The sequence below is a fragment of the Amycolatopsis sp. NPDC049252 genome, assembly GCF_043197175.1.
Lineage (GTDB): Bacteria > Actinomycetota > Actinomycetes > Mycobacteriales > Pseudonocardiaceae > Amycolatopsis.
This window is the reverse complement of sequence record NZ_JBICSQ010000074.1, coordinates 1-40,901: the sequence shown is the minus strand read 5'-3', so window position 1 is coordinate 40,901 and position 40,901 is coordinate 1. Positions and strand designations below refer to the sequence as shown.

Annotated in this window: 36 protein-coding genes; 15 read left to right on the top strand and 21 right to left on the bottom strand. The window is 71.9% G+C overall.

Translation table 11 applies throughout. The features are described 5' to 3' along the window. Nucleotides 1-423: 423 nt before the first annotated feature. Nucleotides 424-1,113 carry a YoaK family protein gene (locus ACGFMK_RS40050; protein ID WP_392774551.1) on the bottom strand — a complete coding sequence of 230 codons (690 nt, stop codon included), beginning with the start codon at nt 1,111-1,113 and terminating at the stop codon, nt 424-426. Further along, nucleotides 1,106-2,047: a DUF4037 domain-containing protein gene (locus tag ACGFMK_RS40045; protein ID WP_392774550.1), complete on the bottom strand. Its 942-nt coding sequence runs from the start codon at nt 2,045-2,047 to the stop codon at nt 1,106-1,108. Before ACGFMK_RS40045 ends, ACGFMK_RS40050 begins: the two co-directional genes overlap by 8 nt. Before the next feature lie 172 nt (nt 2,048-2,219). Here ACGFMK_RS40045 and ACGFMK_RS40040 point away from each other — a divergent pair, with 172 nt between their 5' ends. Next, the gene (locus ACGFMK_RS40040) at nt 2,220-3,071 is read left to right on the top strand and encodes a helix-turn-helix domain-containing protein (RefSeq protein ID WP_392774548.1); all 852 of its coding nucleotides are present in this window, start codon (nt 2,220-2,222) and stop codon (nt 3,069-3,071) included. A 30-nt stretch (nt 3,072-3,101) separates the two neighbouring features. Here ACGFMK_RS40040 and ACGFMK_RS40035 read toward each other — a convergent pair whose 3' ends face one another. From ACGFMK_RS40035 to ACGFMK_RS40010, 6 genes are all read right to left on the bottom strand, one after another. Further along, nucleotides 3,102-4,220, bottom strand: coding sequence for an amidohydrolase family protein (locus ACGFMK_RS40035; protein WP_392774546.1), 1,119 nt, complete (start codon nt 4,218-4,220; stop codon nt 3,102-3,104). Next, nucleotides 4,217-4,747: a GNAT family N-acetyltransferase gene (locus tag ACGFMK_RS40030; RefSeq protein WP_392774544.1), complete on the bottom strand. Its 531-nt coding sequence runs from the start codon at nt 4,745-4,747 to the stop codon at nt 4,217-4,219. Before ACGFMK_RS40030 ends, ACGFMK_RS40035 begins: the two co-directional genes overlap by 4 nt. A gap of 99 nt (nt 4,748-4,846) precedes the next feature. Continuing rightward, entirely contained in the window at nt 4,847-5,599 is a 753-nt protein-coding gene (locus ACGFMK_RS40025) for a succinate dehydrogenase/fumarate reductase iron-sulfur subunit (protein ID WP_392774542.1), read from the bottom strand. Continuing rightward, nucleotides 5,596-7,515: a fumarate reductase/succinate dehydrogenase flavoprotein subunit gene (locus tag ACGFMK_RS40020; protein ID WP_392774540.1), complete on the bottom strand. Its 1,920-nt coding sequence runs from the start codon at nt 7,513-7,515 to the stop codon at nt 5,596-5,598. Before ACGFMK_RS40020 ends, ACGFMK_RS40025 begins: the two co-directional genes overlap by 4 nt. A 54-nt stretch (nt 7,516-7,569) precedes the next feature. Beyond that, entirely contained in the window at nt 7,570-8,394 is an 825-nt protein-coding gene (locus tag ACGFMK_RS40015) for a hypothetical protein (protein ID WP_392774538.1), read from the bottom strand. Beyond that, a complete protein-coding gene (locus tag ACGFMK_RS40010) occupies nt 8,391-8,678 on the bottom strand; it encodes a hypothetical protein (RefSeq protein ID WP_392774557.1) in 288 nt (95 codons plus the stop codon). The genes ACGFMK_RS40015 and ACGFMK_RS40010 overlap by 4 nt, the downstream gene beginning before the upstream one ends. A 249-nt stretch (nt 8,679-8,927) precedes the next feature. Here ACGFMK_RS40010 and edd point away from each other — a divergent pair, with 249 nt between their 5' ends. The 4 genes from edd to ACGFMK_RS39990 all read left to right on the top strand — a co-directional run bounded on the left by edd (nt 8,928) and on the right by ACGFMK_RS39990 (nt 14,958). Continuing rightward, nucleotides 8,928-10,838, top strand: a complete 1,911-nt coding sequence (gene edd / locus ACGFMK_RS40005; protein ID WP_392774537.1) for a phosphogluconate dehydratase — start codon at nt 8,928-8,930, stop codon at nt 10,836-10,838. Beyond that, the gene (gene eda, locus ACGFMK_RS40000; RefSeq protein ID WP_392774536.1) at nt 10,835-11,449 is read left to right on the top strand and encodes a bifunctional 4-hydroxy-2-oxoglutarate aldolase/2-dehydro-3-deoxy-phosphogluconate aldolase; all 615 of its coding nucleotides are present in this window, start codon (nt 10,835-10,837) and stop codon (nt 11,447-11,449) included. Before edd ends, eda begins: the two co-directional genes overlap by 4 nt. Nucleotides 11,450-11,663: 214 nt before the next feature. Further along, the gene (locus ACGFMK_RS39995; protein WP_392774535.1) at nt 11,664-13,673 is read left to right on the top strand and encodes a PEP/pyruvate-binding domain-containing protein; all 2,010 of its coding nucleotides are present in this window, start codon (nt 11,664-11,666) and stop codon (nt 13,671-13,673) included. 22 nt (nt 13,674-13,695) lie between these two features. Further along, a complete protein-coding gene (locus ACGFMK_RS39990; protein ID WP_392774533.1) occupies nt 13,696-14,958 on the top strand; it encodes an MFS transporter in 1,263 nt (420 codons plus the stop codon). 212 nt (nt 14,959-15,170) lie between these two features. Here ACGFMK_RS39990 and ACGFMK_RS39985 read toward each other — a convergent pair whose 3' ends face one another. The 4 genes from ACGFMK_RS39985 to ACGFMK_RS39970 form a co-directional block, all read right to left on the bottom strand. Beyond that, nucleotides 15,171-15,698 (bottom strand): regulatory protein RecX, encoded by a 528-nt coding sequence (locus ACGFMK_RS39985; RefSeq protein ID WP_392774555.1) that lies wholly within the window; start codon nt 15,696-15,698, stop codon nt 15,171-15,173. A 35-nt stretch (nt 15,699-15,733) separates the two neighbouring features. Further along, entirely contained in the window at nt 15,734-16,780 is a 1,047-nt protein-coding gene (gene recA / locus ACGFMK_RS39980; protein ID WP_323332803.1) for a recombinase RecA, read from the bottom strand. A gap of 231 nt (nt 16,781-17,011) precedes the next feature. Then, nucleotides 17,012-17,206: a DUF3046 domain-containing protein gene (locus ACGFMK_RS39975; RefSeq protein WP_392774531.1), complete on the bottom strand. Its 195-nt coding sequence runs from the start codon at nt 17,204-17,206 to the stop codon at nt 17,012-17,014. Between the two features lie 62 nt (nt 17,207-17,268). Next, nucleotides 17,269-19,131, bottom strand: a complete 1,863-nt coding sequence (locus ACGFMK_RS39970; protein WP_392774530.1) for an Hsp70 family protein — start codon at nt 19,129-19,131, stop codon at nt 17,269-17,271. Between the two features lie 239 nt (nt 19,132-19,370). Between ACGFMK_RS39970 and pdxA the strand changes: the two genes are divergently transcribed. From pdxA to def, 4 genes are all read left to right on the top strand, one after another. Continuing rightward, a complete protein-coding gene (gene pdxA, locus ACGFMK_RS39965; RefSeq protein WP_392774528.1) occupies nt 19,371-20,396 on the top strand; it encodes a 4-hydroxythreonine-4-phosphate dehydrogenase PdxA in 1,026 nt (341 codons plus the stop codon). After that, nucleotides 20,393-21,190 (top strand): DeoR/GlpR family DNA-binding transcription regulator, encoded by a 798-nt coding sequence (locus tag ACGFMK_RS39960; protein ID WP_392774527.1) that lies wholly within the window; start codon nt 20,393-20,395, stop codon nt 21,188-21,190. The genes pdxA and ACGFMK_RS39960 overlap by 4 nt, the downstream gene beginning before the upstream one ends. Next, the gene (locus tag ACGFMK_RS39955; protein WP_392774525.1) at nt 21,183-25,841 is read left to right on the top strand and encodes a DEAD/DEAH box helicase; all 4,659 of its coding nucleotides are present in this window, start codon (nt 21,183-21,185) and stop codon (nt 25,839-25,841) included. Before ACGFMK_RS39960 ends, ACGFMK_RS39955 begins: the two co-directional genes overlap by 8 nt. A 116-nt stretch (nt 25,842-25,957) precedes the next feature. Continuing rightward, nucleotides 25,958-26,458, top strand: coding sequence for a peptide deformylase (gene def / locus ACGFMK_RS39950; protein ID WP_392774523.1), 501 nt, complete (start codon nt 25,958-25,960; stop codon nt 26,456-26,458). 6 nt (nt 26,459-26,464) lie between these two features. On the opposite strand, the gene ACGFMK_RS39945 is transcribed toward def, so the two are convergent. From ACGFMK_RS39945 to ACGFMK_RS39925, 5 genes are all read right to left on the bottom strand, one after another. Then, nucleotides 26,465-27,526 (bottom strand): GNAT family N-acetyltransferase, encoded by a 1,062-nt coding sequence (locus ACGFMK_RS39945; RefSeq protein ID WP_323333085.1) that lies wholly within the window; start codon nt 27,524-27,526, stop codon nt 26,465-26,467. A 961-nt stretch (nt 27,527-28,487) separates the two neighbouring features. Next, complete coding sequence (locus tag ACGFMK_RS39940) at nt 28,488-29,300, bottom strand: alpha/beta fold hydrolase (RefSeq protein ID WP_392774521.1); 813 nt, start codon at nt 29,298-29,300, stop codon at nt 28,488-28,490. Nucleotides 29,301-29,314: 14 nt separating this feature from the next. Then, complete coding sequence (locus ACGFMK_RS39935; RefSeq protein ID WP_392774519.1) at nt 29,315-30,046, bottom strand: VOC family protein; 732 nt, start codon at nt 30,044-30,046, stop codon at nt 29,315-29,317. Between the two features lie 57 nt (nt 30,047-30,103). Continuing rightward, nucleotides 30,104-30,871, bottom strand: a complete 768-nt coding sequence (locus ACGFMK_RS39930) for a maleylpyruvate isomerase family mycothiol-dependent enzyme (protein WP_392774517.1) — start codon at nt 30,869-30,871, stop codon at nt 30,104-30,106. Next, a complete protein-coding gene (locus tag ACGFMK_RS39925; RefSeq protein ID WP_323332785.1) occupies nt 30,861-31,325 on the bottom strand; it encodes an SAV_6107 family HEPN domain-containing protein in 465 nt (154 codons plus the stop codon). Before ACGFMK_RS39925 ends, ACGFMK_RS39930 begins: the two co-directional genes overlap by 11 nt. Nucleotides 31,326-31,545: 220 nt before the next feature. Here ACGFMK_RS39925 and ACGFMK_RS39920 point away from each other — a divergent pair, with 220 nt between their 5' ends. After that, nucleotides 31,546-32,067 carry a YbaK/EbsC family protein gene (locus tag ACGFMK_RS39920; RefSeq protein WP_392774515.1) on the top strand — a complete coding sequence of 174 codons (522 nt, stop codon included), beginning with the start codon at nt 31,546-31,548 and terminating at the stop codon, nt 32,065-32,067. A gap of 5 nt (nt 32,068-32,072) precedes the next feature. After that, on the top strand, nt 32,073-32,636 hold the full coding sequence (locus tag ACGFMK_RS39915) for a GNAT family N-acetyltransferase (RefSeq protein ID WP_392774553.1): 564 nt from the start codon (nt 32,073-32,075) through the stop codon (nt 32,634-32,636). 16 nt (nt 32,637-32,652) lie between these two features. On the opposite strand, the gene ACGFMK_RS39910 is transcribed toward ACGFMK_RS39915, so the two are convergent. Together ACGFMK_RS39910 and ACGFMK_RS39905 are read right to left on the bottom strand one after the other, a co-directional pair. Beyond that, nucleotides 32,653-33,513 carry a DMT family transporter gene (locus ACGFMK_RS39910; RefSeq protein ID WP_392774513.1) on the bottom strand — a complete coding sequence of 287 codons (861 nt, stop codon included), beginning with the start codon at nt 33,511-33,513 and terminating at the stop codon, nt 32,653-32,655. Between the two features lie 81 nt (nt 33,514-33,594). After that, nucleotides 33,595-33,978, bottom strand: a complete 384-nt coding sequence (locus tag ACGFMK_RS39905) for a hypothetical protein (RefSeq protein ID WP_392774511.1) — start codon at nt 33,976-33,978, stop codon at nt 33,595-33,597. A gap of 595 nt (nt 33,979-34,573) precedes the next feature. Between ACGFMK_RS39905 and ACGFMK_RS39900 the strand changes: the two genes are divergently transcribed. Further along, a complete protein-coding gene (locus ACGFMK_RS39900) occupies nt 34,574-34,846 on the top strand; it encodes a hypothetical protein (protein ID WP_392774509.1) in 273 nt (90 codons plus the stop codon). Between the two features lie 45 nt (nt 34,847-34,891). On the opposite strand, the gene ACGFMK_RS39895 is transcribed toward ACGFMK_RS39900, so the two are convergent. Further along, the gene (locus tag ACGFMK_RS39895; RefSeq protein ID WP_392774508.1) at nt 34,892-36,577 is read right to left on the bottom strand and encodes a DUF885 domain-containing protein; all 1,686 of its coding nucleotides are present in this window, start codon (nt 36,575-36,577) and stop codon (nt 34,892-34,894) included. Between the two features lie 41 nt (nt 36,578-36,618). Next, a complete protein-coding gene (locus ACGFMK_RS39890) occupies nt 36,619-37,503 on the bottom strand; it encodes a methylenetetrahydrofolate reductase (RefSeq protein ID WP_392774506.1) in 885 nt (294 codons plus the stop codon). 95 nt (nt 37,504-37,598) lie between these two features. On the opposite strand from ACGFMK_RS39890, the gene merB reads away from it, so the two are divergent. From merB to crtI, 3 genes are all read left to right on the top strand, one after another. Then, on the top strand, nt 37,599-38,288 hold the full coding sequence (gene merB, locus ACGFMK_RS39885; RefSeq protein WP_392774504.1) for an organomercurial lyase: 690 nt from the start codon (nt 37,599-37,601) through the stop codon (nt 38,286-38,288). A 60-nt stretch (nt 38,289-38,348) separates the two neighbouring features. Then, on the top strand, nt 38,349-39,440 hold the full coding sequence (locus ACGFMK_RS39880; RefSeq protein WP_392774502.1) for a polyprenyl synthetase family protein: 1,092 nt from the start codon (nt 38,349-38,351) through the stop codon (nt 39,438-39,440). 1 nt (nt 39,441) lies between these two features. Next, a partial coding sequence (gene crtI, locus ACGFMK_RS39875; RefSeq protein WP_392774500.1) for a phytoene desaturase family protein occupies nt 39,442-40,901 on the top strand: 1,460 nt, incomplete at its 3' end.

Sequence of the window (40,901 nt, the reverse complement as noted above, 5' to 3'; positions counted from 1 at the left end):
CCCCACCGACCCTGCAAACGCAGCCCGGGCCACATCCACTTCCACCACCCGGCCAAGCACCTCATCACCGGCCAGCGGCCGCCCGTCCACCACGGCCACGCTCAGCCGACCCGCGCAACCCCACCGACCCTGCAAACGCAGCCCGGGCCACACCCACTTCCACCACCCGGCCAAGCGCCTCATCACCGGCCAGCGACTGCCCGTCCACCACGGCCGCGCTCGGCTGACCTGCCGCAGCCTCGCGGCCCCTGGGAACGCAGCGTGGGCCCACACCCGCTTCTCCTACCCGGCCAAGCGGCTCATCACCGACCAGCGGTCGCCGATCCACCACGGCCGCGCACTCGGCTGACGCGCCACAACCCCACCGCCCCTACAAAACGCAGCCCGGGCCACACCCGCTTCCGCCCCCGGCCAAGCACCTCATCACCGACCAGCGGCCACCGATCCACCGCCGTCGCGCGGCCGGTTGACCTGCAGCACCGCCAGCACACCGAGGACCAAGCCCAGGGCCAGCGTCAGCGCCGACCACATCGACACGTGCAGCTGCAGCATCCCGCCCGCGAAGGCGCCCACCAGCATCGCCGCCACCGCGACCACCTTGCGCAGCGGGTGCGCACCTTCACCGCCCGCGGCCTTGGAGTCCGCCGCGAAGCCCGTCAGCGTCATCGTCAGCACCGTGGTCGTCAGGTCCGGGGCGCCGATGCGCCGGACCGCCGCGTTCTGCAGGCCCATCGCCGCGCCCAGCACCACGATCAGCAGCTCGCTACCCAGCCGCGTGCCGCTGCCCAGCGTCGCCGACAGCACCACCGCCACCGCGACCAGCAGCGCCTGGACGGCCGTCGCCTTCCGCAGCACGCCGTGGTCCTCCTCGACCCGGGCCAGCCGCCCGCCGGCGAGCGCGCCCAGCAGGAACGCCGCGACCGCCGTCACCGACGCCACCACCGACAGCGTCGTCTCGCCCGCCGCCGCGAACCCGAGGAACACGACGTTGCCGGTCATGTTCGCCACGAACACGCGGCCCAGCCCGAGGAAGCTGACCGCGTCGACCACCCCGGTCACGACGGTCAGCGTCAGCAGCAGCACCGCCAGGTCCCGCGGTTTCGGCTCAGCCATGCGGGCAGTCAACCACCCGGCGCGTGAACGCGCGGTCGCCGAGCGCGTCGGTGCTGTCGACGAACTGGTCGATCGCTCCGACAGGTGACGCCGAGCCGTCGGACAGCGCCGCCACGAACCGCTCCGCGTGGATGACCCGGAACGGCCGGTCGTGGAACCCGCTCACGCACGGCTCGATCGGCGCGGTGAGCCCGAGCGCGTTGTGCGCCTCCGCGACGGTCTCGTACGCCGTCACGAGGTGCCCCTCACGCTCCCGCCACGTCGTCGAGGCGAGCGCCGCGGTCAGCGACGGCGTGAGCGTCCCGGCGACCGGCAGCCGCGCGAAGGCGCTGCCGAGCCACTTGCTGTACGGCGGGTACCGGCGCGCCATCAGCAGGCACAGCCGCATCAGGTCCCGCACCAGCCGGGCCGCGACGACGGCCGAGCCCAGCTCGTCGCCGGCCTCCCCGCACCGGCCGACGAACGGCTCCTCCTGCTCGATCCGCCGCCACTGGCACGCGAGGACGTACCGCCAGACGTCGTCCGGGTACCAGGCGACGTTCCGCCGCAGCGCCTCCAGCCCGAGGTCGTCGTGGAACACCGCGCCGCCCGTGAACTCGGCAAAAACCTGCGTCGGGGTGGCGAGCCAGTCACGACGCTCCGGGCGGCGCGGGTCGAAGCCGAGCGCGCCGCGCGTCCAGTCGTCGAGCGTCGCGACGACCAGCTTCGTCGGGTGGCCGAGGAACGTCGGCGGCACACGGAACTCGCGGACGTGGGGCAGGAACAGCTGGACGCGTGCGGTCCAGTCGTGATCGGCCGAGCGTTCCGTGTCGAAGCCGAGGACCTCGGAACCGGGGCCGAGCAGGGCGGCCGTGTGGGGCTCTCCGTCGACCAGCGGACGCACCACGGCACGGTAGAACCGGCGCGCGAGTTCGATTCCGGAAATGAACGTCATACGGCCCATTCTTGCTTACTAACGTGCGAAGCGCGCTTCATTGTGCGAAGCTGCTTCGCAGCGCTTCGCAAGCGGAACCTGTTGTCACACAGGCAGAACACCTCACATCCCTTCCGGTGAATCCCCGCGCGGCACGCGACATTTTGTCGGTGGTTGCCTTTAACGTGCGAGCATGACCGAAAAGAGCACGGTGCGCACACGGGAGATGGGCATCGAGTTGAAGACCCAGCGCGAAGCGAAACAGATGTCGCTTCGCGAGCTGGCCCGGCGCGCGGACTGGTCTGCGTCGAAGGTGTCCGGCTGGGAGAACGGCCGCCGCATCTCCCCGATCGACGCGGCGATCTACCTGGCCAACTGCGGAACCAAGGCCCCGGAACGGAACAGGTTGCTGGAACTGACGAAACCCCCGAGCGACCGGTACTGGGTGCGGCCGTACTTCAGCGAGCTCGTCGATCCCGCGAAGTCCCTCATCGTCCAGGAGAACCTCGCGACCCGGGTGATCTCGAACAGCCCGACGGCGCTGCCCGGCATGCTCCAGACCGAGGACTACGTCCGCACCCTCTACGAGATGTCCGGCCGGTACACCACCGACCGGCTCCAGCTGCTGATCCAGGCGAGAAGGGACCGGCAGGAGCTGCTGCAGCGGACGAACCCGCCCGACTGCCTGTACTTCGTCTACGAACACACCCTGCGCTCGATCCTGCGCGACCCGGCCCTGATGCACGAACAGCTGCAGTCCCTCGTGCTCGCCACCAACCTGCCCCACTGCACCATCCGGGTCGTGCCCGCCTCGGCGCCGCCGTACCACCTGATCGGCAGCCGGTTCACGATCATGGAGTTCGCCGAACACCCCGCGGTGGCCTACGAGGAAAGCTTCGCCGCGGGCCTGTTCGTCGACGATCGGGTCGCGGTCGAAGCGTTCTACGTCCTGCGCACCCGCCTGGAGCAGGTGGCACTGTCCGAACGGGAGTCCCGGGAGTTCCTCATCCGGCTGACCGAGGAGTTCGATCTCATGACCGGCTGACCACACCCCACGGCCACGCCCCCTTCCCCATCATTCTCGTGCGCCGACAGCCTTTCCGTCGTGCCAGACCGTCCGGACCCGACCCGGCAGGTCGGTCACGTCGAGGTCCGTGCCGTCGAGCAGCACCAGATCGGCCCGCAAACCGGGCTCGACGCGGCCGCGGTCGTCGTCGAGGCGCAGCAGCCTCGCCGCCTCGCTGGTGGCCGCCTTCAAGGCCGCCGCGTCACCGAGGACCGCGGCCAGCAACCGCAGCTCGGTCGCCAAGTCGACATGGGGGCGCGGGGCGAGGTCCGAACCCGCGGCGATGCGGACGCCCGCCTCGGCGGCGAGGCGCACCGACCGGCGGTGGTCCGGGGCGAACTCGCTGTCGCTGATCGGCGACAGCGTCGGCACGTACCAGGCATTCCCCAGCGCGGCAACGGATTCGTCGTCCAGGAAGGTGCCGTGCTCGATGCTCCGCGCCCCCGCGCGGGCCGCCGACACCACGGCGGCGGACGTGTGCGCGTGGGCCATGACGTCCCGCCCGCACCGGCGAGCCTCGTCGACCAGCGCGACGAGCTCCTCGTCGGTCGGGCGGACGTCCACGCCCTCGCGGATCGACCCCATCGCCCCGCTCGCGCCGACCTTAATCCAGTCCGCCCCGGCGCGCACCATCCGGCGGACGGCCGCGCGCGCCGCGTCCGGCCCGTCGAACACCGGGTCCGGCAACGACGGGTCACCGTAGCGGTCGACGGCCCCGGCGGGCGGCTCCCAGCTGTCCCCGAGACCGCCGGTCGGGCCGAGCTGGCGCAGGCTGACCAGCACGTCCGGGCCGGTGATCCAGCCTTCGCGCAGGGCGTGCTTGAGGCCGGCGTCGGCACCCCAGGCGTCGCGGACGGTGGTGATCCCGCGGGCGAGCAGCCCGCGCAGCACCGGCACCGCTTCGAGGATCCGGGCGCTGCGCGGCAGCGGCTCGGGCCGCGGGAACGCGACGTGCACGTGGCAGTCGATGAGCCCGGGGATCAGCAGCCCGCCCGCGCAGTCGACCCGCCCGTCACCGTCGAGTCCCGGGCCGACCTCGGCGATCCGGTCGCCGTCGAGCCGGACGTCCGCGCGGGTCGACTCCCCGGTCTCGGGGTCGAGCACCCGCGCGCCGACGAGCAGCGTCACGAGAGTTCCTTGTGGTAGACGAGGAAATCGCACGGCGTGGCCAGTGACGGCGCGAGGTGCGGGTAGTCCTGCGCGAGGTCGGCACGGTGGGTCACGCGGTAGCCGAGGCGGTCGTACCACTCGGCGAGGAACTGCTTCGACGGATGCGTCCACTCCCGCGGCACGAGCAGTTCGAGCTGCATCCGGCGGCAGCCCGCGTCCCGGCTCGCCCGCTCGGCGAACCGCACCAGGTCCCGGCCGATGCCGGTACCCCGCCGGGCCGGGTCGGCCGCGAGCATCCCGAACTCGCCGGTGGCCTCGTCGAGCCGCCGGACCCGCACCGAACCGGCGAGGTCACCGTCGACCCGCGCGACCGCGATCTCCCCCGCCCGCACGAACCCGGCCACCTCACCGGCGGACGTCCGGTCGGTGCTCCCCCGCCACAGCCCCTTCTCGGACTCGGCGTAGACCTGGTTGACCAGCGCGGCGATCCGGTCGATCAGGGACAGGTCCGCCGCCGCGGACGGGGGCAGCAGCTCGATCTCCATGCCCCCACCTTGTCACGCCCACGCGAAGACGCTCGCGAACCGGCTCCGGCGGCTTCGAGAGCAGCCGCACCCGGTTCGCGAGCGTCGATCGAGAGAGCGTCAGTTGTCCCGTCGGAAGAGCTTGTTGCCCAGCCAGACGATCGGGTCGTACTTGCGGTCCGCCACGCGCTCCTTCATCGGGATGAGCGCGTTGTCGGTGATGTGGATGCCCTCCGGGCAGACCTCGCTGCAGCACTTGGTGATGTTGCAGTAGCCGAGGCCGTGCTCCTCCTGGGCCGCGTCACGCCGGTCGGCGACGTCGAGCGGGTGCATCTCCAGCTCGGCGATCCGCATCAGGTACCGCGGCCCCGCGAAGGACTCCTTGTTCTCCTCGTGGTCGCGCACCACGTGACAGGTGTTCTGGCACAGGAAGCACTCGATGCACTTGCGGAACTCCTGCGAGCGCTCGACGTCCACCTGCTGCATCCGGTAGTCACCGGGCTTGAGGTCGGCGGGCGGGGTGAACGACGGGATCTCCCGCGCCTTCGTGTAGTTGAAGGACACGTCGGTGACCAGGTCGCGGATCACCGGGAACGTCCGCATCGGCGTCACCGTGACGACCTCGTCCTCGGTGAACGTCGACATCCGCGTCATGCACAGCAGGCGCGGCTTGCCGTTGATCTCCGCCGAGCACGAACCGCACTTGCCCGCCTTGCAGTTCCACCGCACCGCGAGGTCCGACGCCTGCGTGGCCTGCAGCCGGTGGATGATGTCGAGGACGACCTCGCCCTCGTTCACCTCCACCGTGAAGTCCTGCAACGCGCCGCCCGTGTCGTCGCCGCGCCAGACCCGGAAACTCGCCTTGTAGCTCATGCCTTGCTCCCACCGGGGTGCGTTTCGAGTTCCTGGTCGGTGTAGTACTTCCCGAGCTCGCCGAACTCGAACAGTTCCAGAAGGTCCTGCCGCAGCGGCAGCTGCTCCTCGACCGTGACGCTGACGTCCGGCACCACCGGGTTCTCCCCCGGCGACGACGCGCAGACGAGAAGCTTGTGGCGCCACTCGGGATCCATGCCCGGGTGGTCGTCGCGGGTGTGGCCGCCGCGGCTCTCCGTCCGGGTCAGGGCCGCCTTCGCGACGCACTCGCTGACCATCAGCATGTTGCGCAGGTCGATGGCGAGGTGCCAGCCGGGGTTGAACTGCCGGTGCCCCTCCACGGTGACGCGCAGGATCCGGTGCCGCAGCTCCGACAGCTTCACCAGCGCCTGCTCGATCTCGCCGGCCTTGCGGATGATGCCGACCAGGTCGTTCATCGACTGCTGCAGCTCGGTGTGCAGGGTGTAGGGGTTCTCGGCCGACGCGCCCTCCGGCGGGTCGAACGGCGCCAGCGCCATCTTCGCCGCGGCGTCCACATCGGACTGCGCGACCGCGGGCCGGTCGGCCAGGCCGTGCACGTACTCGGCGGCGCCGAGCCCGGCGCGGCGGCCGAACACCAGCAGGTCCGACAGCGAGTTGCCGCCGAGCCGGTTGGAGCCGTGCATGCCGCCCGAGCACTCGCCCGCGGCGAACAGGCCGGGCACGCTCGACGCGGCCGTGTCCGGGTCGACCTCGATGCCGCCCATCACGTAGTGGCAGGTCGGGCCGACCTCCATCGCCTCCGCCGTGATGTCGACGTCCGCCAGCTCCTTGAACTGGTGGTACATCGACGGCAGCCGCTTCTTGATCTCCTCGGTCGGCAGCCGGCTGGCGATGTCGAGGAACACGCCGCCGTGCGGGGAGCCGCGCCCCTCCTTGACCTCGGAGTTGATCGCGCGGGCCACCTCGTCGCGCGGTAGCAGGTCCGGCGTGCGCCGGTTGTTGTCCGCGTCGGCGTACCAGCGGTCGGCTTCCTCTTCGCTCTCCGCGTACTGCCCCTTGAACACCTCGGGCACGTACTCGAACATGAACCGCTTGCCGTCGGAGTTCTTGAGCACACCGCCGTCACCGCGCACGCCCTCGGTGACGAGGATGCCCTTGACGCTCGGCGGCCAGACCATCCCGGTCGGGTGGAACTGGACGAACTCCATGTTGATCAGCTTCGCGCCCGCCCGCAGCGCCAGCGCGTGGCCGTCGCCGGTGTACTCCCACGAGTTCGACGTCACCTTGAACGACTTGCCGATGCCGCCGGTCGCGAGCACGACCGCCGGCGCGTCGAACAGGATGAAGCGGCCGCTCTCCCGCCAGTAGCCGAACGCGCCGGCGATCTTCCCGTCGGTGGTGAGCAGCTCGGTGACCGTGCACTCGGCGAAGACCTTGATCTTCGCCTCGTAGTCCCCGGTCTCGGCGAAGTCCTCCTGCTGCAGCGAAACGATCTTCTGCTGCATCGTGCGGATCAGCTCGAGCCCGGTCCGGTCACCGACGTGCGCCAGCCGCGGGTAGGTGTGCCCGCCGAAGTTGCGCTGGCTGATCCGCCCGTCCGCGGTGCGGTCGAACAGGGCGCCGTAGGTCTCGAGCTCCCAGACCCGGTCCGGCGCCTCCTTGGCGTGCAGCTCGGCCATCCGCCAGTTGTTGAGGAACTTGCCGCCGCGCATGGTGTCGCGGAAGTGGACCTGCCAGTTGTCGTTCGAGTTCGCGTTGCCCATCGACGCCGCGCAGCCACCTTCGGCCATCACCGTGTGCGCCTTGCCGAACAGGGACTTGCACACGACCGCGACGCGGTAACCGCGTTCGCGCGCTTCGATCACCGCGCGCAGACCGGCACCACCGGCACCGATCACCACCACGTCGTAGCTGTGCCGTTCGACCTCGGTCATGTAGGAATTCCACCTCGGAAAATGGGGACGTCGTTGTCGGGAGGGCGGGGAGGATCAGTTCACGAATCTCAGGTCCGCGATCGCCCCGCTGGCCACGAGCATGACGTAGAAGTCGGTCAGCACGAGTGTGCCGAGCGTCGTCCAGGCCAGCGCCATGTGGCGGGTGTTGAGCTTGGTCACCTGGGTCCAGATCCAGTACCGCACCGGGTGCTTGGAGAAGTGCTTCAGCCGGCCGCCGGTCACGTGCCGGCACGAGTGGCAGGACAGCGTGTACGCCCAGAGCAGGACGACGTTCGCGACCAGGATGACGTTGCCCAGGCCGAAGCCGAAGCCGCCGGTCTTGCCGTGGAACGCCGTGATCGCGTCGTAGGTGTTGACCAGCGACACGATCAGCGCCACGTAGAAGAAGTAGCGGTGGACGTTCTGGATGATCAGCGGGAGCCGCGTCTCACCGGTGTACTTGGCCTTCGGTTCCGCGACGGCGCACGCGGGCGGGGAGAACCACACCGCGCGGTAGTAGGCCTTGCGGTAGTAGTAGCAGGTCAGGCGGAACCCGAGCAGGAACGGCAGCACGACGAAGCCGAGCGGGATGAACCCGGGCAGGTCGCCGAACCAGTGGCCGAAGTGGCTCGAGCCCTCGACGCAGGACGTGGACAGGCAGGGGGAGTAGAACGGCGTCAGGTAGTGGTAGTCCGGCACCCAGTAGGCGGTGCGCACGAACGACCGGACCGTCGCGTAGATGATGAAGGCGCCCAGCCCGAGCACGGTGAGCAGGGGCTGGAGCCACCATCGGTCGGTCCGCAGGGTGCGTTCGGCGATCCGGGCCCGCTGGGGGGACCGGACGCCGGTGCCGACGCCGTTGTCAGCGGGAGCGCTCACCGCTGGTCGCGCTTGTAGCCGCCGACGCCTTCGTCGTCCGCGCCGTGCCACAGCGCCGGGTCGTACGGCGTGTCGGGAACTTGGACGCGCTCCGCGGCCTTCGCCTGCGCCGGTACCGCGAGCGGGGTGCCGTCGAGGTCGGCGGTGTCGATGTCGAGGCGCTCCACGTCGTTGGCGAGGCGGCGGATGGCCGAAGCGTCGCCGTAGCGCGAGCGCAGTGCGCCGACGCACTGCCTGAGCTGACCGATGGTTCGCCGCAGCTCGGCGATCTCGGAGGTGGACATCATGCCTCCCGTGTGGTGGGGCCGGCCGCGCCGGTCGGCGATCTCGCCAGAACCGACTCTGCCGCTCGTAGTGCAGTGTGACAAGTAGCACATTAGCTAAGTAGGGGCGTGATCGGGGTCACTGGGGTTGATCTTCTGAATCGATTTTGATTCGGTGTTCGCGGCGGGTAGTGTGGCCAGCGTCACGACCCAGAGGCGCCAGCGCTGCCGTCCCGCGGACCACCACTCACCAGTGATCCGGAGCCGGACATGAGCCACACCTCCACCACCACACCCCAGAAGACGCCGCTGCATCGAGTCGTCGCCGACGTCACCGCGCGCATCACCGAGCGCAGTGCCGCCACCCGCGCCGCGTACCTCGGCCGCACGGCCGCCGCGCACGAAGAGGGCCCGGTCCGCCGCGGCCTCGCGTGCAGTAACCTCGCCCACGGCTTCGCCGCCATGGAGGGCGCCGACAAGGAGGCGCTGCGGGCCGCGCGCGCCCCCGGCGTCGCCATCGTCTCGTCCTACAACGACATGCTCTCCGCGCACCAGCCGATGCAGGAGTACCCCGCCTGGCTGAAGAAGGCGGTAAGGGGCGCGGGCGGGGTCGCCCAGTTCGCCGGCGGGGTGCCCGCGATGTGCGACGGCATCACCCAGGGCCGCGCCGGCATGGAGCTGTCCCTGTTCAGCCGCGAGGTCATCGCGATGTCGACGGCGATCGCGCTGTCGCACGACATGTTCGACGCGGCCCTGCTGCTGGGCGTCTGCGACAAGATCGTGCCCGGCCTGCTGATCGGTGCCCTGTCCTTCGGCCACCTGCCGGCCGTCCTCGTGCCCGCCGGGCCGATGAACTCGGGGCTGCCGAACAAGGAGAAGGCGCGCGTCCGCCAGCTCTACGCCGAGGGCCTCGCCACCCGCGAAGACCTGCTCGACGCCGAAGCGGCGTCGTACCACTCGGCCGGGACCTGCACCTTCTACGGCACCGCCAACTCCAACCAGATGGTCGTCGAGGTGATGGGCCTGCACCTGCCCGGTGCCAGCTTCGTCCAGCCCGGGTCCACGCTGCGCCGCGCCTTGACCGAAGAAGCCGGGCGCCGCGTCGTCACGCTCTCGCGCGGTGAGGAGTACACCCCTGTCTCGCGGATCCTCGACGAGAAGGCGTTCGTCAACGGCGTCATCGCGCTGCTGGCCACCGGCGGGTCGACCAACCACACGATGCACCTGGTCGCGATCGCCGCGGCCGCCGGCATCCAGCTGACCTGGGACGACTTCTCCGACCTCTCGGCCGTCGTGCCGCTGCTGGCGCGGGTCTACCCGAACGGCAGCGCCGACATCAACCACTTCCACGCCGCCGGCGGCATCCAGTTCCTGGTCGGCACGCTGCTCGACGCCGGGCTGCTGCACGAGGACGTGCACACCGTGGCCGGGTTCGGGCTGCACCGCTACCGGGCCGAGCCGATCCTGTCCGACGGCGAGCTGGTCTGGCGCGACGTGCCGACCCGCAGCCTCGACGAGGAGGTGCTGCGCCCGGCGTGGCGCCCGTTCGCCGCGGACGGCGGGCTGCGGATGGTCGAGGGCAACCTCGGCCGCGCCGTGGTCAAGGTGTCCGCAGTGGCGCCCGAGCACCGGATCGTCCAGGCGCCGGCGCGGGTGTTCACTACGCAGGAGGCGTTCAAGGCCGCGTTCGAGGCGGGCGAGCTGGACCGCGACGTCGTCGTGGTGATCCGGCAGCAGGGTCCGCAGGCCAACGGCATGCCCGAGCTGCACGGGCTCACCCCGGCGCTGGGGGTGCTGATGGACCGCGGGCACCAGGTGGCGCTGCTCACCGACGGCCGCATGTCGGGCGCGTCGGGCAAGATCCCGGCCGCGATCCAGGTGACGCCGGAAGCCGCCGTCGGCGGCCCGATCGCGCGTATCGCCGATGGTGACGTCGTCCGGCTCGACGCCGGCGCGGGCAGCCTCGACGTGTTCGTCGGTGACGAAGAACTCGCCCGCCGTGAACTTGTGGACTCCCCGCCGTCCGAAGCATCCTGGAGCGGCACCGGCCGAGAGCTGTTCGCCGCGTTGCGCCGCGGGGTCGGCCCCGCCGACCAGGGCGCATCCGTGTTCGGAGGGCTGACGCCGGAGCACTTCGGCATTCCCACGCACACTCTGGAAACCCAGGAGGTCGGTCAGTGACCACCGGTCAGGACCTGCTCGAGCTGTCCCCCGTGATGCCCGTCGTGGTGATCGACGACGCCGACGACGCGGTGCCCACGGCGCGGGCTCTGCTCGCCGGCGGGATCGGGGTCATCGAGCTGACCCTGCGCACCCCGGCGGCGTTGTCGGCGATCGAGCGCGTCGCGGCCGAGGTCCCGGACATCGTGCTCGGCGCCGGCACGGTGACGTCGCCGGGCCAGGCGAAGCAGGCGGCCGACGCGGGCGCGAAGTTCCTCGTGACACCGGGCTGCACGGACGCCGTCCTCGACGCGTGCTTCGAGACCGGCCTGCCGTTCCTGCCCGGCGCGGCGACGGTGTCGGAGGCGATGCGGCTGGCCGAGCGCGGCCTCACGGCGGTGAAGTTCTTCCCGGCCGAGGCGTCCGGCGGTGTCGCGTACCTGAAGTCGATCGCGGGGCCGCTGCCCGGCCTGAAGTTCTGCCCGACGGGCGGGATCACGGTGGCTTCGGCGCCTTCGTACCTCGAGCTGCCCAACGTCGGCTGCATCGGCGGTTCCTGGCTGACGTCCTCGCTCGCCACCCGCGATTTCGCCACGATCGAGAAGCTGGCCGCGGAAGCCGCGAAACTGTAGCCGAGATCACCTGCAGCAATTCCCTCCCCGAACGGCCGAACCTGCGTCCCGGATCCCGGGAGCGCCGTTCCAGCGCGCTGGAACGGTGCTCCGAGGGAGTGAGGCGGGCGTCATGGGTTCGGCCGTTCGTCCCAGTCAGCGGGCATTCGCGCACACGGTCGGTGAATTACCACCTGTTATCGTTCCCCCTCGCAATTTCCAGCGAGGAGAACCGGTGTCCCTGACCAGCGTGGTCGCCCCCAGCACGTCCCCCTGCGCCGTCCCCGAAAGCGTCGCCGCACTGGTCGGTGCACGCCTTTCCCTGTCCGCACTCCACCAGTTGTGCGGCACCCTCGGCGGCTATTCCTTCGTCAAGGTCGTGGTCGACCGCGAACAGCGGGAGATTCACTTCCTGAACGACGCGCGCCATTCCTTTCACGCGATCTATATCGGCGAAGAGATCCTCGGCGTCCCCGAAGAACGGGTGCGCGCCGAGATCGACGACTACAACGAACGCTTCTACCACGCACCGGACCGCCGGTTCCTGCTCGGCATCCTCGCCCTCCACACGCGCCAGGAGAAGATCCTCTCGCTGGAGACGGTCGAGGTCGACACGATGCCGGCCGCGCTGATCCGCGAGTTCCACGCGTTCGTGGCGGAGCACGTCGACCCGGCCCTGCCGCTGCTGTTCAAGCCGGCGAACCAGCTGCAGGAGCGGCTCGTCCGCGAGATCCCGCCGAGCGAGCTCCCCCGCGTCTTCGCCCACGAACTGTTCTCGACGGCGCCCTTCGTCGCCCTGAACCCCGGCACGACCACCGGCCGGCTGCGCGCGTTCCGCACCGAAGCCGAGTACCGGGCCGCCACTGCCACAGCCGGGCTGGCCTGGTCGGACATCATCGTGATGGACCGCGTGCCCGACGACATCCCGCGCCTGTCCGGCATCGTCAACGCCCGGCACACGACCCCGTTGTCCCACACCAACGTCCTGGCCACCGGCTGGCAGATCCCGAACGCCGTCCAGCTCGGTGCCCTGGCCGAGATCGACCGCCGCGGCCTCGACGGCAAGTGGGTCGAGTACACGGTGGACACCCAATCGCTCACGCTGCGGGAGGTCGACGAGCCCGCCGAGGCGACCCCGCCGTCCTGGTACGCCCAGCGCGTCACGCTGGAGGAGCCCGAGTCCGACCACAGCCCGATCGTCAACCTGTCGCGGCTGCGCGCGTCCGACCGCTACCGGTATGGAACGAAGGCAGCGAATCTCGGCGAGCTGCACCACGTCCTGGCCTGCGGCTCCCCACGGCTGCTCGGCTTCTACCAGGTCCCGCGGCCGCCGCGGGAGAACCTGCTGCCGCACCTGGCCCAGCTGCTGGACGTCCCGGCCGACGCTTCGGTGGCCGACCTCTCCGAGGCGGCCCGCCGGCTGCTCGACGAGCGCGTCCGTGTGCCGCGCGGGATCGCCCTGCCGTTCTCGCTGCAGCGGCGGTTCCTCGAGTCGTCCCCGCGGATCCAGCAGGCGATCGGCAAGCTGAAGATGGCCCTGGAGCTGGACGCGCGCGAGATCGAGCCGCTGTGTGTCGAGCTGCAGAGCCTGATCCGGTCGGCGCGGCTGCCGGGCGCGCTGGCCGGCGAGATCGACTCCGCGCTGGTGTCCCAGCTGGCCGGGGTGCGCACGTTCGTCGTGCGCAGCTCGTCGAACGCCGAGGACCTCGCCGGGTTCTCGGCCGCCGGGATCTACGAGTCGATCAACCACGTCACCACCGCCGAGCGGATCTTCGCCAGTGTCAAGGAGGTCTGGGCGTCACTGGTGTCGGTGCGCAGCGTCCGGCTGCGCCACCAGGCCGGCATCTCCCTCGACGAGTGCTTCATGGGCGTGGTCATCCAGGAACAGGTCGCGGCCGACTTCGGCGGCGTGCTGGTGACGACGAACCCGATGAACCGCGCGGACTTCCGCACGGTCTACGTCAACGTCTCGCCGAAGGTCACCGACGTCGTCGACGGCTCCGCGCTGCCCATGCAGTACCTGTACTCGACGGTCGAAGGCGGCGGCCGCACCTTGTCCCTGGGCGACGCGGCGTCGGATCTCGACGAGCGCGCCCACGAGCAGCTGCAGCGCCTCGCCGTCGCCGGCCGGCTGCTGCAGTCGCACTTCTCCCCCGACTACACCTTCGACTCGCCGGTGGACGTCGAGTGGCTCGCGGACCGCGACCACGTCCACATCGTCCAGCTGCGCCCCTACTCGGCCTGATTTCCTCCCGGGAGACCTCATCATGCTGGGCTTTCGCCTGCCCGCGAAACCCGACGTTCAGCGCGCCGTGCGGCTGACCTACGGGTTCCAGTTCTTCTTCGGCCTGTTGCTGTGGGTGCCGATCTTCTACCAGTACCAGAAGCTCGTCGGCCTCGACGACGGCCAGATCTTCGGCATCCAGAGCATCTACTACATCGTGTTCTGCCTGCTGGAGATCCCGACGGGCATGCTCGCCGACCGGTTCGACTACCGCACTTCGCTGAAGGCCGGCGCCGCCGTGCTGGTGGCGGCGAACCTGGTGCCGGTGTTCCTCGGTTCGTACACCGGGTTCCTGCTCCACTTCATCCTGATCGCCCTGGCCAGGTCGCTCGTGTCCGGCGCGCAGAGCGCGTACCTCTACGAGTACCTGCACGCTCACGGCGAAGGCGAGCACTACCTCCGGGTGGAAGGCGTCGGCCGCGCGTACAGCCTGATCGGCAAGATCGTTTACTGGCCGGTGATCGGCCTGCTGATGGCGTGGAACCTCCCTTCCCCGTATTGGCTGACGGCGATCAACGCGGCCGTCGCCCTCGCGTTCGCCGTGAAGCTCCCGGCGGTTCCGGGTGGCCGTCAGGCGAGGGACAAGACGGCGTCGCTCCTCGCGGGCGTCGGCGGCGCGCTGTCGGCGCTGCGTTCGTCACGCTGGTTGTTCTTGCTGATGGTGCAGGGCGTCGCGATGTTCACGCTGGTCCGGATCTGCCAGGTGAACCTGTTCCAGCCGATCCTGGAGTCGAAGACGCTCTCGGTGAACTGGTACGGCGCGGTGCTGGCCGCCATGACGGTCTTCGAAGCCCTCGGCGCGGCCCGCCCGCACCGGCTGCGCCGCGCCATCGGCCCGGTTGCTTCGGTGTTCACCCTGACCATCGTGATGGCCCTGTGCCTGGGTTTCATCGTCCCCGCCGGCGCGATCCCGACGGTGCTCCTGCTGTGCGTCTTCGCGGTGGCGACGGGTGTTTCGTTCCCGATCCAGAAGCAGCTGCTGAACGACTCCATCCCGGACTCCCGTTACCGCGCGACGCTCCTGTCGATGGAGTCCATTGTGGACCGCGCGGTGTGCGCCCTGGTGGCGGTCGCGCTGGGCGCGTACCTCTCGGCCGGCCGGCTCGACGAGTTCCTGGTGCTGTCGGCCGTGGTCACGTGCGTGGTGATGGGCCTGCTCGCGGCGCTGCTGCTGACGGTCCGCAAGCACCGCTCGGACCGCCGGCCGCGGACAGCACGAGAGGCGGTGTCGGTCACCTCAGCGTGACGTGCGGTCCGGGCGCGCCGGGCGTTCGAGATGCCGCCGTCCGGCACCGGCCGAGCCGCAGTGCTCGCGGAAGTGCCCGGCCTCAGGTACAGCCGGACCGCAACCCTCCCGCCGCCCAGCCGAGCCGCGCTCCTCGCGAACCGGCCGGCCGCGCGACCCGGGCTCGGCCGCGCCACCAGCCCGGTGCCGGGGCCAGCCCCGGCCGGCCGCCGTCAGTCGATGGAGGCGTCGTCCAGGAGGGTGGACTCCGCGCCGTACTCGCGGAGTTCCTCCTTGATCACCGTGTAGGCCAGCCCCTCCGGATAGCCCTTGCGGGCCAGGAAGCCGAGCAGCCGCCGCAAGGCCGTCTGCTCGTCGACGTTGCCCAGGGACCCGAGCCGCTTGCGGACCAGTTCCCGGGCCATCTGCTCCTCGGACTCGCGGTCGACCTCGCCCGCCGCCTGCGCGGCGATCTCGCCGTCGACGCCCTTGCGCCGCAGTTCGGCCAGCAGCGCGGTGCGGGACAGCCCCTGGGTCTCGTGCCGGGACTTCACCCACAGCTCCGCGAACTCCGCGTCGTTGACCAGCCCCGCCCGGTCGAGCTTGCCGAGCAGGGTCTCGCTGGTCTCCTCGTCGAATCCCTTGCGCCGCAAGGCCTGCCGGAGCTCCTCCTGCGTGCGCGCACGCACGGCCAGGAGGTCGTAACAGATCTCCTTGGCCTTCTTGTAGCGCTCCTCCGGAGGCAACTCCGACGGTGGAATCTTCGGCGCCCTCGCCACCTGTGGAACCCCTTCGATCAGAAGTCGACCGGCGCCGGCACGGCTTCGACGGCTTCGACGTCGAGCTGCGGGCCGATGCCGAGCTTCTCCTTGATGCGCTTCTCGATCTCGTTGGCGATGTCCGGGTTCTCGCGCAGGAACTTCCGCGCGTTCTCCTTGCCCTGGCCGAGCTGGTCGCCCTCGTAGGTGTACCAGGCACCGGACTTGCGCACGATCGCCTGGTCGACACCCATGTCGATGAGCGAACCCTCGCGGGAGACGCCCACCCCGTACAGGATGTCGAACTCGGCCTGCTTGAAGGGCGGGGCCATCTTGTTCTTCACGACCTTGACGCGGGTGCGGTTGCCGACCGCCTCGCCGCCGTCCTTGAGCGTCTCGATGCGGCGCACGTCGAGCCGGATCGAGGCGTAGAACTTCAGCGCCTTACCACCGGTCGTGGTCTCCGGGGAGCCGAACATGACGCCGATCTTCTCGCGCAGCTGGTTGATGAAGATCGCGGTGGTGCCGGAGTTGTTCATGGCACCCGTCATCTTGCGCAGCGCCTGGCTCATCAGGCGGGCCTGGAGACCCACGTGCGAGTCACCCATCTCGCCCTCGATCTCGGCGCGCGGCACGAGCGCGGCCACGGAGTCGATGACCAGGATGTCGAGCGCGCCGGAGCGGATCAGCATGTCCGCGATCTCCAGCGCCTGCTCACCGGTGTCCGGCTGGGACACGAGCAGCGCGTCGGTGTCCACACCGAGCTTCTTGGCGTACTCCGGGTCCAGCGCGTGCTCCGCGTCGATGAACGCCGCGATGCCGCCGTTCTTCTGCGCGTTCGCCACCGCGTGCAGGGCGACCGTGGTCTTACCGGAGGACTCCGGGCCGTAGACCTCGATGACGCGGCCGCGGGGCAGCCCGCCGATGCCGAGGGCGACGTCGAGGGCGATCGAGCCGGTCGGGATCACGGCGATGGGCGCGCGGCCCTCTTCGCCGAGGCGCATCACCGAGCCCTTGCCGTACTGCTTGTCGATCTGCGCAAGGGCGAGTTCGAGCGCCTTGTCCTTGTCGGGTGCTGCAGGCATGGAAGTCCACCTCGCTGGTCTGAGCCCGCCGGGGCTCTGTTCGGTTCTTCAGCTGTCCGGTCCGACGCTAGCGGCGGGGTCCGACAATTCCAGGCGCGGCGCCCCATCTGTGGATCGCTGGACCCGATGTGGACAACACCATAGACGAACACCTGTTCGAGGTCGGCAGCGACACACCCCTACGCTAGGATTTTCGCCCGCCCGGGTCGTGCCCGCGCGGATCCCCGCAGGTCAGCGCCGTTCCGCCGGAACGTCGAAGGCGTCGCAGACCTCTCGCCAGACCTCTTTCGCCGGGATTCCCGCGGTCAGTGCCTGGTCGACGGTGCGCCCGCCCAGCGCGCTGAGCACGTGGTCCCTGGCCAGGACCTGCGCCCGCCCGGGACCGAACTCGTCGGCCATCAGCCGCCGGAAAACCGTGATCCGCATCGGACCCATAATATCCGGGCGGCCGCGGTGGGCACGAACGGCCCGTTCGCGCCCTTTCCCGGTCAGCTCCCCGGCTGGACGCTCGACTCGAAGTAGTCGGCCAGCGTGCCCGGCGTGGTCGCCGCGGCCTGGTCGCTCGAGTTCAGCTGGTAGATGAACCCGGCCAGCGGCCGGTCCGACACGGTGAACACGAGCACCGCCGACGTCCGGCCCGCGGCGGACGCGTAGTGGCCCGTGAGCCCGTTGCCACCCCAGTCGGCCTCGGTGCGGTCGCCGCCGGCGGAGGTGAGCAGGCCGTCGGTGTACTGCTTCAGCGCGGCGGCGCTGTCGCCCTGGACGTAGGTCACCTGGGTGCCCGCCCGGCCCGGCGCGGAGCAGGTCGAGGAGACGCCGAGGCTCTCCGCCGGGGCCGCCGGGCCGTTGCCCATGCCCGGTTTGCAGTCGCCGGTGTCGGCGATCTTCCCGGCGAGCTGGCGCAGGCAGCCGGTGAGGCCCTTGTCGTCGGCCTGGCCCGGCGTCCTGCACTGGTCCGCGGTGTAGGTCGCCACCGAGGACGACGACGTGAGGAAGAACGTCAGGCCCGCCGCGAGCAGCACGACCACCGCGACGGCGATCCCGATGAGCAGCTTCTTCTTCCCGCCGGGCTGGGGCTCGGCCTTGTCGGCCGCGGGCGCGTACGCCGGGAAGTTCGACGGCGCGGGGGCCTGCACCCGCTGCGGCCCGCTGGGCGGGAAGTTCGACGGCGCGTAACCACCGCCCGGGTACTGCGGTGGCGGGGGTGGCGCGTACTGCGGGTGGTGCGGCGCGGTGCCGGCGGCCACGGCCCCCTCGACGTTCTGCGTCCGCGCGCCGAGCCCGTCGCGGGCGACGTGCTGGGCGCCGAGCGCGACGGCGGTCTCCGGCTGGTCGAGGCTGCCCGGCACGACACCGAGCTTCTCCGCGATCATCGCGCCGACCAGTGGCAACCGGCTCGACCCGCCGACGAGGTAGATGCCCGCGAGCCGGTCCGGAGTCAGGCCGGACGAGCGCAGCGTCCGTGACAGCAGCTCCACGCTGCGCAGCATCGCCGGGCGGACCAGGCCTTCCAGCTCCCCGCGCGTGACCAGGACGTCCTTGAACGGCTCCGGCATCGGCACCTCGGTCTGCGGGTGCCGCGAGAGCGCCTCCTTGGCCGCCTTCACGTCCTCCTGCAGCGCGCGCCGGGTGCGGCGGTCGGCGGTCGACTCGGGACGCAGCAGCCGCTGCCAGCGCTGCGGGTCGGAGTGCGAGACCTCGCGCCCGACGTGCACCATCAGCGCCTGGTCGACGTCGAGACCGCCGAGGTCGGGCAGGCCGTCCTCGGCGAGCACGGTGAAGCCGGTCTGCGTGGCGCCGACGACGGCGACGTCAAAGGTGCCCGCGCCGAGGTCGTAGACGGCCAGCGCCTGCCCGGGCGCGAGCGCCTTGCCGGGGAACGACGCGAAGTGCGCCGCCGCGGCGACCGGTTCCGGCACCAGCAGGACGTTCGCGGTGATCCCGGCGAGCCGGGCGGCGGTCATCAGCACGGTGCGGCGGGTCGGCCCCCACTGCGCGGGGTGGGTCAGCCGGACCTCGTCGGGCTGCTCGCCGCCGAGCTGGCGGGAGGTCTCCTCGAGCACGCGGCGCAGGATCGCGGCGAGCGCCTCGTTCACGGGGACGACGTCGGTGCCCAGCAACAGGGTCTGCTCGTCGATGCGGCGCTTGGGGTTCGGCTCGAAGCGGGTCGGGTCGAGGCGGGCCCGGCGTTCGGCGTCGCGGCCGACCATGATCGTGCCCTCTTCGGTGGCGAACACGGCGGAGGGCATGTTGGCCGAGCCGTCCACTTCGACGACCCTCGGCGGCATGCCGTGGGCCGACAGCACGGCGACGGTGTTGGACGTCCCGAGGTCCACCGACAGGATCCGCACAGCACTCCGCCTTTCGCGCGAAACACGCCTTGGCGGCGTTCGCCGTGATGCTGCCACGTGCGCGGTCACCGTGCGTGCGGACCCGGGAAAGTCGTCGCACGCTGTTGTAGTTGCGCGATTCGATCAGCTGAGTTGCGCGATCCGCGCAGCTTGACGTAGCCTCTTCTCATGACACGCGGCGCGAGTCGCACCCGTTCGACGGACGACCCGTATCGCAGTGCCGACCAGAAGGAATCCCCGTGAGCGAACTCCCGATCATCGCCGTCACCCTCGGCGACCCCGTGGGCGTCGGCCCGGAGATCACCCTGAAGACCCTCGCCGAACCCGAGTCCCTGCAGATGGCGCGCGGGGTCGCGGTCGGTGACGCGATCGTGCTGGAACGCCTGGTCCGACACCTCGGCCTGCACCTGGAGGTCAACCCGATCGCCACGGTCGCCGACGCGCGCTTCACCACCGGCGTGATCGACGTCCTCAACCTCGGCGTGGTCCGCGAGGACCTGCAGTGGGGCGAGGTGAACGCGACCGTGGGCGCCGCGGCGCTCGGGGCGATCGAGGTGGCCACCCGGCTCGCGCTGGCCGGCGAGGTCGACGCGGTCGTGACCGCGCCGATCAGCAAGGAGGCGATCCGGGCGGCGGGCTCACAGCACCTCGGGCAGACCGAGATGTTCGGCGAGCTGACCGGCTCGACCCGGTACAACACGATGTTCTGGGTGTCCGGGCTGAAGATCTTCTTCGCCACCCGGCACCTTTCGCTGCGCGAGGCGATCGACCGGATCACCCGGGAGAACATCGAGTACGCGATCCGCGAGGCGTACACCGCGCTGGAGGTGTTCGGCACCGAGAAACCGAGACTCGCCGTGGCGGCGCTGAACCCGCACGGCGGCGAGGGCGGCAGGTTCGGCGACGAGGAGGTCGTCGTGATCGCGCCCGCGGTGGCCGCGGCGCGGGCCGCGGGCCTCGACGTGGTCGGCCCGCTCCCCGCGGATTCCGTGTTCCACCAAGGGATCCAGGGCCAGTTCGACGGTGTGCTCGCGCTGTACCACGACCAGGGGCACATCGCGTCGAAGACCTACGACTTGGAGGGCACGGTGTCGGTCACCGTCGGGCTGCCGATCCTGCGCACGTCGGTCGACCACGGCACGGAGTTCGACATCGCGGGCACCGGCCGGGCGTCGCACTCCGCGATGGTCGCGGCGTTCAAGGCCGCGGCGACCCTCGCGCCGTACGCGCGGAAGCTGCCTTCGATCTACCCGCCGGGCCGATGACGTCCCAGCCCCGGCCGGGGACCCGTGACCGGCGCGCGATGCTGCTGGAGGCCGTCCGTGACGGCTCGGGAGGCATCACGCAGCTGGCCGAGGAGTTCGGCGTCTCCGAGTCGACCATCCGCCGTGACCTCGCCTCGCTCGCCGGGGCCGGGCACGTGGTGCGCACCTACGGCGGCGCGCTCGACACCGGTCCCGAACGCGGTCCCCGGGAACAGGACCAGGAGCACGCGGCGGCGAAGGACGCCATCGCCCGCGAAGCCGCCGCCTTGGTGCAAGACGGCGAGGTCGTGCTGCTCGACGCCGGGACGACCGCCGGGCGGCTGGCCCGCCACCTCGCCCACCGCGAGGGCCTGACCGTGGTCACCAACGGCGTCACCGCGATCCGCGAGCTGGCCGGCTTCCCCGGGATCGACCTGATCGTGCTCGGCGGGCGGCTGTGGCACACCGGCGAGGCGATCCTCGGCGAGAGCGTCCTCGCGCAGCTGCGGCACGTCTCACCCGACCGGGTGTTCCTCGGTGCGGACGGCCTGGTGTCCGGGCGGGGCCTGTGCTGCCCGTCACTCGAGCAGTCGGTGGTCAAGCACGCGATGCTGCACGCGGGCGCGGAGGCGTACGTGCTGGCCGACCGTTCCAAGCTGGGCCAGGCGCCCTTCCCCTACTGGGCGCCGCTGGACCGGGAGTTCCGCCTGGTCACCGACGAACCGGTGGTCGACGTCACGTACCCGCAGTTCGCCCAGAGCGTGATCCTGGCGGGATCGCCGGAAACTGTCAGAGGTGCCGCGCATCATGGGTGACGTGGCAGCTGACGTGCTCGACCTCTTCTCCCCCGCGACCCGGGCCTGGTTCGCCGGGGCCTTCGCCGCGCCCACCGCGGCACAGGAAGGGGCCTGGCGGGCCGCGCACGCGGGTGAGCACGCCCTCGTCGTCGCGCCGACCGGCTCCGGCAAGACCCTGTCCGCGTTCCTCTGGGCGCTGGACCGGCTCTCGGTGGAGCCGCCGCCCGCCGAGGCCACGAAACGCTGCCGGATCCTCTACGTCTCGCCGCTGAAGGCCCTGGCGGTCGACGTCCAGCGGAACCTGCGGGCCCCGCTGGCCGGGATCTCGCAGGCGACCCGGCGGCTCGGGCTGCCGGTACCGGAGATCACGGTCGGCATGCGCACCGGCGACACGACCGCGGCCGAGCGCCGCTCGTTCGGCAAGACCCCGCCGGACGTGCTGGTGACCACGCCCGAGTCGCTGTTCCTGATCCTCACTTCCTCGGCGCGGGAATCGCTGAAGGGCGTCGAGACGGTGATCGTCGACGAGGTGCACGCGGTCGCCGGCGGCAAGCGCGGCGCACACCTCGCGTTGTCGCTGGAACGGCTGGACGCGCTGCTGCCGAAGCCGGCCCAGCGGATCGGCCTGTCGGCGACGGTCCGCCCGATCGACGAGGTGGGCGCGTTCCTGGCCGGCGGCCGTCCGGTGCGGGTCGTGCAGCCGAAGCTGGCGAAGACCATCGAGGTACGGGTCGAGGTCCCGGTGGAGGACATGGGCAACCTCGACGCGCCCCGCGGCCCGGCGCCGAGCCCGCTCGACGCCCTGGAGTCGATGACCACCGCGTTCCCGCCGGGCGACATCGCGCCGGGCGGGCTGGGCACGCTGGAGGAGATGGCCGGCAACCCGGTGCAGCGGCCGTCGATCTGGCCCGCGGTCGAGGAGCGGGTGCTGAGCCTGATCCAGTCGCACCGCTCGACGATCGTCTTCGGCAACTCGCGCCGGCTCACCGAGCGGCTCACCGCCCGGCTCAACGAGCTGGCCGCCGAGCAGACCGAGCTGGCGCCGGGTGACACGTTCCCCGCCGAGGCGGTCGGGCAGTCGGGCGTGAGCACCGGTGCGCCGCCGGTGATCGCGCGGGCGCACCACGGATCGATGTCGCGGGAGCAGCGCACGCACGTCGAAGAAGAGCTCAAGTCCGGGCGGCTGCCGTGCGTGGTGGCGACGTCGTCGCTGGAGCTGGGCATCGACATGGGCGCGGTCGACCTGGTGGTGCAGATCGAGGCGCCGCCGACGGTGGCGTCCGGGTTGCAGCGCGTCGGCCGCGCCGGGCACCAGGTCGGCGCGGTGTCCTCCGGGGTGATGTTCCCGAAGTTCCGCGGCGACCTCGTTTCCTGCGCCGTCGTCGCGGAACGGATGGCGACCGGGGCGATCGAGGCGGTCCGCTACCCGCGCAACCCGCTGGACGTCCTGGCGCAGCACGTCGTGGCCATGGTCGCGCTCGAGCCGTGGACCGTCACGGACCTGGCGTCGCTGGTGCGGCGCGCGGCGCCGTTCGCCGCGCTGCCGGACGACGCCTTGCACGCGGTGCTCGACATGCTGGCCGGCCGTTATCCGAGTGAGGAGTTCGGCGAGCTGCGGGCGCGGATCACCTGGGACCGCGTCAGCGGCGAGCTGCGCGGGCGGCCGGGCTCGCAGCGGCTGGCCGTCACGTCGGGCGGCACCATCCCCGACCGCGGCCTGTTCACCGTGATGACCCCGGGCGGGGACGACAAGCCCGGCTCGCGCGTCGGCGAGTTCGACGAGGAGATGGTGTACGAGTCGCGCGTCGGTGACACCATCCTGCTGGGCACGTCGTCGTGGCGGATCACCGACATCACGCACGACCGGGTCATCGTGGTGCCCGCGCCGGGTGAGCCGGCGCGGATGCCGTTCTGGAAGGGTGACGCGCCGGGCCGTCCGCTGGAACTCGGCCGGGCGCTCGGGAAGTTCGTTCGCGAACTGTCCACATCAGACGATGCGAAGGCGCGGGAGCGGGCCGTCGCGGCGGGGCTCGACGAGCGGGCGTGCGACAACCTGCTCGCCTACCTGGCCGAGCAGAAGGCCGCGACCCGGCACGTCCCGAACGACCGGACGATCCTGCTGGAGCGCTACCGCGACGAACTGGGCGACTGGCGGATCGTCGTCCACTCGCCGTTCGGCGCCCAGGTGAACGCGCCGTGGGCACTGGCGATCGCCGCCCGGCTGCGGGAAAACCGCGGGGTCGACGCGCAGGTGGCCCACTCCGACGACGGCATCGTGCTGCGCCTCCCGGACGCGCTGGACGCCGAGGGCGCCGACGTGACCATCGGCGCCGACGACATCCTGCTGGACCCCGAAGAGGTCGAGCAGCTCATCGTCGCCGAGGTCGGCGGCTCGGCGGTGTTCGCGGCGCGGTTCCGGGAGTGTGCGGCGCGGTCGCTGCTGCTGCCGCGCCGGGACCCGCGGCGCCGGACACCGTTGTGGCAGCAGCGGCAGCGCGCGTCGCAGCTGCTGTCGGTCGCGGCGAAGTACGAGCGTTTCCCGGTCGTGCTCGAAGCGATGCGCGAGGTGCTGCAGGACGTCTACGACGTGGGCGGGCTGCGCGAGCTGATGGCCGACGTCCGGGGCCGGAAGGTCCGGCTGGTGGAGGTCGAGACGCCGGCCGCGTCGCCGTTCGCGCGCAGCCTGCTCTTCGGCTACATCGGCATGTTCCTCTACGAAACCGACGCCCCGCTGGCCGAGCGGCGCGCGGCGGCGTTGTCGCTGGATTCGGGGCTGCTGGCCGAGCTCCTGGGCACCGAGGCGATCCGGGAGCTGCTGGACCCCGAAGCCGTGGCCGAGGTCGAACGCTCGTTGCAGCGTCTCGAACCCGACCGGCACGCGCGTTCGGCCGAAGACGCCGCGGACCTGCTGCGGTTCCTCGGCGACATGACGGTCGAGGAAGCCGGGACCCGGGGCATCCAGCCGGAGTGGCTCACCGAGCTGGAGGCGGCGCGGCGCGCGATCCGGGTGCGGATCGGCGGTGAGGAACGGTTCCTGGCCATCGAGGACGCCGGCCGCGTGCGGGACGCACTGGGCACCGCACTGCCGGTCGGGGTGCCCGAGGCGTTCACCGAACCGGTCGCGGACCCGCTCGGCGACCTGCTGGCCCGCTATTCCCGGAGCCGGGGCCCGTTCGCCGCGGCGAACGCGGCCACGCGGTTCGGGCTCGGCACGGCCGTCGTCACCGGCGTCCTCGACCGGATGACCGGGGAGGGCCGTCTGGTCCGGGGTGAGCTGAGCCCCGTCGGGCATCCCGACACCCACGGTGTCGGCATCGAATACTGCGACTCGGCGGTGCTGCGACGGCTGCGGCGGGCGTCGCTGGCGAAGCTGCGCGCCGAGGTGGAGCCGGTCGAACCGGCGGCGCTGGGCCGGTTCCTGCCCTCGTGGCACGGGTTCGGCGGCCGCGTCCGGGCGGCGCCGACGGCGGACGACGTGCTGTCGGTGGTCGAGCAGCTCGCCGGGGCGCCGTTGCCGGCGAGCGCCGTGGAGTCGCTGATCCTGCCCGGGCGGCTGCCGGGCTACTCCCCCGCGCTGCTGGACGAGCTGACGACCGCGGGCGAAGTCACCTGGGCGGGCTGCGGCGCGCTGTCGGGCGGCGACGGCTGGATCGCCCTCGCGCCGACGGACGTCGCCGATCTGCTGCTGCCGGAGGTGGTCGAGGACATCCCGACCGGGCCGCTGCACGACGCCATAGTGTCCACTTTGGAGGGTGGCGCGCTGTTCTTCCGGCAGCTGGTCGACCGGGCGACCGTGCTGGTGGAGAAGGCGCCCGCCGACGCCGAAGTCGTGGCCGCGCTGTGGGATCTGGTCTGGGCCGGGCTGGTCACGGGCGACACGCTGGGGCCCCTGCGGGCCCAGGTAGCCGGGCACGGCGCGCACAAACCCCGCCGCCAGGCCCCGCGCGGCCGGTACGCGCGGCTGCGGGCGGGGCGGCCGCAGATGCCGTCACGCTCCGGCCCGCCGACGGTCGCGGGCCGGTGGGCGCTGACCCCCACCCGGGAAACCGACGCCACCCGGCGCGCCCACGCGCGTACCGAAGCGTTCCTGGAGCGCCACGGCGTCCTGACCCGCGGTGCGCTCGACACCGAACGCGTCACGGGCGGCTTTTCCGGGATCTACAAGGTGCTGCGCGGCATGGAGGACACCGGCCAGGTGATCCGCGGGTACGTCGTGGAGGGTCTCGGCGCGGCCCAGTTCGCCGCGAAGGGCGCGGTGGACCAGCTGCGTGCGTTGTCGGGCCCGGGCCGTCCCGCCCCCGGCCGCGCGGTGGTCCTGGCGGCGGCGGACCCGGCCCAGCCCTACGGCGCCGCCCTCCCCTGGCCGGCGGCGACCGGCGACACGAAGCACCGCCCGGCGCGCAAAGCGGGTGCGCTGGCGGTACTGGTGGACGGGGTCCCGGCCCTGTACGTCGAGCGAGGCGGCCGTTCGCTGCTGAGCTTCACGGAAGAACGGAAACCGCTGTCGGACGCGGCCCAGGCGTTGTCGGCGGCGGTCCGGGAAGGCTGGCTGGGCCAGCTGTCGGTCCAGCGCGCGGACGGCGAGCAGGCCCTGACCTCCGAACTCGCGCAAGTACTGACGGAGGCGGGTTTCCGCGCGACCCCATCAGGCCTTCGCCTCCGCGCCTGACCAAGCGACCACGACCGAAACTCTCGCGGGTGCGGGGTTCGGGGTGATTCCCCGGCGGGGTGATTCCCCGCTGGCCTAAGCTGCCAGTCCGACACCGCACGAAGGATGTTCTGCTCATGGCCATGCGCGAACTGCGCTATTTCGGGGACCCGATCCTCAAGACCGTCTGCGATCCGGTCACGGTTTTCGACGCGAAGCTCGAGGCGCTCGTGCGGGACCTGGTCGACTCCGTGAAACCGAACGGGCGGGCCGGGCTGGCCGCGCCGCAGATCGGCGTCGGGCTGCGGATCTTCAGCTACGACGTCGCCGGGCTGACCGGGTACGTCGTCAACCCCGAGATCGTCGAGCTGTCCGAAGAGACGCACGAGATCAACGAGGGCTGCCTGTCCGTGCCGGAACTGTGGTTCCCCACCAAGCGGGCGATGCACGCCAAGGTCCGCGGCGTCGACGTGCACAACGAACCGATCGAGGTCGAAGGCGAAGACGTGCTGGCGCAGTGCCTGCAGCACGAAACCGACCACCTTGACGGCGTTCTCTACCTCGACCGGCTCACCCCCGAGCGCAAGAAGACCGCTCTGCGCGAGGCGCGGGACAAGGACTGGTTCTGGAAGCGCTGAACCCGCTCAAGCAGGCAGGAACAGCCTGAGCTTGGCCCCGTCCTCCGAGCCGCGCTCGGTGCGCAGGCCCGCCCGGGCGGCCGTGCGGGGCATGACGTCGTCGCCCGCGAGGCAGTCCGCGGTCAGCTCCGTGATGCCCTGGGCTTCGGCGAGGACCGCGAGCCGGGCCAGCAGGGCCGTGCCGATGCCCTGGCGCTGCCAGTCGTCCTCGACCAGCAGGGAGATCTCCGCGCCGCCCGCCGCGGTCGGGATGAGCTGGGCCAGGCCGATCACCTCCCGGCCGAAGACGGCCAGCACGCTCGTGCCGCGCGGTGGCATCAGCAGTCGGTGCAGCCAGCGGCGCGGCACCGTCCGCACCCCGGTGTGGTAGCGGCGGAACAGCGTCGCCATCGAGCAGCGGCGGTGGAGTTCGGACACCGCGTCGGCGTCGCCGGGGACGCCCTTGCGCAGGACGATCGCCGCGCCGTCCGGGCGGTCGAGGACCACCGGGCCCGCGACGTTCCGGGCCGCCGCGGTGAGCAGCATGACGAGCGACTCGGCGCGGGTCAGCTCCAGCTGCACGAACGGCGCCCACTGCCGGCGCGCCACCAGCGCGGTGTCGGCCCCCAGCTCGAACACCGCGCGGTGCCCGCTCTCGGTGCGGGCCGGGTTGGCTTCCGTGACGGGGACGAGGGTGACCACGTCGGCCGCCAGGACCTCCTTCAGCACCTCGGCCAGGCGAGCGGGATCGTCGACCGCGCGGCGGGCCGCGGCCAGCGTCGAGGACGCCGAGTCGACCAGCTCGTGGACGTCGGCGTCGATGATCGCGGTGCATTCGCAGCCCTCCTCGCGGATGGCGTCGACCAGGAGCCGCCGGGGCAGGCCGGTCGCGGGGCGCAGCACGATCTCGTCGAGCACGCCGCCCGGGACCGGCAGCACGGTCAGGCCGAGGATGTTGCACTCGAGGTCGGCGAGCCGGATGGCGATGCGGGCCAGGGTGCCCGGGTGGTCGTGCATCCGGACCCGCACCCGCCACGCGGACGGCGTGGCCGGCTCCTCGACGGCGGCCGGCTGACCGTGCTGGGGCAACGCTCGAGAGGTCTCCATGACCACCACGGTCCTCCGCGGTTGTTGCCTCACCGGGACGCGAGTGTTTCGCGCAGGTCAGCGTTCGCCGCGACGAGGCAACTCGGGCGAAACACGCACCCCGGCCGGACCACCACGCAGCCGGGCCAAGACTCGGCCGGACCACGCTTGGAATACCCACCAACCGGCGACGCGGGTCGCCCGGACCGCGGCTCGATCAGACCGCCGCTCGAGACGTCCGCCCACCGACCAGGCAGGTCGGCGGAAGCGTGACTCGGGATGCCCGACAACTGACCACGCAAGTCGGCCGAAGCGGCGCTCGGGTGCGCTAACCAGCCACGCAGTACGGCCCAACCGCGAACCGGGACCCCACAAGCCGCCAACGCAGGTCACCTGGGCAGCGGCTCGAGATGCCCGCCGAACGACCACACAAGTCGACCAGACCACGCCTCGGATGCCGCCAACCGGCCACGCAGGTCGGCCGGACCGCGAATCGGGACCCCATAAGCGGCACCGCGGGTCGCCGAGGCCGCGGCTCGACCAGCCCGAGGCTCGAGATGCCCACCGAACGACCACCCAAATCGACCAGACGACAGCTCGGATGCCGCCAACCGACCACACAGGTCGACCGGACCACGAACCAGGACCCCCACAAACCGGCAACACGGGTCGCCGGGGCCGCGGCTCGACCAGCCCGCGGCTCAAGATGCCCACCGAACAACCACACAAATCGACCAAACCACAGCTCGGATGCCGCCAACCGGCCACACAGGTCGGCCGGACCACCGCGCAGCCGGGCCAAGACTCGGCCGGACCACGCTTGGAATTCCCACCACCGGCGACGCGGGTCACCCGGACCGCGGCTCGGGCTGCCCGCCAACTGGCGATGCGGCTCGGCCAGACCGCGCCTCGTAAATGCCCGCTAACTGACGCGAGTCAGCTGGACCGCGGCTCGGAACACCCGCTAACCGGCCACGTGGGTCAGCCAGGAGCGCAGCTCTGTCGCCAGCCTCACCGGGGCGTCCAGCTGGATGAGGTGGCCCGCCTTCTCCACCTGGGCGAACGTTGCGCCGGGGATGGCTGCCGCCAGTCGCTCGCCTGTGGTGGTCGGGATCCAGGTGTCCTCGGCGCCCCACAGCACTCGTACCGGGAGGTCCAGCCGGCCCAGCCGGTCCTCGTTCGTGGCCAGGTAGCTCTCGTCGTACGCGGCGATCTGCCGGTAGAACGCCGGCTGTCCCTCCTCGCCCAGCCACGGCGCCGTCAGGGAGGCCAGGTCCGCCTCTCGCAACTGGCGAAAACTCGCGTTGCCGATGTAGGCCCTGACCAGCGCTTCGTGGATGTACGGCGGCACCTGGGCGAGCACGTCCGGGTGTTGCTTGACCAGCCGGAAGAACGGCGAGCCCGCCGGCGGGATGGCCACCACGTCGGCCAACAGGAGCGAGGCGTACGGCACTCCGTGGACCAGGGTGGTGCGCAGTGACACCGCTCCGCCGTAGTCGTGGGCGACGACGTGCGGACGGTCGAGCTCCCAGTGCGCGAGCAGCGCCTGGAACGCCTCCGCCTGGACGCCGAAGTCGACGGCGTGCGCGGGATCCTTCGAGGACCGGCCGTACCCCGGCATGTCCCAGAGGTACACGGTGAAGTCGCCGGTCAGCGCCTCGGCGAACTGGCGCCACAGCCACGACGACCACGGCGTTCCGTGGCAGAACACCACCGCGGGCCCGGAACCCGCGGCTTCCCAGGCGATGCGCCGCCCCCGCCAGTCGAAGGTCTCCATGATCCCAAGCCAGGTCAGCGCGGGGTCAGCACGCAGAACTCGTTGCCCTCCGGATCGGTCAGCACGCGCCACGGCAGGCTGGGTGCGCCCACGTCGGCCGCGAGCGCCCCGGCCGCCAGGACCTCCGACACCGCAGCCGCGTGGTCGGCGCCCATCGGGGGCGCCACGTCCAGGTGCACGCGGTTCTTCACCTGCTTCACGTCGTCGTTGCGAAGGAACTCCAGCCACGGGCCGCGGGCCGACGGCGCGCGCAGGCCCACGATGACCTCGCCCTGGCGGGACCGGACCGGCCAGCCCGTGATCCCGGACCAGAAGTCCGCGAGCTGGGCCGGAGACCGGGAGTCGACCAGGATCGAGGCCACCGCGCCCGTGTCCGCGTACTGCTCGCGCGGTTCCAGGACGCAGAACTCGTTGCCCTCCGGGTCCGCCAGCACCACCCACGGCACCGCGCCCTGGCCGATGTCGACGCGCCGGCCGCCCAGGTTCAGGGCGCGGGCGACCAGCTCCTCCTGGTGCTCGGGCGTCGTGCTCGCCAGATCCAGGTGGACGCGGTTCTTGACCACCTTCGCCTCCGGAACGGGGACGAACACCAGGTCGAGGTCCCAGCCGTCGGTCTCCGGGGCCCGTACGTCGACCTCGTCCGGCTCCTCGATCGCGACGCGCCAGCCGAGCAGCGCGGCCCAGAAGTCCGCCAGGACCCTCGGCCGCGCCGCGTCGATCACCAGGTTGACCAGGCGAGTGTTCATGCGCCGCACGTTAGCGCCTGCCCCCGACAGTTCCGGTTCGGCTTCCCCACCGGCCGGTCATCGGGTCGCGAGCCGCAGCAGCGCCCACAGCTGGGCCGCCTGGTCGTGCACGCCCCGCACGGTCACCGAGGTCAGGGACGCCCGGCCCCAGAGCCACAGGTAGATCCGCCAGGGTTCGGCCGTGACGACGTCGTCCGCCTGCTCCGCCTCCTCCGCCGAGCAGTGCCAGGCCTCGGTCGTCTCCGGGCCCGCCCGCGCGATCCAGCTGTGCCCGCCGGCCTTCACACCGACCGAGCCCGCCTTCGTGCCGGTGAGCCCGAGCAGCGGCAGCTTCTGCCCGAACCAGAGGGTCAGCGCCTCGTCGATGCCGTCGAGCGCGAGGTCCTCGGGCACCTCACGCTCCTCCACGCCCGCCGCCTGTTCGACGTCGACGCGGTGCACCACCGTCTCGTGCACCATCCGCCGCCGCCAGAAGCCGTACGTCGGGTCGGCGGGCCACCACGTGTCGGCGGGCTCGCCCGGGTCGTGCGCCGCCAGCTCGTCGAGCAGCTCGGCCAGCCCGGTCTCCAGGTACCGCGTCAGGCTCTGGCCGGGTTCGGGATCACGCTGCCACTCGTCCGGGTTGCGGCCTTCGACCAGCCGCCGCCGGACCATCCGGTAGCGGCTGCCGACGTGGCGGGCCACCTCGGCGAGCGACCAGCCCGGGCAGGCCGGCACGGGCGCCTCGAGCGGTGCCGCGCGCACCGCGTCGACCAGTACTTCGCCTTCGATCCCCAACGCCGTGAGCAGCCGCCCTTGGTCGACCAGGCCGTGCTCACGCGACATGGGCGTCCTCGGCGATCGGCAGGCCGTGCACCAGGCGGCGGACCAGTTCCAGGAACGGCTGGGCGGCGCGCACCAGCTCCGCGGCCGACTCCGCGGTGACCTTGCCGGTGATGCCGGCCTGCGCGTCGGCGCGCATGGCCGAGTTGCTCGCGAAGAAGGCGGACCACTCCCGCAGCTCGGGGGCGTCGGCGTCGAGCAGGACCCACGTGCTGGCCGGGCGCGACCGGCCCCGGTGCGGGCGGCCGTGGGCGGCGAGCACCGCGGCGGCGCCGCGCAGCGCGGCGAGGTAGGCGCCGATGAACCGCTCCGCGGGATCGGTTTCCCGCTCGGCTTCGGCGAGCCCGCGCCGCGCCTGGGCGAGCAGGCCGGCCGCCGCCGGCGAGGCGGGCGGGCGCAGCGACAGGGGCAGCTGGGGCTGCCCGGGATCCGCGGGGGACACGACCGAGACGGACATGACGACCCTCCTCCTGCGCTTCGTGAGCCCGGCCGGTGACCGGCGCCGGGCGCTTCCCCCGCCCCGCGCCGGCCACTGACCGGTGCGCGCTCACCAGATGTCGAACGTCTGTTCGAACAATTTCCAGAGTAACCCCGGACGTGGCGTCCGCTCAACCCCGAGGGTGGAATCCCCGGACGTGGTGCGGGACACCCCGTCGCCGGCGTGATCTCATAGGTTCATGAGTTCGCTGGACCACCCCGCCGTCGCCAAGGTGGCGGCCGCGCTGTCCGAAGCCGGGCAGCACGCCGCCGCCGAGGGCATCCGCGTCCTGCCCGCCGAGGTCCGGACCGCCGCCCAGGCGGCCGAAGCGCTCGGCGTGCCGGTGGGGGCCATCGCCAACAGCCTCATCTTCCGCGTGGGGTACGACAAAAACGCGCACGCGCTGCTCGCGCTGACCTCCGGCGCCCACCGCGCGGACCCGGAAACGCTCGCCGGGCTGGCCGGCGTCGAGGCCGTGGGCAAGGCCGACGCCGACTTCGTGCGGGCGCACACCGGGCAGCCGATCGGCGGCGTCGCCCCGGTCGGGCACCCGGCGCCGCTGACCACGCTCGTCGACACCGCGCTGGCCGCCCACGACGTCGTCTGGGCCGCCGCGGGGCACCCGAAGACCGTCTTCCCGACGACCTTCGCCGGGCTGGTGGCGTTGACCGGGGGTACTCCGGGCGCGCTCGCCGGCGCGGAGGAGAATGGCCAGCCGTGACCGCGATGCGCTCCCGTTACGTCCAGCTCTCCGCGGACGAGTTCCGCGCGCGCCTGCCCGAGGCGCTGGACATCTACGTCCGCGCGATGCGGTACCCGGCCGGCACCGCCGAGCAGCGGGCGCCGATGTGGCTCACCCACGCGCTGCGTGAGGGCTGGCGCTGCATGGCCGCGTTCGACGCCGAAGACGTCCTGCTCGGCCTGGCCTACGGCTACCGCGGCCGGCCGGGGCAGTGGTGGCACGAGCAGGTGCGCCACGGCCTGAGCCGCCGGTCCGGGCCCGCCGAGGCCGACCGCTGGCTGCTGGACTACTTCGAGCTGACCGAGATCCACGTCCGGCCGGAGAACCAGGGCCACCAGATCGGCGAGGACCTGCTGCGCGGCCTGCTCGACAGCGTGCCGAGCGCGAACGTGCTGCTGTCGACGCCGGAGGGCACGAGCCGGGCGTGGAAGCTCTACCGCCGCACCGGCTTCGTCGACGTCCTGCGCGACTACCACTTCGCCGGCGACCCGCGGCCGTTCGCGATCCTGGGGCGGGCGCTACCCCTCGAGCCCCTCGAGCCTCGCTGAGGGGCAGCGCCGGGCCTCACCTCGGTTCGGGCCGCCAGTAGCCGACGGCCAGCGCCGCGACCAGCACGGCCGCGCCGCACCACGCCGTGACGGCGAGCCGTTCCCCGAACAGCACCGCCGACAGCACCGCCGCCGTCAGCGGTTCGAGCACCGCCGACAGCGCGCCGAGCACCGGGTGCGCGTCCGCCAGGCCGCGCAGGTACGCGGCGTACGCGAGCGCGGTCGGCACCACGCCGAGGTACAGCGCGACCGCGAGGACGTCCAGGTGCAACGGCAGTGCCATGCCGGACCAGCTCGCCACCGGCGTCAGCAGCAGGCCGCCGAGCAGGCAGCCGAACGCCGTCGTCGACAGCGGGTCGAGGCCCTCGACCGGCTTCGCGGTGAGCAGGGTGAGCGTCGCGAAACCGGCCGCGGCGAGCAGCGCGAACGCGAGCCCGCCGAGGGACGCCGTGGTGTCCGGCGACCAGCGGAGCAGCACCAGGCCGGCGAGGGTGCCGGCCAGGGAGACCAGCGTCCAGCGGCCGGGACGCCGCCACTTGGCCAGGGTGACCACGACGGGCGCCGCGCCGATCGTGGTCATGGTCGCGACGCTCACCGAGCTGAGCGCGACGGCGGCGAAGTAGCTCGCCTGGAACAGCGCGAACAGGCCGCCGACGGCGAGCAGCCGCTTCGCCGCCGCGCGGCCACGTGGGCGGACTTTGACGAACAGGCACGCGACGGCGCCGCCGACGAGCAGCCGCCAGGCGGCGACGGCGAGCGGGTGGAGGCCGGCGAGTTCGCCGAGCAGTGAGCCGGCCAGGCCGCCGGTGCCCCACAGGACACCGGCGAGGACGAGCGCGGCCGACGAACGGGCGCGCACGGGTAGGGCGAGGGACATCGGAAAACGCTCCTGCGTCGAAGGAATCGGAATCGACGACGCGAGGCGATCTGCTTCAGAGCACCACGAAGAAGCCGCGGGTCACGCGGCGAAGACCACCCCGCTCAGCCGCGGGGCGGCGGGGTGACGAACAGAATCCGATGCACGGCTCGAAACTAGTGGCGACCGCTTGGCGGGCGCGACCGGTTTTCTGGCCGGGCCCACGGACCACGCAGGCAGTAGGATGTCGTCATGGCAGCGGCCGGTGTCGACCTCCTCGGACTTCGGTCCGTTGTAGAGGCGGCAGCACTTCGGTACGAATTGATGGTGACGCGTGACGCGAAACCGCGCCGGAGTCGCACGAGTCCTTTCGGAGAGCACCGCGTTCCTTCGACGGTACTTCCGTACCCGAAACAGTTCATCACGCTCCAGACCGGCACCGGGAAAACCGAATACTTCTGGCAAATACTGCAGGAATTCCTTCACCGGACGCCCACCCTCGCCCCGCGGCTCACGGCAAGCGGACCGGACGGGACCGAGAGCGACGCCCCGAATCCCTGTGGCTGCCCGGCTTGCGCCGAGCTCACCGCAACGGCGAGCTGCCTGGATTCACCCGATCGACTCGATTCGCGCCTGAACTTCGAGAGCTGGAAGACGGACCCCGCCGGTTTCGCAGCGCCGCACGTAGCGGCTCTGATGGATGTTCCGGCCCTGGAAATCGCCGCGGACCTGGACGACTGGGCCGGCGAAATTTTCGACCGGACTCATCGGAACGCCGACAGCACTGTGCAGTGCGTGACTCCGATGCACCTGATACTGCCTTGGATCCTGCTGCTCCACCGTCTGCTCGTCCTGTCGTGGCGGTCCGGCGCGGCACAGGCGTCGCGTGCCGGCCTGGACCGGATCAGGCGCCGTTCGCGAGATCTTCACCCACCAGGTGAGGTCAAGTCACGTCCTCGATGTGCCGGTCGTGCGCCCCGAGGCCCCAGCGCGCCGCGGATGTCCAGCTCATGGGTCATCCGCGGCGGAGTTGTGCGCTAGTTCGGCAGCCGGCTCCCCGCCTATTCGGCAGGGAGCCGTCATGGACTTCACCAAAATCATCGTCGCCGCGTTCGAGTCGGGCGCGATCGGTCACGCAGTACTGCTGTTCGTCGGCGTGCTGGTCTTTCGCGTCGTGCGGCAGGCCCTGGATCCCGCGGTGATCCGCGAGCTCAGCCGCCGGCGGGTGGTGAAGCAGATCCAGAAGTCCGCTCGGGGCAGGTTCACCCCGGCGCAGCTGACGGCACTGCTCGCGCTGCTCGCCACGGAGCGCTCGGACCCGAGACGCGAAGAACCGCCTTCCGGGGAGCCCTGACGCCGTCGCGCCCCAGCCGCCGGACGGCGAGGGCGCGACGAGCCGTCAGTCCAGCTGGGCCAGCTGGTCCCGGAGCGTGTCCAGGCCCATGCCGCCCATGTTGAGGGCCTGGGTGTGGAAGCGCTTGATGTTGAACGACGCACCCGCGCGCGCACGGGCGTCATCGCGGGCGGCCAGCCAGAGGCGCTCGCCGATCTTGTACGCCGGGGCCTGGCCCGGCCAGCCCAGGTAGCGGTCGATCTCGTCGCGCAGGTGCGCCGGGTCGGTGATCGTGCGGGTCAGCATGAACTCCAGGCCCAGGTCCGGCGTCCACGTCGAGCCCTCGTGGAAGCCCGTGCCCGCCGGAATCGTCAGCTCCAGGTGCATGCCCAGGTCGATGATCACCCGCGCGGCGCGGAAGAGCTGCTCGGACAGCATGCCCAGCAGGTCGCCGTCGTCGGACAGGTAGCCCAGGTCCTGCATCAGGCGCTCGGAATACAGGGCCCAGCCCTCCGCGTGCCCGGACGTGAACGCCATCATCCGCTGGTACTTGTTCAGCGCCTCCGACTGGTCGACCGCCGTCGCGATCTGGAGGTGGTGGCCCGGCGCGCCCTCGTGGTAGACCGTGCTCGTTTCGCGCCAGGTGACGAACTCGTCGCGGCCCGGCGGCAGCGACCACCACATGCGGCCCGGCCGGGCGAAGTCCTCGCTCGGCCCGGTGTAGTACGCGCCGACGCCGCCGCCCGGCGGGGCGATCAGGCACTCCAGGCCCATCACCCGGTCCGAGATGTCGAAGTGCTTGCCGCGCAACGACTTCAGCGCGTCGTCGGACAGCTTCTGCATCCAGGCCTCGAACTCCGCGCGGCCCCGGACGCGGTAGCGCGGGTCGGCGTCGAGCTGGGCCGCGGCCTCCGCGGGGGTCGCGCCGGCCTTGACGCGGTTCGCGACCGCGCGCATCTCGGCCTCGATGCGGGCGAACTCCGCCCAGCCCCACTCGTAGGCCTCGCGCAGGTCGAGCGCCGCGCCGACGAAGTACCGCGACCACAGGCGGTAGACGTCCTCGCCGACAGCGTCCTTGACCGGGGCCTTCGGCGCCAGCTCGGCGCGGAGGAACCCGGCGAACTCCGCGAACGCCTCTTCGGCGGCCCGCGCGCCGCGCGAAAGGTCGGTCTTGAGCGCGTCGCCCTGCTTCTCCGCGCCGCCGACGAGCTCGCTGAAGAAACCCTTCTCCTCCTTGAGCCCGGCCCACGTCTCGCACTGCTCCGCGACCTTCGCGACCTGGCGCAGCGCCGCGACGTGGCCCGCGTCGGCCCCGGCCAGCAGGCCCGTGCGGATCCCGGCCAGTGCCTTCGGCACCTGGCCGATCCGGGTCGCGATGGCCGACCAGTCGGCTTCGGTGTCGACCGGCATCAGGTCGAAGGCCATCCGCAGTTCCTGCACCGGGCTGGCGATCACGTTGAGCTGCGCGACGTCCAGGCCGGCTTCGTGGATCTCCAGTTCGAGCCCGATCCGCTCGGTGAACACGGCCTTCGCGGACCGCTCGCCCGCGTCGGCGGGCTCGGCCGCGGTCACCGCGGTCAGCGCCCGCGCGGCGATCCCGGCGCGCTCGTCGAACCCGGCGGGTGAGTAGTCGGTCAGCCGGTGGTCGTGGCCGGTGATGCCGAAGGAGGTCGCGGCGACGGGGTCGGCGGCCGCGAAGTCGTCGACGTAGCGGTCACAGAACCCGTGCACGCCATCGGAAGAGGAAGCCATGTCCGGCACGCTACCGGTCCACCGGGGGCGGTGGTACGGACTTAAGTGCGGGCCGGCACCAAGCCGAGGCGCGCGATCACCTCGCGGGTCGCCTTCGACCGGTTGAACGTGTAGAAGTGCAGGTTCGGCACGCCCTCGGCGATCAGCTTCTCGCACAGCTCGGTGATCACGTCGATGCCCGCGGCGCGGAACGCCTTGGGGTCGTCGGCGAGGGGTTCGAGCCGGTCGAGCAGCTTCGCCGGGGCCGGCGCGCCGGACAGCTTGATGGTCGTCTGCAGGGTCCGCAGCGTCGTCAGCGGCATCACGCCGGGCAGCACCGGGACGTCGCAGCCGGTCGCCGCGACGCGGTCGCGCAGGCGCAGGAAGTCCTCGGCGTCGTGGAACAGCTGCGCGATCGCGAAGTCCGCGCCCGCCCGCAGCTTGCGGACCAGGTACTTCGTGTCCGATTCGAGGTCGGGCGAGCGGGGGTGGCCGTAGGTGGACGCCGAGACGCCGACGCAGAAGTCCCCCAGCTCGCGCACGAGCTGGACCAGCTCCTCGGCGTAGTTCAGGCCCTCGGGGTGCGGGATCCAGTCGCCGTAGACGTCACCCGGCGGGTCGCCGCGCAGCGCGAGGACGTTGCGGACGCCGACCGAGGCGTACCAGCCGATGACGTTGCGCAGCTCGGCGACGGAGTGGTTGACGGCGGTCAGGTGCGCCATCGGCACCAGCGTGGTCTCGGTGGCGACGCGGGCGATGCTGCGGATCGTGCCGTCGCGGCTGGAGCCGCCGGCGCCGTAGGTGATCGACATGTAGGCCGGGTCGTACGGCTCGAGCTCCCGGATCGCCTTCCACAGGACGGCCTCGTCCGCCGGGTCCCGGGGTGGGAAGAACTCGATGGAGAACTTCGGCCCGTCTCCCCGCAACCGCTCGATCACCGACGTCATACCCGAATGTTAAGGGGCCGTGCCCGGCATGCGGGAGCCCCCGTCCGCGTCGCGAGACTGACAATCGAGTCACGTTCGAGGCCTAGACTGCTCCGGTGCGGGACGACGACACGAGCTGGGACGAGGACGTGCGCCTGGCCGTCTACCACGCCTTCGCCGACCGGGGCCGCGCGCCGAGCGCGCCGGAGCTGGCCGACGCCGCGGGCGGGTCGCTCGCCGTGGCCAAGCAGGCGCTGCACCGCCTCGCCGCCGCCCACCACCTGGTGCTCGACGAGTGGGAGCACGTCGTGCTGGCCCACCCGTTCGCCGCGCGGTCGCTCGGCTTCTCCGTGATGGGTTCGCGCACGCTCTGGTGGGGCGGCTGCGCCTGGGACTCGTTCGCCATCCCGCACCTGGTCGCCGCCGAACCGGAGGTGCTGGTCGCGACCCGCTGCCCCGGCTGCGGGCAGCCGCACGCGCTGGTCGTGAACCGCGCCGAGCCGCCGGAGGGCGCCCAGGTGGCGCACTTCCTCGTGCCCGCCGCGCGGATGTGGGACGACGTGCTGCACACCTGCGGCCACCAGCGGCTGTTCTGCTGCGAGTCCTGTGTGGACGCGTGGCTCGCCGCGAGCGGTGCGGCCAAGGGGTACGTCATGGACCTGGTGACGCTCTGGCGCCTGGCCCGCGGCTGGTACGCGGGCCAGCTGGAGCGCGGCTACCGGCGGCGCGAGCCCGCCGACGCGATCGCCTACTTCGCCGAAGCCGGGCTCACCGGGCCGTTCTGGGCGCCCGGCGGAAGAGTCTGATTCACCACATCCGGGTGCCCCGGAGGCCCGGGCGCGGCCGGGTTCGGCGAGGATGAGGGCATGAACGCGCCCGTTTCCGACGCCGATCTGCCCGCCCACGTCGAGCGCGCGCTGGCCGGGTTCCTCGGCCGGGCGGGCGAGCGGATCATCGGGACCGAGCCGACCGTGGCCGCCGGGATCGAGGCGCTCAGCGGGTTCGTGCTGACGGGCGGCAAACGTTTGCGGCCCACGTTCGCGTGGTGGGGCTGGCGCGGCGCGGGCGGCGACCCGGCCGGGCCGGACGCCGAGGGGGTGCTGCAGGCGGTGTCCAGCCTGGAGCTGATCCAGGCGTGCGCGCTGATCCACGACGACCTGATCGACTCCTCCGACTCCCGCCGCGGGTTCCCGACCGTGCACATCGCGGGCGCGAAGCTGCACGCCGACCGCGGCTGGCTCGGCTCCCCCGCGACGTTCGGGCTCGCTACCGCCGTGCTGGTCGGCGACCTGGCGCTGGCCTGGGCCGACGACATGTTCGCCGACGCCCCGCTGCCCGCCGAGACGCTCGCCGCGGCCCGCCCGGCCTGGCGCGCGATGCGCACCGAGGTGCTCGCCGGGCAGTACCTCGACGTCCGCACGCAGGCCACCGGCGACGCCTCCCCCGAGGCCGCGCTGAAGATCGACAAGCTCAAGACGGCCGCCTACACCGTGCAGCGGCCGCTGCACCTGGGCGCGGCGCTCGGCGGGGCCTCCCCCGAGCTGATCGAGACGCTCCTGGAGTTCGGCGGCGAGGTCGGCATCGCCTTCCAGCTGCGCGACGACCTGCTGGGCGTGTTCGGCGACCCGTCGGTCACCGGCAAGCCCGCCGGCGACGACCTGCGCGAGGGCAAGCGCACCCTGCTCGTCGCGCTCGGCCTCCAATTGGCCGCCGAGAAGGGCGAAGAAGCGGCCGCCACCGTCATCGCGGACGCGATCGGCGACGCCGACCTGTCGGACGAGGGCGTCGAGACCGTGCGGATGGCGTTGCAGCAGGTCGGCGCGGTCGACGCGGTCGAAAGCCGGATCGACGAGCTGACCACCGCCGCGATGGCCGCGCTCGAGCGCGCGCACCTGGCCGAGCCGGCCCCCGCCGCGCTGACCGGGCTGGTCGTCAAGGCCACCCAGCGGACGTACTGACGTGCGGCGCGTGGAGGGGTCCACCGACCACGTCGTCGTCATCGGGGCCGGGCTGGCCGGCCTGTCGGCGGCCCTGCACCTGCTCGGCGCGGGCCGCCGGGTGACGCTGCTGGAACAGGCCGACACCCCGGGCGGGCGCACCGGGCAGCAAACCTTCGACGGCAACGCCGTGGACACCGGCGCGAGCGTGCTGACCATGCCCGAGCTGCTGGACGAGGCGTTCGCCGCGGTCGGCGAGTCGCTGTCCAAGAACCTGCGCCTGACCCGGCTGGACCCGGCGTACCGGGCGCGGTTCGCCGATGGCAGCGCCCTTTCCCTGCACACCGACGGCGACGCGATGGAAGCCGCGATCCGCGAGTTCGCCGGGGCGCGCGAAGCGGCGGGCTACCGGGCGCTGCGGCGCTGGCTGACCGAGCTGTACACCGTCCAGAAGGACCGCTTCCTCGCCACGAACTTCGACTCGCCGCTCGACCTCGCCCGCCCCGAGCTGGCGAAACTCGCCACGCTCGGCGGGTTCGGCCGGCTCGGCCCGCGCGTCGGGCGGTACCTGCGCGACGAGCGCGTCCGGCGGTTGTTCACGTTCCAGGCGCTGTACGCGGGCCTCGACCCGGCCCGCGCGATCGGCGCGTACGGCGTCATCTCGTACATGGACACCGTCGGCGGGGTGTACTACCCCGAAGGAGGCATGGGCGAGATCGGCCGGGCGCTGACCGGCGCGGCGGTGCGGGCCGGTGCGGACGTGCGGTTCGGTACCGAAGCCGCCTGGCTCGAGCGCGTCTCGTCCCGGGTGCGCGCGGTCCGCACGCGCTCGGGTGAGCGGATCCCGTGCGACGCCGTCGTGCTCGCCACCGAGCTGGGCACGGCCTACCGGCTCATCGGAGCGCGGCCGCCACGGCCGCTGCCGCTGCGCTACTCGCCGTCGGCCGTAGTCCTGCACGGACGCACGGCGAAGGCGTGGGACCTGGGGCACCACACGATCTACTTCGGCGCCGCCTGGGAGCGGACGTTCGCCGAGATCATCCGCGAAGGACGGCTGATGAGCGACCCGTCACTGCTGGTCACGCGGCCGACGGCGACCGACCCGGGGCTGGCCGGCAACGGCGGCGAGATCGTCTCCGTGCTCGCGCCGGCGCCGAACCTGCGCCGCGGGCCGATCGACTGGGCGCGCGTCCGCGGGCCGTACCGCGAAGAGCTGCTTCGCACGCTCGAAGCGCGGGGGCTGACCGGGTTCGGCGACGAGTTCACCGTCGACGAAACGCTCACCCCGGCGGACTGGGCTGCGCGCGGGCTCACGGCCGGGACGCCGTTCTCGCTGGCGCACACCTTCACCCAGACGGGCCCGTTCCGCCCCGCCAACCTGGTGCGCGCGGCGGGCAACGTGGTGCTGGCCGGGTGCGGCACGACACCGGGCGTCGGCATCCCGCCGGTGCTCATCTCCGGACGGCTCGCGGCGGAACGGAT

What these genes read in the sequence shown, in the direction of transcription:
- ACGFMK_RS39910 (WP_392774513.1), bottom strand. Translation starts at nt 33,513, where the DNA reads ATGTCCCTCGCCCTACCCGTGCGCGCCCGTTCGTCGGCCGCGCTCGTC.
- ACGFMK_RS39925 (WP_323332785.1), bottom strand. Translation starts at nt 31,325, where the DNA reads ATGTCCGTCTCGGTCGTGTCCCCCGCGGATCCCGGGCAGCCCCAGCTG.
- ACGFMK_RS39915 (WP_392774553.1), top strand. Translation starts at nt 32,073, where the DNA reads ATGCGCTCCCGTTACGTCCAGCTCTCCGCGGACGAGTTCCGCGCGCGC.
- ACGFMK_RS39975 (WP_392774531.1), bottom strand. Translation starts at nt 17,206, where the DNA reads ATGCGGATCACGGTTTTCCGGCGGCTGATGGCCGACGAGTTCGGTCCC.
- recA (WP_323332803.1), bottom strand. Translation starts at nt 16,780, where the DNA reads ATGCCTGCAGCACCCGACAAGGACAAGGCGCTCGAACTCGCCCTTGCG.
- ACGFMK_RS40020 (WP_392774540.1), bottom strand. Translation starts at nt 7,515, where the DNA reads ATGACCGAGGTCGAACGGCACAGCTACGACGTGGTGGTGATCGGTGCC.
- ACGFMK_RS40040 (WP_392774548.1), top strand. Translation starts at nt 2,220, where the DNA reads ATGACCGAAAAGAGCACGGTGCGCACACGGGAGATGGGCATCGAGTTG.
- ACGFMK_RS40025 (WP_392774542.1), bottom strand. Translation starts at nt 5,599, where the DNA reads ATGAGCTACAAGGCGAGTTTCCGGGTCTGGCGCGGCGACGACACGGGC.
- ACGFMK_RS39920 (WP_392774515.1), top strand. Translation starts at nt 31,546, where the DNA reads ATGAGTTCGCTGGACCACCCCGCCGTCGCCAAGGTGGCGGCCGCGCTG.
- ACGFMK_RS39960 (WP_392774527.1), top strand. Translation starts at nt 20,393, where the DNA reads ATGACGTCCCAGCCCCGGCCGGGGACCCGTGACCGGCGCGCGATGCTG.
- ACGFMK_RS40050 (WP_392774551.1), bottom strand. Translation starts at nt 1,113, where the DNA reads ATGGCTGAGCCGAAACCGCGGGACCTGGCGGTGCTGCTGCTGACGCTG.
- ACGFMK_RS39930 (WP_392774517.1), bottom strand. Translation starts at nt 30,871, where the DNA reads ATGTCGCGTGAGCACGGCCTGGTCGACCAAGGGCGGCTGCTCACGGCG.
- ACGFMK_RS39880 (WP_392774502.1), top strand. Translation starts at nt 38,349, where the DNA reads ATGAACGCGCCCGTTTCCGACGCCGATCTGCCCGCCCACGTCGAGCGC.
- ACGFMK_RS39895 (WP_392774508.1), bottom strand. Translation starts at nt 36,577, where the DNA reads ATGGCTTCCTCTTCCGATGGCGTGCACGGGTTCTGTGACCGCTACGTC.
- ACGFMK_RS40045 (WP_392774550.1), bottom strand. Translation starts at nt 2,047, where the DNA reads ATGACGTTCATTTCCGGAATCGAACTCGCGCGCCGGTTCTACCGTGCC.
- ACGFMK_RS39900 (WP_392774509.1), top strand. Translation starts at nt 34,574, where the DNA reads ATGGACTTCACCAAAATCATCGTCGCCGCGTTCGAGTCGGGCGCGATC.
- def (WP_392774523.1), top strand. Translation starts at nt 25,958, where the DNA reads ATGGCCATGCGCGAACTGCGCTATTTCGGGGACCCGATCCTCAAGACC.
- ACGFMK_RS40030 (WP_392774544.1), bottom strand. Translation starts at nt 4,747, where the DNA reads ATGGAGATCGAGCTGCTGCCCCCGTCCGCGGCGGCGGACCTGTCCCTG.
- ACGFMK_RS39890 (WP_392774506.1), bottom strand. Translation starts at nt 37,503, where the DNA reads ATGACGTCGGTGATCGAGCGGTTGCGGGGAGACGGGCCGAAGTTCTCC.
- ACGFMK_RS39955 (WP_392774525.1), top strand. Translation starts at nt 21,183, where the DNA reads ATGGGTGACGTGGCAGCTGACGTGCTCGACCTCTTCTCCCCCGCGACC.
- edd (WP_392774537.1), top strand. Translation starts at nt 8,928, where the DNA reads ATGAGCCACACCTCCACCACCACACCCCAGAAGACGCCGCTGCATCGA.
- ACGFMK_RS39940 (WP_392774521.1), bottom strand. Translation starts at nt 29,300, where the DNA reads ATGGAGACCTTCGACTGGCGGGGGCGGCGCATCGCCTGGGAAGCCGCG.
- ACGFMK_RS39935 (WP_392774519.1), bottom strand. Translation starts at nt 30,046, where the DNA reads ATGAACACTCGCCTGGTCAACCTGGTGATCGACGCGGCGCGGCCGAGG.
- ACGFMK_RS40010 (WP_392774557.1), bottom strand. Translation starts at nt 8,678, where the DNA reads ATGTCCACCTCCGAGATCGCCGAGCTGCGGCGAACCATCGGTCAGCTC.
- ACGFMK_RS39990 (WP_392774533.1), top strand. Translation starts at nt 13,696, where the DNA reads ATGCTGGGCTTTCGCCTGCCCGCGAAACCCGACGTTCAGCGCGCCGTG.